The sequence below is a fragment of the Kitasatospora sp. NPDC059973 genome (assembly GCF_042737525.1).
Lineage (GTDB): Bacteria > Actinomycetota > Actinomycetes > Streptomycetales > Streptomycetaceae > Kitasatospora.
In genome coordinates, this window is the sequence record NZ_JBHWUI010000050.1 from 1 (window position 1) to 50618 (window position 50618).

Sequence of the window (50618 nt, forward strand, 5' to 3'; positions counted from 1 at the left end):
CCTCCGAGGAGGTCCGCCACCGCCGTTCGCACGTCTCGCGCCGCTCGGCGCCGGGCGTCAGGGCGCCGCCGCGCCCTGCGGGGCACCACCCGTCGGACTGGGCGACATGGTCGGCTTGGTCGGCTTGGTGCTGCTGGGCGCGGGCCCGGTCGACGCGGTCGACGACGTCGGCTGCGGGGTGGTGCAGAGCCCCGGGATGAGGCAGGTGGGCGAGGATCCGCCACCGCCGTTGCCGCCACCGCCGGTCGGCGGCTGGGTCTTGGTCGGCGCCTGGGTCGGCACCGTGCCCGGGCAGTCCACGCCGGGCACACAGGCCGGCTGGGTGTTGGTGGGCTGCGTCGGCTGCTGCGCGCCCGGGTCCGGCGCGGTGGGCGCCGTGGTCTCGGTCATCGTCGGCGAGGACGAGGGCGAGGCCGTGCTCGGGGCCCCGGAGGAGTCCACCTGGGTGCCGACCGGCTGCGGCGTCGGGAAGTCCATCTTCTTCTCGTTGGCCAGGGCGGCCTTCATGTACCGGGTGAAGATGTCGGTCGGGGTGTCACCACCGTGCACCGAGTCCTTGCCGCCGGTGCCGTTGAGCGACAGGCGCTCGTGCTTGGTCGGGTCCTCGCGCCACATCGCGACGCTGGTGGCCAGCTGCGGGGTGTAGCCGACCCACCAGGCCGACTTGTTCTCGTCGGTGGTACCGGTCTTGCCGGCCACCGGGCGGCCCAGCGCGTTGCTCTTGGAGCCGGTACCGTTCTTCGCCACGTTCACCAGCACGTCGGTGACGTTGTCCGCGACGGCCGGCTCCAGCGCCTGCTTGAGCTCGGGCTTGCTGAAGCCCGGCCGCGCCGTGCCCTTCACCTCGACCTTGGTCACCGAGTACGGGTCGGCCTGCTTGCCGCTGGCCGCCAGGGTCGCGTACGCGTCGGCCATCCGGATCGGGCTCACGGTGGAGGTGCCGAGCGCGAAGGTCGGGGTCTTGGGGTCGGCGAAGCTCTCCTTGCGCACGCCCATCGCCTCGGCGATGTTGGCCACGTTCTGGCCGCCGACGTCCTGGTTGAGCTGGACGAACGGGACGTTGAAGGAGTTCTGCATGGCCGCCCGCAGCGAGACGTAGCCGCGCTTGCCGGCGTCCTCGTTCTTCTGCCGGTACGGCTTGCCGTCGTCACCGATCACCAGCGAGCCGTCCGGCTTGCGGATCTCGGACAGGTCGTCCGAGAGGTAGCGGCTGTCGGCGTTGATCCGCTTCGGCTGGCCCTTGTCGTCCTTCGCGGTCTGCACCCCGACCTGCATCGCGGCGGCCAGCACGAAGGGCTTGAAGGTCGAGCCGACCTGGACGCCCTTGGCGTCCGCGTTGTTGTCGAAGTGCTGGTTCTCCACGCCGTCGCCGCCGTATATGGCGACGATCGCACCGTCGCCGGGGCGGACGCTGGCCGCGCCGAACTGGACGAAGTTGTCCTTCTCGGGCCGCTTCTGGACGTTGAGCGTCTCGCCCTTGACGTCGTCCACGGCCTTCTTGAGGGCGTCGACCTTGTCCTTCTCGAAGGTCGTGTAGATCTTGTAGCCGCCCTTGTCGATCGACTGCTGGGTGATCGTCGGGTCCTTGGACATCATGAACTTGTTCGCGGTGTCGACCAGGTAGCTGATCTCGCCGTTCATGTTGGTCGGCGGCTTGCGCGGGATCGGCTCGGGGAACGCGGTGCACTTGGCCCGCTCCTCCGCCGTGGCGTTCTTGGTGGTGACCATCCGGTTCAGGATCCAGGTCCAGCGCTCCACGGCGCGGTCCTTGTTCGCCGGAATAGTGGGGTCGTACAGTGCGGCGCCCTTGAGCAGACCGGCCAGCATGGCGCTCTGGCAGATGTCGAGGTCCTTGGCGTCGATGCCGTAGTACGCCTGGGAGGCCGCCTGGATGCCGGTGGCCCCGCGGCCGAACCAGCTGACGTTCAGGTAGTCCCGCAGGATGTCGTTCTTCTCGGTCTCCTGATTGACCTTCAGGGTGATGAAGAACTCGCGCACCTTGCGGCTGAGCGTCTGGTCCTGGCTCAGGTAGGCGTTCTTGACGTACTGCTGGGTGATCGTCGAGGCGCCCTGGGTCTCGCCGCCGGTCGCCATGTTGTACACGGCGCGCATCATGCCCACGGGGTCGATGCCGCTGTCGGTGCGGAAGGTGGCGTTCTCCGCGGCGATGACGGCGTTCTGCACGTTGGGGCTGATGTCGGCGAGCTCGACGATCTGCCGGTTGGTCTCGCCCTTGCGGGCCATCTCCGAGCCGTCGGCCCAGTAGTAGATGTTGTTCTGGTCGTTCACCAGGTCGTGGATCTGCGGGACGGTGGTGGACGCGTAGGCGTACCAGACCCCGCCCACGCAGGTCGCGAAGAAGACCAGGAAGCCGGTGAGCCACTGCTTCCACGACGGCAGCCAGCGGCGGACACCCTGCTTGCCGAAGCGCGGGTAGTCGATGAACCGCTTCTTGCCGGGCTTGCCGGGCTTGCCACCGCGGTCATCCGCACCGGCCGCCGCCGCGCCGCCGGTGCGCTTGCCGCCCTTCTGGGCCGCCTTGCGCATCTCGGCCCGGGTCATCCGGGGCTGCTGCGCGGTCTCCCGGACACCCGCCGGGCGCCGGCGGCCGGGACCGTCCGGGCCGGGCCCGTCCTGTCCCGCGCCGCCCGGGCGGCCGTTGTCACCCGGGGGCTGCCCGCCACCGTCGGCAGACCTCCGCCGTCGTTCGCTCATGTTCCAGCTACTCCTCGCCAGGCGGTCGAGCCTGAAGGCAGGGTTCACGTCCGATGCCCGCAACCGCCCTAACCCCGGAGGTGGTCCTCGTGCACACGCGACAGCGTACGCAGCCGAGAACCGCACCTAATCGGGCATCAGGTACCAATGCCCGCAAAACGACGGCAGATCATTACATGCCCGTTGCCAAGCACACCTGCGCGTCGCCTTGTGATCACATTCACGCGTGCCCCCCTTGCTCGACCGGGGACCCAGGTTTACTGTTCTCGATATATCGAGCCGATACATCGGCACGGCATACCGCCGGAGACGGCGGGCCAGGATCCGGCCTGGAGGAAGGAGGACGACGGCATTGGGCAGGCGCTCAGGAGTGCTGGAGTTCGCCGTTCTCGGCCTGCTCCACGACGCCCCGATGCACGGGTACGAGCTGCGCAAGCGGCTCAACGTCCTGCTCGGAACGTTGCGCGCGTTCTCCTACGGAACGCTCTATCCGTGTCTGAAGAGCCTGGTGGCCCAGGGCTTCCTCGTGGAGGACAACCCGGACGACGAGTACGTCCCGGCCACCGCGCTCAACGGCAAGCGGTCCAAGATCGTCTACCGGCTCTCCCCCGAGGGCAAGGAGCGCTTCGAGGAGCTGCTGGCCGACTCCGGCCCCGACGCGTGGGAGGACGAGCACTTCGGCGTCCACTTCGCGTTCTTCGGCCAGACCGACCGGGCCGTGCGGATGCGCGTCCTGGAGGGTCGCCGCAGCCGGCTGGAGGAGCGTCTCGAACGGATGCGCAACTCGCTCGCCCGGGCCCGCGAGCGGTTCGACGACTACACCGTCGAGCTGCAGCGGCACGGCCTGGAGTCGGTGGAGCGCGAGGTCCGGTGGCTCAACGAGCTGATCGAGACCGAGCGGGCCAACCGCAGCGGCCGGACCGGACCGCTCACCGGCGGGCCGAGTACCGCAGGATCCGACAAGACTTCGGACGGCCGTGGCCAGGAGGCCGGATCCCCGGATCCGCCCGGGCCACCGTACGACCGCCCGGGGCGCTCCGACCAGGAGCGCTGACACCGCGTCCGCCCTGTGCCGCGCGGTAGGAGTGGGCGCCTCGCGCCCGTCAGGCATTCATCGAAAACGCAGGACGAGCGCCGCCGAGCACCGGCGGCCCTCATGAGATCACAGGGAGCAACCGGAATGGGTTCGGTTCGCGTAGCCATCGTGGGCGTGGGCAACTGCGCCGCGTCGCTGGTGCAGGGTGTCGAGTACTACAAGGACGCCGACCCGGCCGGCAAGGTCCCCGGCCTGATGCACGTCCAGTTCGGTGAGTACCACGTCCGTGACGTGGAGTTCGTCGCCGCCTTCGACGTCGACGCCAAGAAGGTCGGCTTCGACCTGGCCGACGCCATCGGCAGCAGCGAGAACAACACCATCAAGATCTGCGACGTGCCGCCGACCGGTGTCACCGTCCAGCGCGGCCACACCCTCGACGGCCTCGGTAAGTACTACCGGGAGACCATCGAGGAGTCCGACGAGGCCCCGGTCGACGTCGTCCAGGTCCTCAAGGACCAGCAGGTCGACGTTCTCGTCTGCTACCTGCCCGTCGGTTCGGAGCACGCGGCGAAGTTCTACGCCCAGTGCGCCATCGACGCCAAGGTCGCCTTCGTGAACGCCCTCCCGGTGTTCATCGCGGGCACCAAGGAGTGGGCGGACAAGTTCACCGAGGCCGGCGTGCCGATCGTCGGTGACGACATCAAGTCCCAGGTCGGCGCCACCATCACGCACCGCGTGATGGCCAAGCTGTTCGAGGACCGCGGTGTCGTGCTCGAGCGCACCATGCAGCTGAACGTCGGCGGCAACATGGACTTCAAGAACATGCTCGAGCGTGAGCGCCTGGAGTCCAAGAAGATCTCGAAGACGCAGGCCGTCACCTCGCAGATCCGGGACCGTGAGCTGGGCGCCAACAACGTCCACATCGGCCCGTCCGACTACGTGGCGTGGCTCGACGACCGCAAGTGGGCCTACGTCCGCCTTGAGGGTCGCGCGTTCGGCGACGTCCCGCTGAACCTCGAGTACAAGCTCGAGGTCTGGGACTCCCCGAACTCCGCGGGTGTCATCATCGACGCCGTGCGCGCCGCGAAGATCGCCAAGGACCGCGGCATCGGCGGCCCGATCCTCTCCGCGTCCTCGTACTTCATGAAGTCCCCGCCGGTCCAGTACTTCGACGACGAGGCGCGCGAGAACGTCGAGAAGTTCATCAAGGGCGAGGTCGAGCGCTGAGCTCGATGACGATCCCGATCGTCGGGCGCCCGGGTTCCGGGCGCTGAGCACAGGACACGCGCTGAACGGGTCCACGGTCCGCCGTGGGCCCGTTCACCGTTTTCCGGCGAATGTTTCACGTGAAACACGGACCGGTTCCATGGCAGTCTGGGCGGGTGGCGATCACGGACAACGGCAGCACCGACCAGACCGCGCACCGCGCCACGCTCCTCGGCCTGCTCCGCGGGCGAGATTTCCGCCGACTGCTGACCGCCCGGGTGCTCTCCCAGCTCTCCGACGGCGTCTTCCAGGTCTCACTCGCCGCCTACGTGGTGTTCTCCCCGGAGAAGCAGTCCTCCCCCGCCGACATCGCCTCGGTGCTGGCCGTGATGCTGCTGCCGTTCTCCGTGATCGGCCCGTTCGCCGGTGTGCTGCTGGACCGCTGGCGCCGCCGTCAGGTGCTGTTCTACGGCAACCTGGCCCGGTTCGGGCTCGGCCTGGTCACCGGCGGCCTGCTCCTGGCCGAGGCCCCGACCGCGCTGTTCTTCGCCTCCGCGCTGCTGGTCACCGCGCTCAACCGGTTCATCCTGGCGGGCCTGTCCGCGGCGCTGCCCCGGGTCGTCCCGCAGGACCAGCTGGTGACCGCCAACGCGCTCTCCCCCACCCTGGGCACGGTCGCCGCGGCCTCCGGCGGAGGCCTGGGCTTCCTGCTGCACCAGGTGCTGACCCCCGGGCCCAGGGCCGACGCGGCGCTGGTCACCGTCGCCGCGCTGCTCTACCTGTCGGCCGCGCTGGCGGCCCGCCGGATGGACCGGGACCTGCTGGGGCCCGAGCACCGCACCGACCGCCCGCCGCTGGGCCGGGCGCTGGTGCTGGCCGCCCGCGACCTGGGCGCGGCCGTCACCCATCTGGTCCGGGACTGCCGGCCCGCGGTGCACGCGCTCGCCGCCGTCACCGCGGCCCGGTTCTGCTACGGCGTGCTGATCGTCGTCCTGGTGATGCTCGCGCGCTACACCTTCAACGACCCGAGTGACAGCGCCGCCGGGCTGGTCACCCTGGGCCAGGCGGTCGGCCTCTCCGCCGCCGGCTTCTTCCTCGCCGCGGTGATCAGCCCGTGGTGCACCCGCCGGCTCGGGCTGGGCGGCTGGATGACGCTCTGCCTGGCCGCTCCGGTGGTCTTCGTGCCCGCGCTCGGCCTGGGCTTCTCCCTGGTGCCGTGCCTGATCGCGGCGCTGCTGCTCGGCGTGGTCACCCAGGGCACCAAGATCTGCGCCGACACCGTCGTCCAGGAGTCGGTCGAGGACGACTACCGCGGCCGCGTCTTCGCCATCTACGACGTGCTGTTCAACGTCGCCTTCGTGGCCGCCGCCGCGGTGACCGCGCTGGTGCTGCCGCTCTCCGGCCGCTCGGTCGGGGTGGTCGTGGGAGTCTCCCTGGTCTACGCGCTCGCCGCCGTGTTCTACCTGCGGGCGGCCCGGCGGACCGGACCGCTCCCCGGCGACCGGGTGTCCTGAGACCGCGCACCCTCGGAACCTGCCCCGTCCGGGCGAGTCGCTAAGGTACGTCAGATCTGTCGGAGCGACAGCACTCTGTCTCGGGGGAGAACCTGATGAGCACACCGCCAGGTCCATACGGACCGCCGCCCCAGTACGGCTATCCGCAGGCCTCCGGGCCGGGCGTTCCGCCCCAGGGCGGACCGCCGTACGGTGCTCCGCCTCCGCAGTACGGGCCGCCCCAGCCGGCGCCCGCCGGCTACGGACAGCCGCCGGCCTACGGCTACCCGGCCGCGCCGCCTCCCGCCCCGCCCGCCCCGGCCGCCCCCGGGTACGGGCAACCCCCGTACGGTCCGCCGCCCGGCGGCCAGGCCCCATACGGCCAGCAGCCGCCGTACGGGCAGCAGCCCCCGTACGGGCAACCGCCCGCCGAGCCGGCGCGCAAGACCGGGACCAAGGCCAAGCTGAAGGCCGGCGTCGCCGTGGTCGGCGGCGCCGCACTGGTCGTCGGCTACTTCGTCAGCGGCCCGAGCGTCAGCAGCGCCAAGGCCGGCGACTGCGTCAAGGCCAGTGGCTCGCGCAGCGTCGACATCGTCAAGTGCACCGACAGCAAAGCCAATTACAAGGTGCTGGCCACGTTCGACAGCACCGACACCAGCCGCTGCAGGCAGACCGTCGGAACGACCAGCACCGTCTCGGGCAAGAGCGGGCGGCGCTGGAACAAGAAGCGCTACGTGCTCTGCCTCGGTCCGCTGACCACCGGTGTGCCGCCGGTCAAGAAGTCCTGACCCCTTCTCCTCACCGCTCACCTTCCACGGGGGACCCCCTTTGTCCGTTCCACCTCCCCAGATGCCGTACGGCGCCCCGCCGCCGGCCGACGCCAACCCCTACGCGGCCGGCAATCCGTACGGCGCCCAGCCGCCGCCCCCGGCCCCGCCCGGCTACGGCTACCCCGCCGCGCCGCCGCCGGCCGCACCCGGGTACGGCGTGCCCGCACAGCCCGCACCGCCCGGTTACGGCTACCCGCAGCAGCAGGCCGGGTACGCCCAGCAGGCGCCCCAGGGCGGACCGGTCTGCCGGTTCTGCGGCGGCTTCCCCGCCGTGGAGACCACCGTCCGCGGGCACCAGGGCATCATCATCGTCATGCGGTTCCTGAAGCAGCCGGGGCCGTTCTGCCGCACCTGCGGCACCGCGGTGGTCCGCGACATGTCCGCCCGCACCCTGGTCCAGGGCTGGTGGGGCTACCTGTCCTCGATCATCACGCCGATCACCCTGCTGCGGAACCTGGCCGCGCACAACAAGATCAAGGACCTGCCGCCGCCCGCCCCCGGCACCCACGGCCCGCAGCTCGACCCGGGCGTCCCGCTGACCAAGCGGCCGCACATGCTGATGCTACTGCTGCCGATCCTCTCGATCACGTCGTTCGTCATCCTGATCACCACCGGCGCGCTGCTCGGGGCGAACCACCGCAGCGCCACGCCGTACCACCCGATCGTGCTGCCGCCGCCGGCCACGGTGTCCATGCCCCCGATGCCGTCCTTCTCGCTGCCGCCGATCCCGGAGATCACCACGCCGGGTGCGGCGAAGCCGTCCTCCCCGGCCGGGGCCTCCTCGGTGCCCAGCGACATCGACCGGGCCAAGGCCGGCGACTGCCTGCGCAACGAGAACGGGACGGGCGCCACCCACGACCCCAACCCGCGGATCACGATGCTCGCCTGCTCCGACTCGCGGGCCCAGTACAAGGTGCTGCGCAAGATCCTCGCCTCCAGCGACGACAAGGCGTGCGACAACGTGCCGAACTCGGACAGCAGCTACACCCGCGAGGCGTCCACCGCGGCGCTGAGCTACGTCCTCTGCCTCCAGGGGATCAACGGCTGACGGCCCACCGCCACGACGCGGGAGGGGTGGTCCGGGGAGTCCCCGGGCCACCCCTCCGGCGTGCCGCGCCCTGCTCAGCCCTGCTGGGCCGCCCACCAGGCGCGGAGGGCGGCGACCGCCTCCTCGTGCTCCAGCGGGCCGTGCTCCAGACGCAGTTCGAGCATGTGCTTGTACGCCTTGCCGACCTGCGGACCCGGCTTGAGGTCGAGCAGCTCCATGATCTGGTTGCCGTCCAGCGCGGGGCGGACGGCGTCCAGCTCCTCCTGGGCCTTCAGCTCGGTGATCCGCTCCTCCAGCCCGTCGTACGTCCGGGAGAGCGCCGCCGCCTTCTTCCGGTTGCGGGTGGTGCAGTCGGAGCGGGTCAGCTTGTGCAGGCGCTCCAGCAGCGGCCCGGCGTCGGTGACGTAGCGGCGCACCGCCGAGTCGGTCCACTCGCCGCCGCCGTAGCCGTGGAAGCGCAGGTGCAGCTCGACCAGGCGCGAGACGTCCTCGGTGAGCTCCTTGGAGTACTTGAGCTCACGCATCCGCTTGCGGGTCATCTTGGCGCCGACCACCTCGTGGTGGTGGAAGGAGACCCGGCCGTCGGACTCGAAGCGCCGGGTCCGCGGCTTGCCGATGTCGTGCAGCAGCGCGGCGAGGCGCAGCGTGAGGTCGGGGCCGTCCTGCTCCAGGTCGATGGCCTGCTCCAGGACGGTCAGCGAGTGCTCGTAGACGTCCTTGTGCCGGTGGTGCTCGTCCCGCTCCAGCTTCAGCGCCGGCAGCTCGGGCAGCACGTGGTCGGCCAGACCGGTGTCGACGAGCAGCCGCAGGCCCTTCACCGGGTGGGCGGCGACCAGCAGCTTGTTGAGCTCGGCCTGGACCCGCTCGGCGGAGACGATGGTGATCCGCTCGGCCATCGCGGTCATCGCGGCGACCACCTCGGGGGCCGGCTCGAAGTCCAGCTGGGCGGCGAAGCGGGCGGCCCGCATCATCCGCAGCGGGTCGTCGGAGAAGGACTCCTCCGGGGTGGCGGGGGTGCGCAGCACCCGGGCCTCCAGGTCGTCCAGACCGCGGTGCGGGTCGACGAAGCCGCGGCCGGGCAGGTCGACGGCCATCGCGTTGACGGTGAAGTCACGGCGGACGAGGTCCTGCTCGATGGTGTCGCCGTAGGTGACCTCGGGCTTGCGCGAGGTGCGGTCGTACGCCTCGGAGCGGTACGTGGTGATCTCGATCAGGAAGGAGCCCTGCGGGGTGTCCTTGCGGGCGCCGACGGTGCCGAAGGCGATGCCGACGTCCCAGACGGCGTCCGCCCAGCCCTTCACCAGCTTCAGGACCTCGTGCGGACGGGCGTCGGTGGTGAAGTCCAGGTCGTTGCCGAGGCGGCCGAGCAGCGCGTCCCGGACCGAGCCGCCGACCAGCGCGAGCCGGTGCCCGGCGGCCTGGAAGCGGCGGGCGATCTCGTCGGCGACCGGGGACACCCGGAGCAGTTCCTGCAGCCCCCGGGTCTGCGCCTCGCTCAGCCCTGGGACGGCCTGGGTGGCGATGCTGGAATGATGGGCGCCGGACTCGTGGGCGGTGGGCTCATTGGCAGTGGACACGGCTCACAAGGGTACGTGGCCCGGCGGCCCCGCTGCCCGCGCGTTTTCCGGTGCTCACCCCAAGGCCCGCAACACTGCACCACCCGCTGCATCGTTACCATGCCGGGTGGAGCGAGTCTCGGGCACCGGCGAGGAGCCGCGGTGCCGCGCGCCGGCACGGCCGACCGGACCGTCGGGCGGACGCGTTCCTCACCACCGATCCACCGATCCACCGATCCACTGATCCACTGATCCACGGCCGGTCCTCTCCGGCCGGCGGGACATCCGCAGCAGTACAGCATCAAGCAGCGAGCAATCGAGAACGGCGAGGGCGAAGCGCGTGGGCGAGCCGGCACGGCACTCGGGCCTGGAGGCGGACGGACACCCTGGGCGGGCCTGCGAACGCACCGGAGGCGGCGCCGACGGGCGGGGCCCGGGGCGCCGCCCGGCGCGTGCCGTCCGGCGGCTGGCGGCCGTCCTCGGCGCCGCGCTGGCGCTGCTCCCGGCCGTGCCGGCCGGAGCGACCGGGGCGTCGCCCGCCGGGGGCGGCCGTCCGGCGGCCGGGACGGCGGTCTCCGCCGAGTACCCGGTGGTGATGACCATCGACGGCGTGAACAAGCCGGTGGCCGTCCAGAACGGCACCGTGACGATCACCGGGCAGGTCACCAACGCCGGTCAGTCGGTGCTGAAGTCGGCCCACGCCGCGGTGCGCAAGCCCTGGCAGGGCCGGCCGCTGACCACCCGCAGCGATCTGACCGTGACCGCCGGGCGGACCAACCCGGTCGGCGCGGACGGCGTCGACCTGGACAGCCCCCAGTACGCGCTGAACGAGCTGGGCCCGGGCCAGAGCCAGCCGTTCACGCTGAGCGTCGCGGTGGCCGACCTCCAGCTGTCCGGCGGTGAGGGCGTCTACGAGCTCGCCGTGGACGTCTGGGGCTCGACCGGCGACAACCAGCACGACCGCCCGCTGGGCATCGCCCGCACCTTCCTGCCCTACACCCCGTCCACGGCCGAGGCGCAGCCCTCCAAGCTCACCACCGTCTGGCCGCTGGTCCACGCCCCGGTGCTGGCCGCGCAGACGATGTCCGACAACGACCAGAGCATCCCGGTGCTGCGCGACGACAGCCTGGCGGCGGAGTTCGCGCCGGGCGGCCGGCTCTACGAGCTGGTGGAGACCGGCGCCACGCTGCCGAACCTGACCTGGGTGGTCGACCCGGACCTGCTGGACACCGCGTTCGCGATGACCAAGCAGTACCGGGTGCAGAAGCCCGGCACGGAGAAGAAGGCGGCGAAGGAGGACAACACCGTCGCGGGCAGCGGCTCGGCGGCCGCCACGGCCTGGCTGGAGAAGCTGCGGGCCGCCGTGGCGAAGGCGGGCAGCCAGGTGGTGTCGCTGCCGTACGCCGATCCGGACCTCGCCTCGATCGCGCACAACGCCGCCGAGCTCCCGGGGGTGGACGCCGCGCTCGGCAAGGCCGCCACGGCGGGCCGGCTGACCGTCGAGGGCCGGCTGGCGGTGGACACCCGCTCGGACGTGGCCTGGCCCTACCAGGGCTACCTGGACCAGCAGATCGCGGCGATGGCCCAGCGCACCGGCAGTTCCCTGGTGCTGGTCAACGGCGCGAGCCTGCCGGAGCCGGACGCGTTGAAGTACACCCCGACCGCCGTGCGCCCGATCGGCGGCGGACAGAACGCGGTGGTGGCCGACGAGACCGTCTCCGCGCTGTTCGACCGGGACCTGAACACGCCGCAGGAGCAGACCCTGGCGGTCCAGCGCTTCCTCGCCGAGACCTTCGTGATCTCCCGGCAGGAGCCGCAGAACCCGCGCGGTCTGCTGGTGATGCCGCCGCGCGACCTGACCGCCGGCACCGCCAAGGCGCTCGCCACCGCCGTGCTGGCGGCGCAGGCCGGCAGGTGGGTGGACCCGGTCAAGCTGGACACGCTCGCCCAGGCCGCGGCCGATCCGAAGGCCAACACCGCCGTCCCGGCGGCCACCGACTACCCGTCGCAGGCCCGGGCCTCGGAGCTGCCGTCCTCGGCGCTGACCGACACCATCAGGATCCAGAGCGATCTGGACACCCTGATGCGCGTGCTCACCCTGCCCCAGCGGGTGCGCGGCCCGTTCAGCGCCGCGATGGTCCGCTCGATGTCGACCGAGTGGCGGGCACAGGCGCCGGAGGGCTCCGTCTACCGGGACGGCGTGGCGGGCTACCTCAGCGAGCTGACCAAGGCGGTGTACGTCCCGAAGAAGAACGTCATCACCTTCGCCGGTGACACCGGGGTGCTCCAGGTCAGCGTGCGCAACGACCTCACCCAGCCGGTCACCAACCTCAAGCTGGTGCTGCTCCCGGGCCAGGCCAACCGGCTCAAGATCCGGCCCGCCGAGGAGCTGGTGCTGCCCGCTTCGCAGAGCGTCACCCTGCGGTTCCCGGCCGAGGCCCAGAACAACGGGCCGGTGTCCGTGACCGCCCAGCTCTGGACCACCGGGCCGAACCCGCAGAAGTACGGCGAGGCGCAGGTCTTCACCGTGGAGGTCACCTCGGTGACCAACGGGGTGCTGTACGTCTTCGGCGGCGGTCTGGTGCTGCTCCTGCTGGCGGCCCTGCGGTTCTTCCGCCAGCGCAAGCGCCGTGCGGAGGACGACGGCGACGAGCCGTACGGCGACGCGCCGCTGGACGACCAGCCGCTCGACGACGCCCCGGCGGCCGGCGACGGGGCGGCCGACCGGCCGGCCCGGCCCGAGGGGGCGGCGGACCGGACGGAGCCCGCGGCGGCGGACGGGGACGGCCCGCAGGGGCCGGAGCGTGGAGGAGCCGCGCAGACACCGCGCGGCAGCACCGCAGATGGCCGGGATCGGACCACCAGTGATGAGAAGGTTGGTCCTTGACACCGCCGATACCCGCCCGTTTTCTCCGGGGCGGCCTCCCCCACGACATCGAAGAGGTGACATGACCGGGCGCAGCGAGGAGCGGCCGCCGGGCCGCGGTGAGGGCCGGCCGGGTGCCGAGTCGCCGTCCGGCGACTGGTACGTGGCCGACACCTACGCCCAGGACCCGTACGCGGCCGACGCGTACCAGGGTCCCCAGGACGGCCAGGACCCGTACGGTCTGCGGGCCGCCCGGCCGGCCGAGCCGCAGCCGCCGGTCGCCGCGTACGACGTGCCGCCGCAGTTGCCGCCGCAGAACGGCGGCTACCCGACGCCGGTCCCCCCGGCGACGTTCGCCCCGCCCGTCCCGCCGGTGCAGCCCGGCTGGGACACCCCGGTGCAGCAGGGCGCGCCCCACCAGGGCGCGGCCGAGCAGCCGGTGGCGGCCTGGCAGCAGGGCGCGCCCCACTGGGAGCAGCCGGCCCCGGGCGGCGGCCAGTGGGGCGGCCAGGAGCAGCCGCACCAGCAGCAGTGGCAGCCCGGCCCGGCGCATTCGGCCTGGGACTCCGAGAGCACCGAGTACGTGGGGGTGGACGACCTGTTCGGCGGCCGGTCCGCCGAGGCCGCGGCCCGCCCGCCGGCCCAGCAGCCGCCGGCTCCGCAGCCGCCGGCTCCCCCGATGACGGCCCAGCCGCCGGTCGGACCGGCGCCGTTCCCGTCCTCCGCGCCGTTCCCCCCGGCCGACGCGTACCACGGGAACCCGGGCCACCCCGGTCCGCAGGGCTACCGCAACGGTCCGGAGGGGCAGCGCCCGTTCGTGCCGCCGATCGAGTTCGACCCGCCGCTCTCCGAGGAGGAGGCCACCATGCAGGTGGCGGCGGTCCAGCTGCCGCCCGCGGTGGAGCCGCTGGAGGAGCTGGCCGCCGAGGCGCCCGCCGCACCGGCCCCCGCCACCGGCGGCGGCAAGGTGTCGAGCCTGCTGAACTCCAGCGCCATCATGGCGGCCGGCACGCTCGTCTCCCGCGGCACCGGCTTCCTGCGCACCATGGTGATCGCCGCCGCGATCGGCCTGGGCGTGATGGGTGACTCCTACAACGCGGCGAACACCCTGCCCACCCTGCTCTACATCCTGATCGGCGGCGGCGCCCTGAACGCCGTCTTCGTGCCGCAGCTGGTCCGCAGCATGAAGAACGACGCGGACGGCGGCACGGCCTACGCGAACCGGCTGCTCACCCTGGTGATGGTGGGCCTGGCCGGGGTGACCTTCGTGGCCGTGCTGGGCGCTCCGCTGCTGGTGCAGCTGATCGCGCACCCGCTGATGGGCAACGCCGCCAGCGCCGACACCACGGTGGCCCTGGCCCGGTACTGCCTGCCGACCATCTTCTTCATGGGCGTCCACGTGGTGATGGGGCAGATCCTCAACGCCCGCGGCCGCTTCGGCGCGATGATGTGGACCCCGGTCCTGAACAACATCGTGGTGATCTTCACCTTCTCCGCCTACCTCTGGGTCTACGGCGGCGCCGGCACCACCCAGGTCAGCCCGGAGACGATCTCCCCCGAGGGCGTCCGGCTGCTCGGGATCGGCACCCTGGTCGGCCTCGCCGTCCAGGCGCTGTCGATGGTCCCGTACCTGCGGGCGGCCGGCTTCCACTACCGGCCGCGCTTCGACTGGCGCGGCCACGGCCTGGGCAAGGCCGCCCGGCTGGCCAAGTGGACCTTCTTCTTCGTGCTGGCCAACCAGGCCGGCTACCTGGTCATCACCCAGCTCGCCACCTCGGCCGGGGACTCCGCCGCGAAGGGCGGCCACGGCGGTGTGGGTCTCGTCGCCTTCTCCAACGCCCTGCTGATCTGGCAGCTGCCGCAGGCCGTCATCGTCGTCTCGATCATGAGCGCGGTGCTCCCCCGGCTCTCCCGGGCCGCCGCCGACGAGGACGCCGGCGCGGTGCGCGACGACCTCTCGCACGGGCTGCGCAGCACCGCGGTGGCGGTCGTCCCGGCCGCGTTCCTGTTCCTCTCGCTCGGCCCGGCGATCGGCCGCGCGATCTACGCGGTGGGCGGCAACGACGTCGCCCTGGACAACGCCACCAACGTCGGTCTGATGCTCTCCGCCTTCGCCCTGGGCCTGATCCCGTACTCGGCGCAGTACGTGATGCTGCGCGGCTTCTACGCGTACGAGGACACCCGGACGCCGTTCTCCAACACCGTCTGGGTGGCGGCCTGCCAGGCCGTGTTCTCCCTGGTCTGCTGGATCGTCCTGCCGTCCGAGTGGGTCGTGACGGGCATGGCGTTCGGGTACGGTCTCGCGTACGCCGTCGGAGTGGCGGTGGCGGTGCCCAAGCTGAAGAAGAAGATCGGCGGCCTGGACACCAAGCGGATCGGCAAGACCTACACCCGGCTGATCACCGCCTGTGTGCCGGCCACCCTGGTCGGGCTGGGCGTCAGCCTGGCGGTCCAGCAGGTCATCGACGGCTGGACCGGCAGTGTGCTGACCATCGTCCTGGCCGGCGGCGTCCAGCTGGCCGTCTTCGTGCTGATCGCGAAGAAGCTGCGGATCGAGGAGCTGAACGCCATGCTGGGCATGGTGCGCGGCCGACTGGGTCGCTGACCCTTCGTACCAACCGGTCCGTCCGGGCGGCGCCCTGACCCGGCGTCAACCGGACGGACCGGAATCTCCGCCCCCACGGGCGGGTGCTGGGCCGCCGTCGGTGTCCGGGATCGCCCGGGACCGAGCCGGCGGCCCAGTGTCGGATCTGCACCACATCTCTCCACCGGCACGCAACCGCGGGTACCTTTCAGCGGTCGTACTCGGTGGAGAAGAGTGGGCACAATTGTCCTGGAGCACAGGGCCTCGGCCCGAGCGCTCCAGCGACTCTCTCAGGCCGGGGCGACACAAGGGGAGGCAGGACCACGGTGGCTGATGGCACCAAGGCGGTCGTCGACACGTCAGCAGCTGACGGGGCGGCGGACGAAGCCGCACTGGCCGCGGCGATCGACGAGCTCGCCGAGACGGCCCCGTCCACCACGTCCGGCGAGGACGCCGAGGACGCCGACGAGGACCGGGCGAAGCCCGCGCGCCCCGCCGGCGAGGAGACCTCGGAGATCACCGCGCCGCTCTCCGCCGACGAGATCCGGGCCGAGCTCGCCGCCCGCGAGGCCGCGCCCAAGCCGGCCGCGGCGCCCGCCGGCCGGCCCTCCGGGCGCCCCCCGCAGGACCCGCAGCCGACCCACGACCCCCGTGACACCGCCACCCTCCCGCGGACCCTGCCCGCCCCGCTGAGGCACAGCGGCGACAAGGTCGGCCACCGGTACCGGCTGGAGGAGTGCATCTCCCACACCGAGACCTTCAGCAGCTGGCGGGCGGTCGACGAGAAGCTGCGCCGGGCCGTCGGCGTCCACCTGATGGCCTCCGGTCACCAGCGCGCCCGGGCGGTGCTGGCGGCCGCCAAGTCGGCCGCGCTGCTCGGCGACCCGCGCTTCGTCCAGGTCCTGGACGCCGTCCAGGAGGGCGAGCTGGTCTACGTCGTGCGGGAGTGGCTGCCGCACGCCTCCGACCTCGCCAAGCTGCTCGTCACCGGCCCGATGGAGCCGCACGAGGCCTACCAGATGGTCCGCCAGGTCACCGACGCGGTGGCCGCCGCCCACCGGCGCGGCCAGGCGCATCTGCGGCTCACCCCGCGCTGCGTGCTGCGCACCGACAGCGGCCAGTACCGGATCAACGGCATCGCCGTCGACGCCGCCCTGCGCGGTCTGCCCGCCGAGGGCGCCGACGAGGACGCCGAGCGCACCGACACCCGTGCCATCGGCGCCCTGCTGTTCGCCGCGCTCACCCACCGCTGGCCGTTCCCGGAGGACCGCTACGACCTCCAGGGCCTGCCGAAGGACCTCCGCGACGTCCCGCCGGACCAGGTCCGGGCCGGCGTCCACAAGGGCCTGTCCGAGCTGGCCGCGCGCGCCCTGTTCGACCAGCCGCCGCACCACGCGGAGCCGATCACCACCCCGGAGGAGCTGGCCAGGGCGATCGCGCTGATGCCGCGGATCCGCCCGCCCGAGCCGGAGCTGCCCGCCTTCACCCCGCCGCCCCGGCACACCACCCACGCGCTGCCCACCGCGCCCAACCCGACCCGGGTGGTGGCCGCCCCCGGCGCCGGACCGGCGCCCGCCCCGGCCCGTCAGGCCCCGGTCCGGCGCACCCGCCGCCGGCTGCGCCGGGCGCTCAAGGTGACGGCCTGGACGGTGGCCCTCGGCGCGATCGGCGTCGCCTCCTGGCAGCTGGTGGACCACCTGCGCAACCCCGGGACGTCGGTGGCCGCCGCCGACCCCTCGCCCTCCGGGACGTCGCCGACCGCGCACACCGCCCCGCACCCGCCGGTGCCGATCCAGATCAAGGACGCCCAGGCGTTCAGCCCCTCGGGCGAGAACAAGTACTCCCCGGCCAAGGCCTTCGACGGCGACGCCGGCACGTCCTGGGTCAGCTCCTGGTACAACGACCAGCTGGGCCCCAAGCCCGCCCTCCGGGACGGCATCGGCCTGCTGCTCGACCTCGGTTCCCCGCAGGCCGTCAGCTCGGTCAGCGCGCAGTTCGTCGGCAGCACCACGGCGGAGTTGCGGATCCCCGGCCCGCAGGCGGCCGGCGACCCGGCCAGGGCGCAGCCGGGCGACTTCACGGCGGTCGGCAAGCAGAGCGGCACCACGCTCGACTACGCCCTGGAGAAACCGGTCACCACCCGCTACCTCTTGCTCTGGATGACCAGCCTGCCGAAGGATACGGACGGCAAGTACAAGGCCTACGTCTCCGAAGTCAAGGTCTCCGGCTGACCGGAGCCCGACCGGGCGGGCACGGCAGGACGCCGCGCCCGGCCCGACGGGGGCGGGGCGGCAGGACACGGAACGGGCGAGGGGTGGCAGTGGCGGACGGGGCCGACCGGACGGACGACGACGCGGCGCTGCTCGCCCGGCACGTCGCCGGCGACCGGGCCGCCTTCGGCCTGCTGGTCGACCGCCACCGCGACCGGCTCTGGGCGGTCGCCCTGCGCACCCTGGGCGACCGCGAGGAGGCCGCCGACGCCCTCCAGGACGCGCTGGTCTCCGCCTTCCGCGCCGCCCACACCTTCCAGGGCCGCTCGGCCGTCACCACCTGGCTGCACCGGATCGTCGTCAACGCCTGCCTGGACCGCGCCCGGCGCACCGCCGCGCGGCGCACCAAGCCGCTCGACGACGACCCGCAACGCCTCGACGCCATGGTCGGCTCCGCCGAACCGGCCGACTCCCCGGTGGTCCGCGCCGAGCTGCACCGGGAGGTGGCGGCGGCGCTCGGCGAGCTGGCGCCCGAGCAGCGGGCCGCGCTGGTCCTGGTCGACATGCAGGGCTACCCGGTCGCCGAGGCGGCCGAGCTGCTGGGCGTGCCGGTCGGCACGGTGAAGAGCCGCTGCGCCCGCGGCCGGGCCCGGCTGCTGCCCCTGGTGCGGCACCTGCGCGAGGGCCGCGGCGCCGATGCTCCACCCGCAGCCGATGTTTCACGTGAAACAGGGCCCTCGGGAGCAGCCTCCCCGGACGGCGCCGGGCCGTCGGGAACCGCCCCGGGCGGCCGCGCCGCGCCCCCGGGGAACCCGTCCGGGGCCAGGACCGTCAGAGGAACGGGCCCCGACACCGGTCGGCCCGTTCTGGAAGGAGACGCGAGCACGCGATGACGGCCCCCCTCTCCTCCCCCGACCCCGTCGGAGCGCACCCCTCCGTCGACGAGCTCGCCGACCTCGCCGAGGAACTGGTCGAGCCCGCGGCCGCCGAGGCGCTGCGGACCCACCTGGCCGGCTGCGCCGACTGCCGCGAGACCGCCGAGGCGCTCGCCGAGCTCGCCACCCTGCTGGCGGGGGCACCGGCCCCGGTGATGCCCGCCGACATCGCGGCGCGGCTGGACGCGGCCCTCGCGGCCGCGGCGGCCGACGCCGACCCGGCCGACCCCGGTACGCCCCGCACCACGGCTCCCGACGGCCCCCACACGGGCACCGGGGCCCCCTCCCGGTCCGTGGACCAGGCCGCCGCCCCGCGCCCTGCCACAGCCCCCCTCGGGCCGCCCCGGCGGCCGGCCACGGCGAACTCCGCCACCGGTCCGGGCCGCCACCGCCCACGCCGCCGACGGGCCGCGGTCCTGCTCGGCGCCGCGGCCGCGCTGCTCGCGGTCGGCCTCGGCAGCTCGCTGCTGCTGCGGCCGGCCGAGCGGCAGACGGCGGACACCGCCTCCGCCCGGGCCGCCGCGACGGCTCCCTCGGCCGGCCCCAAGGCGCAGCTCTCGACCGGCGGCACCGCGTACCAGGACGACCGGCTCGCGGCCCAGGTGCAGCAGCTGCTCGCCCGTACCGGCGCGACCCCCGACGGCCGGGCCGAGACGTCCGGGTCCGCCGCGCCACCGGCCGACGGCGGACCGGGGCTGGGCCCGGGCGCGACCCGCAAGCCCTCCGCCTCGTCCGCGCCGGCACCCACCGACGGCGGACCGGGCCTCGGCCAGGGCGGTAGCGCCCCGGCCTGCCCGGCCCCCGCCGACGGACCGCTGCTGGCCTCCGAGCGCGGCAGCTACGCCGGTGACCCGGCCGAGCTACTGGTGTACGGGGTGCCGGGCAGGGCCGACCGGGTCGACGTCTACCTCCGCGCGCCGGACTGCGGCCCGGTGCTGCTGCACCGCACCATCCCGGCCCCCTGACCGGCGCGCCGCGGCAGGACCGCCGAAAAGGCGCACCCATGGGCCGCGGGCGTGCTGGGAGACCGGCCCCGGCCGCCCGCCGCGCCCGCACCGTTCCCGTGCGATCCACGCCGGGTGCGGCCCGGCACTCCCACACTGCGGGCGCCTGGTGCCGATCGGCCTGGGAATGCGAGAGACTGGTCAGTCGTTGTCCCGGGCGGCGGAGCAGGACCGCCCTCCCCGCCCTAGCGCGGGTCGCGATGCGAACCAGGAGATGCAGTGAGCGACGTCCGTAACGTGATCATCATCGGTTCCGGCCCGGCCGGCTACACGGCTGCGCTCTACACCGCCCGTGCCGCCCTCAAGCCCCTCGTCTTCGAGGGCGCCGTCACCGCCGGTGGCGCGCTGATGAACACCACCGAGGTCGAGAACTTCCCCGGCTTCCGGGACGGCATCATGGGCCCCGAGCTGATGGACAACATGCGCGCCCAGGCCGAGCGCTTCGGCGCCGAGCTGATCCCGGACGACATCGTGGCCGTCGACCTCACGGGCGACATCAAGACCGTGACGGACTCCGAGGGCAACGTCCACCGGGCCCGCGCCGTGATCGTCACCACCGGTTCGCAGCACCGCAAGCTCGACCTGCCGAACGAGGACAAGCTCTCCGGTCGCGGCGTCTCGTGGTGCGCCACCTGCGACGGCTTCTTCTTCCGCGACCAGGACATCGCCGTGGTCGGCGGCGGTGACACCGCCCTGGAGGAGGCCACCTTCCTCTCCCGCTTCGCCCGCAGCGTCACGATCATCCACCGCCGGGACACCCTGCGCGCCTCCAAGGCGATGCAGGAGCGCGCCTTCGCCGACGAGAAGATCCGCTTCGAGTGGGACAGCGCGGTCGAGGCGATCCACGGCGACCCGAAGCTGAGCGGCGTCACCCTGCGGGACACCACCACCGGCGAGACCCGCGAGCTGGCCGTCACCGGTCTGTTCATCGCCATCGGCCACGACCCGCGCACCGACCTCTTCAAGGGTCAGCTGGAGCTGGACGCCGAGGGCTACCTGAAGGTCGAGGCCCCCTCGACCCGGACCAACATCCCGGGCGTCTTCGGTGCCGGCGACGTCGTCGACCACACCTACCGCCAGGCCATCACCGCCTCCGGCACCGGCTGCTCCGCCGCGCTGGACGCCGAGCGCTACCTGGCCTCGCTCGCCGACCTGGAGGCCGCGGCCGCCACCGTGGCGGTCTGAGCCCCCCACCGACCCACCCCGGGTGGGGGCGTTCCACGTGGAACACCCCCACCCCGCCGGGCAGAAACAGAACGGGCCCGCCCGTTGTTCTCCTGGCAGCACCCCCTCCGCACCACCCCGAGGAGTTCCCGTGGCCGGCGCCACCACTACCGTCACCGATGCGACGTTCAAGGCCGACGTCCTGGACAGCGACAAGCCCGTCCTGGTCGACTTCTGGGCCACCTGGTGCGGCCCGTGCCGCCAGGTCGCCCCGATCCTGGACGAGATCGCGGCTGAGCACTCCGACAAGCTGACCATCGCCAAGCTCGACGTCGATGCGAACCAGCAGACGGCCGCCCAGTACAACGTCATCTCGATCCCGACGCTGATCGTCTACAAGGGCGGCGAGCCGGTGAAATCCATCACCGGTGCCCGTCCGAAGGCCGCGCTGCTGCGCGAGCTGGCCGACTTCCTCTAGGCCGTCGGCCCAGGGCCCCCGGGCCCGGTTCCGGCCGACACAGCGCGATGGCGGCGCCCCCCACCCCAGGGGCGCCGCCATCGTCGTTCCGGCTGCCCGGTTCCCCCGGACGGCGCGGCTCAGAACGGTCGCAGCGCGGGCTCCTTCCGGCCTCCGCCCAGCAGCCGCTCCAGCGCGCCCTCGACGTCACCGCGCCAGGACAGCGTGGTGCGTGCCTCCAGCCGCAGCCGCGGGTAGCGGTGGTGCGGCCGGATCGTCTTGAAGCCGACCGCCAGCAGATGATCGGCCGGCAGGACACAGCTCGGCGACTGCCGGCCGACCGCGCCGAAGGCCTCGATCGCCCGGACCCCGCGCCCCATCAGGTCCTTGGCCACCGTCTGCACCAGCACCCGGCCGAGCCCCTGCCGCTGGTAGCCCGGGAGCACGCGGCTGATCATCAGCTGAACGGCGTCCGGCGAGACCGGACTGGTCGGGAAGGACTGCGACCGCGGCACGTACGCCGGCGGGGCGTAGAGCACGAAACCGGCGGGGTCGTCGTCCACGTAGACGACCCGGCCGCAGGAACCCCACTCCAGCAGCACCGCGGAGATCCAGCCCTCCTTCTCGGCCTCCGACTTCCCGGATTCGACGGCCGCCCGGCCGGTGACCGGATCCAGCTCCCAGAACACGCAGGAGCGACAGGTCGTCGGCAGGTCCTTGAGGTTGTCCAGCGTCAGCGGAACGATCCGGCGTCCCATGCCCCGCACCTCCTCGTCCACTCCACAGTCGAACATTCCCCCTGAACGCCGATGGGTGCATGTTTCACGTGAAACAGCCGCTCACGTGGAACATGCACCCGTCGAGATCCGTGGTCGGCCCCGGCTCAGCCCTGCGACAGCCGCAGCCCGTCCTCACCCGGCGCCAGGCTGTCCAGGATCCGGTTGAGGTCCTCCACCGAGCCGAACTCCAGGACGACCTTGCCCTTGCCCAGCTTGCCGCCGCGCTGCGAGACCTCCACCTTGACCCGGGTGTCGAAGCGGTCCGAGAGCCGGCTCGCCAGGTCGTTGAAGGCCGGCGAGAGCAGCTTGCCCGCCTGCGGTCCGACCGAGCGCTTGGGCTTCGGCTCCTGGCCGCTCATCAGCATGACGAGCTCCTCGGTGGTCCGCACCGAGAGCCCCTCCGCGATGATCCGTTTGGCCAGCTCCTCCTGGCCCTCGGCGTCCGGCACCCCGAGCACCGCCCGGGCGTGCCCGGCGGTCAGCGTCCCGGCCGCCACCCGCCGCTGCACACCCGGCGAGAGCTTCAGCAGCCGCAGGGTGTTGGAGACGTGCGAGCGCGAGCGGCCGATCCGGTCCGCCAGCTCGTCGTGCGTGCAGGAGAAGTCCCGCAGCAGCTGGTCGTAGGCGGCCGCCTCCTCCAGCGCGTTGAGCTCCGCCCGGTGGAGGTTCTCCAGCAGGGCGTCCAGCAGCAGCTTGTCGTCCTCGGTCGCCCGGACGATCGCCGGGATCTGCTCCAGGCCCGCCTCCCGGGAGGCCCGCCAGCGCCGCTCGCCCATGATGAGCTCGAAGCGCTCGGGCGCGACCTGGCGCACCACCACCGGCTGGAGCAGGCCCACCTCCTTGATGGAGGCGACCAGCTCGGCCAGCTTGTCCTCGTCGAAGACCTCGCGCGGCTGACGCGGGTTCGGCGTGATCGAGTCCAGCGGCAGCTCGGCGAACCGGGCGCCGGGCACCTGTGCCAGCTCCGGTGCGGCGGCCGCCTGCTCCCGCTGGGCCTGCTCCCGCAGGCTCTCGGCGGCCGCCTTGGCCGCCAGCGTTCCGCGCCCGGTCGGCAGCAGCGGCACCGCGCCCGGCGAGACCGCCCCGGGGGACACCACCGTGGCCGCCGAGGCCTGCGTCGCCGCGCCGTCGGCCGCCGGTGCGGCGGGTCCGATCAGCGCTCCGAGCCCTCGTCCCAGACCCCTGCGACCACTCACCGATTGCCCTCCGTCGTGCCGTGCTGTGCCATCGGGGCGTGCTGCCCCGGCTCGCTGCCCTGCTGCTGACCCGCCCGCTGCTGACCGACCAGCGTGCCACCGGTACCGATACCCGACGCCCGCATCGCCAGCTCGCGGGCGGCCTCCAGGTAGGAGAGCGCGCCGGTCGAACCCGGGTCGTAGGTGATCACCGTCTGACCGTAGCTGGGCGCCTCGGAGATCCGGACCGAGCGCGGGATCGCGGTCTGCAGCACCTCCTGCTGGAAGTGCGTCCGGACCTCCTCGGCCACCTGGGCGGCCAGCCTGGTCCGGGCGTCGTACATGGTGAGCAGGATGGTGGAGACGTGCAGCGTGGGGTTGAGGTGCGCGCGAACCAGCTCGACGTTGCGCAGCAGCTGGCCGAGGCCCTCCAGCGCGTAGTACTCGCACTGGATCGGGATCAGCACCTCCTGGCTGGCCACCAGCGCGTTGACCGTCAGCAGGCCGAGCGAGGGCGGGCAGTCGATCAGGATGTAGTCCAGCGGCTGCTCGTAGGCGGCGATGGCGCGCTGCAGCCGGCTCTCCCGGGCGACCAGCGAGACCAGTTCGATCTCCGCGCCGGCCAGGTCGATGGTGGCGGGGACGCAGAAGAGCCCCTCGACGTCCACCACCGGCTGCACCACGTCGGCCAGCGGCTTGCCCTCCACCAGCACGTCGTAGATCGACGGCACCTCGGCGTGGTGGTCGATGCCGAGCGCCGTGGAGGCGTTGCCCTGCGGATCGAGGTCCACCACCAGCACGCGCAGTCCGTGCATCGCGAGCGAGGCCGCCATGTTGACGGTGCTGGTGGTCTTGCCCACCCCGCCCTTCTGGTTGGCCACCACGATCACCCGGGTCGCGACAGGTCGGGGAAGACCCTCGCCCGCTCGGCCGATCGCCTGTACCGCAGCCTGGGCAGCCCGTGCGATGGGCGTGTCATCGATCTGGTCGATGGTCTCCGAGTCCTGCATGGGGGTCAGTGTTTCACGTGAAACCGGAGCGGCAACAGTCGCCGCCCGGCTGCGACTGAGGATTCCGGAAAGCAGGGAGCGACGTTTCACGTGAAACACCATGCCCGCAATGTCGGAATTCTGACGGTGCGACACTCCGGTGGCCGGGAGTCACCCGGTCGGCCGCCCGCCGGTCGCTCCGGCGTCACCGGGCCCGCCGCCGGCTCCTTCGGCGCGGGCCCGGGTGCCGGGGACGACGACCGCGCGCGGCCGGAACGCCGAACGGGCGGGTGGTCCGAAGACCACCCGCCCGTTCCCGATCCCGCCCGCTCAGCGGCTGCGGCGCCGTCCGCCCCGGCTCCGCTCACCGGTGCGCGGGGCACCGGCGTTGCGCCCGGCCCGGGCCGCCCGGGCCCGCCGGGTCGCCGCCTTGACCCCGCCGGGGCTCTCCCCCGCCTTCACCTGGATCACCCGGGTCGAGGTCTCCAGCGTGCCCTCGCCCACCGAGATGACCGTCCACTCGACCGCGCCCAGCTTGGCCAGCCCGGCCCGCGAGTCGGCCAGCTCCTGCTCGGCGCTGTCCCCCTTGAGCGCCAGCATCTGGCCGTGCGGGCGCAGCAGCGGCATGCCCCAGCCGGCGAGCCGGTCCAGCGGTGCCACCGCCCGGGCGGTCACCACGTCCACCGCGAGCTTGCCGACCATCTCCTCGGCCCGCCCGCGCAGCACGGTGACGTTCTCCAGGCCGAGCTCACGGACCACCTCCTCCAGGAAGGTGGTGCGGCGCAGCAGCGGCTCCAGCAGCGTCACCGAGACGTCCGGGCGCGCCAGCGCGACGGGGATGCCGGGCAGCCCGGCCCCGGAGCCGACGTCGCACAGGGTCGACCCGGGCGGCAGCAGCTCGGCGAGCACCGCGCAGTTCAGCACGTGGCGGTCCCAGAGCCGGGGCACCTCGCGAGGGCCGATCAGCCCGCGCTGGACTCCCGCGGTGGCCAGCAGCTCGGTGTAGCGGACCGCCGCCTCGTAGCGGTCACCGAAGACCTCCCGAGCCACGGCCGGGGCGGCGGCCAGCCCCTCGGCCGCCGCGCCTTCGGCGCCCGGGCCCTCAGCGGCCGAACTACCGGCACCCGCCGCCGGATCCCCGGCTGCCGCGCTCTCCGTGTCCATCTCGACCTCTCCGCTCCCCGGATCCACCGACCCGCTCTCCGCACTGTTTCACGTGAAACATCTTTCGCCGGGCCACGCCCCGCGAAGGGACGACGACCCCGCCCGCACGAGGCGGACGGGGTCGAGTCCTCTGAAGGTCACCGGTCGCCGAAGCGGCCGGTCATCGACTTCCCCGGTGTCAGGCCGGCAACACGACCACGCACCGCTGGGGCTCTTCGCCCTCCGACTCACTGCGCAGACCGGCCGCGGCGACGGCGTCGTGCACGACCTTGCGCTCGAAGGGCGTCATGGCCCGCAGCTTGACCTGCTCCCCCGAGCTCTTGACCTGCTCCGCGGCCTGGGCCCCGAGCTCGGCCAGCTCGGTGCGCTTGCGGGCGCGGAAGCCGGCAATGTCCAGCATGAGGCGGCTGCGCTCGCCGGTCTCCCGGTGGACAGCCAACCGGGTCAGCTCCTGCAGGGCCTCCAGCACCTCGCCGTCCTGGCCGACCAGGCGCTGCAGGGCGCGGTCATTGCCGTCGCCGACGATGGACACCAGGGCGCGGTCGCCCTCGACGTCCATGTCGATGTCCCCATCGAGGTCGGCGATGTCGAGCAGACCCTCCAGGTAGTCCGCCGCGATGTCGCCCTCCTGCTCCAGGCGGGAGACGAGGCTCTCGTCGGCGCTGGAAGCGGCCTCGACCTCGACGGCGGAGGTGGTGCCTTCCGTCACTGATGGACTCCTTCGGGGATGGGCCCGGATGGTGGGCCGGGAACGAGGTTCAGAGGGCCGCTGGGACGGTCCGGGGCCGGTCGGTCAGGACTTCTTCTTCGGCCGCTGGCCGCCCTGCCCACCGCGCTTCGGCTGCTGCCGGCCGCCCTGCCGGGCCGGGCCGGACTTGGCCCCGGAGGGCCTGGTCGCGGTCGGCTTGGCACCGGCGGACTCGGCCGGGACCGCGGCCTCGGACTCCTCGGCCGGAGCCGGGGCGTCCTTGGTGAGGCTGGCCGTCGGGGCGGCACCGGTGTGCTGGCGCTGCGACTTGGTCTGCTTGCGCGGCTGCTGGCGGCGCACCTGCACCGCGTCCTCGACGACGGCCTCGGCGGACGCGGCCGTCTTCTTCGGGGGCAGCATGCCCCAGAGGGCGCCCTTGATCTCCGAGCCGTCCGGGTTGAGGCGGCCGTTCTTCTTCAGCCGGACCTGGCGCTCGTCCCAGGCCTTGCTGCCGGGCGTCGGGTTGTTCCGGATGACGATCAGCTGCTGGCCCATCGACCAGACGTTGGTGGTCAGCCAGTAGACCAGCACACCGACGGGGAAGTTGATGCCCATCACGGCGAACATGATCGGGAAGACGTACATCAGCATCTTCTGCTGCTGCATGAACGGCGTCTTGATCGTGAGGTCGACGTTCTTGGTCATCAGCTGGCGCTGCGTGATGAACTGCGACAGCGACATCAGGATGATCATCACCGCGGTGACGATCTTGACGCTGACCTCGCTGCTGCCGAGGAAGGTCGCCGACAGTGGGGCGCCGAAGATGTGCGCCTGGCCGGCGCTGGTCAGCAGGTCGCCGTGGATGACGCCGATCGGCTCGCTCTTGGCGACCTTGGCGAGCACGCCGTAGAGGGCGGTGAAGAACGGCGCCTGCACGATGATGGGAAGGCAGCTGGAGAACGGGTTGGTACCCGCCTCCTTGTACAGCTTCATCATCTCTTCGGACTGGCGCTGCTTGTCGTTCTTGTAGCGCTCCTGGATGGCCTTCATCTTCGGCTGGATCGCCTGCATGGCCCGGGTCGCCTTGATCTGCTTCACGAAGAGCGGGATCAGGCAGATCCGGATGACGACCACCATCGAGGCGATGGCAAGACCCCAGGCCCAGCCACCGTTCGGGTCGAAGACGTGGCTGTACAGCGAGTGGAACTGGACGATGATCCAGGACACCGCTGTGTACAGGGGGTTCAGGAAGGAGAAGGTCACCGGTCAGGCTCCTTGGACATTGGGATCGGCCCCACGGGACCAATGGTCGCCGGGCCCTCTGGGTCCGGACCGGCGGGGGGCGTGGCGACCGGCTGATCGGCGGCGGACCCGCGGTTCAGCAGGTCACGCAGCCGGCGGTGCCACACCGGGTGCTTGCGCGGCGGAACATGATCGACCCCGCCGGGCGTCCACGGATTGCAGCGCAGGATGCGCCACACGGTCAGGCCGCCGCCCTTGACCGCCCCGTGCACCTTCACGGCCTCGAAGCCGTAGTGCGAGCAGGAGGGGTAATAGCGGCAGACCGGACCGAGCAGCGGGCTGATGGTCCACTGGTAGACCCTGATCAGACCCATCAGCAGGTACTTCATCGACCTGCTCCCGTCGGCGCCGTCACGGCGGGCTCCGCCTTCAGCAGCCGCTTGAGCGCCGCGTCCAGGTCGCGTTCCAGATCCTGGTACGAGGCGGACGCGGCCGGGGGCAGCGCACGCACCACTATCAGGCTACCGGCGGGCAGCCCGGAGAGACGATCACGGACGAGGTGGCGCAGTCGGCGCTTGACCAGGTTACGGACGACCGCCGGACCGACGGCCTTGCTCACGACGAAACCCGCACGCGCCGAAGGAGTCCCCTCGGCGACGTGCGGGCGGGAGTCGCTGGCCCGGTCGGCCTGCCCCGTGAGATCGCCGTCTCTGCTGAGATGGACGACCAGTAGGGGCCGGCCGGCCCGGCGACCGCGTTTCACCGCGGTCGCGAAGTCCTGGCGCCGCCGCAGCCGATTCTCGGAGGGCAGCACAACAGACTCTGGCGCGGATCAGGCGGAGATGGCGCTGCGGCCCTTGCCACGGCGGGCGGCCAGGATGGCACGGCCGGCGCGGGTACGCATACGCAGCCGGAAGCCGTGGGTCTTCGCGCGGCGACGGTTGTTCGGCTGGAAGGTGCGCTTGCTCACTCGGGGGCTCCTGAGGTGAATCGTAGGATGACGGGAAGTCGCTTGGCCGTCACCGTGCGTCCGCGTGATCTCCCCTGATACGGAAATCCGACCCGTCCTCCCAGTTCGGCTGGGGTTCAGGGCAATCCACGGCGCCCGTGCTGCGCGCCTTATGGAGCGGGTGGACCCGCGGACATGCGGCAGCGGCCATCGACAACTCGACCTGGTTACGGTACGCGGGACGGGGCGCGAGGGTCAAACCAGCCCTTCACGACGGACGCCCCGGGCCGCGCTCGCGGCCCCCGTCGCCCACAGCCTGTGGACAACGACTTGATCCGGCTCTGTTCGCTGACTACCGTTGCAGGACTTGTCTGGTTTTGTTCTTCGTCAACGGACACAGATCCACAGTCTCTTGATCCACCACCCCTGCTGGAGCCGCGGGGAACCGAGAAAGCGTGCACCAGTGGCTGATGTCAACAGCGACCTCGTCCCGGTCTGGGCGAGAGTCGTCGAGCGGCTGGTCAGCGACCCGGACGTCGGGGAGATGGACAAGCAGTGGGTGCAGCGCACCCAGCCGATGTGGATGATGCACGACACCGCCCTGCTGGCGACCCCCAACGAGCGGGCCAAGCAGGTGCTGGAGGGGCGACTGCTGCCCCAGCTGACCGAGGCGCTCAGCCGCGAACTCAGCCGCCCGGTCCGGATCGCGGTGATGGTCGACGCCAACGCCGTCCCCACCACCCCCGCGCCCGCGCAGGACGAGCCGCCGGCCGGCGAGCCGTACCAGCGCGACGACGGCGGCGACTACGGGCACCAGGGCTACGAGCGCCGCTACGACTCCGAGTCCGGCTACGAGCACGACCGGTACGACGACGGCGGCGGCTACCAGGAGCACCAGGCCCCGGCGTACGGCTCGGGCCGGCCGCCGGGCGGCGGCTACGGCGGCCCGCCGCAGAACCAGCCCTGGGAGAGCCACCAGAGCCACCAGGGTCACCAGGGTCACCAGGGCTATCCCGAGCACGGTTCCGGCTACCCCGAGCAGGAGCCGCCCGCCCAGCGCCCGGCTCCCCGCCCGGCGCACGGCCCCTCGTCGACCACCCAGGGCGACCTCTTCGGCGGCGCCTACGGCCCCGGCCCCGGCGAGCACCCGCGGACCGGTGGTGCCCGGCGCGGTCCCGGCGGGCGCCCGGCCCCCGGCCGGCCCGCGGAGAAGCCCGGCCCCGAGCGCGCCACCGACCGCCCGGCCGTCCCCGGCGTGCCGGCCCCGCCCGGCGCTCCCCCGGCCGGCGGCTCCCGCAAGGACGAGCCCGCGGCCCGGCTGAACCCCAAGTACCTCTTCGACACCTTCGTCATCGGCGCGAGCAACCGCTTCGCGCACGCGGCGGCGGTGGCCGTCGCCGAGGCCCCGGCCAAGGCGTACAACCCGCTCTTCATCTACGGCGAGTCCGGGCTGGGCAAGACCCACCTGCTGCACGCCATCGGGCACTACTCGCGCAGCCTCTTCCCGGGCACCCGGGTGCGCTACGTGTCGTCGGAGGAGTTCACCAACGAGTTCATCAACTCGATCCGGGACGGCAAGGCGGACGCGTTCCGCAAGCGGTACCGGGACATGGACATCCTGCTGGTGGACGACGTGCAGTTCCTGGCGAGCAAGGAGTCCACGCAGGAGGAGTTCTTCCACACCTTCAACACCCTGCACAACGCGAACAAGCAGATCGTCCTCTCGTCCGACCGGCCGCCCAAGCAGCTGATCACGCTGGAGGACCGGCTGCGCAACCGCTTCGAGTGGGGGCTGATCACCGACGTCACCCCGCCGGAGCTGGAGACCCGGATCGCGATCCTGCGCAAGAAGGCGATCCAGGAGCAACTCAACGCCCCGGCGGACGTGTTGGAGTTCATCGCGTCCAGGATCACCCGCAACATCCGGGAGTTGGAGGGCGCCCTGATCCGGGTCACCGCCTTCGCCAACCTCAACCGGGCGCCGGTGGACCTGGAGTTGGCCGGCATCGTCCTCAAGGACCTCATCCCCGGCGGGGACGAGGACGCCGGACCGGAGATCACCGCGCAGGTCATCATGCAGCAGACCGCCGCCTACTTCGGGCTGGGCGTGGACGACCTCTGCGGATCCTCCCGCAGCCGGGTGCTGGTGACGGCGCGCCAGATCGCCATGTACCTCTGCCGGGAGCTGACCGACCTCTCGCTGCCGAAGATCGGCGCGCAGTTCGGCGGCCGCGACCACACCACGGTGATGCACGCCGACCGCAAGATCCGGTCGCTGATGGCCGAGCGGCGCTCGATCTACAACCAGGTCACCGAACTGACCAACCGCATCAAGAGCTAGCCGGACCGGCCGGACGGGCCGTCCACACCCCTGCGAGGGCGTCAGGAGCGATCCTGACGCCCTTTCGGCATATCCGGAGGTGTGCGTCGCCGATCGGCTGGGCAGGAATGCCCCGACGGACGCTCCGCCAGTCCGCAGCCCGCGCCGAACATCTGACCGGTGATTCGAACACCCCGGGCGCGCAGGGCCGTTGTCCACAGGCGGAGCCGGTTCTCCACCGTCCACAGGCCACCGGCCCGCGAGTTATCCAGAATTCCTCCACAGGCCGCGCGCCGCTACGCTCTTCCGCGCAGGTCAGGTGCCTGTGGACTTGTGCACAACGGTTATCCACAGGCTGTGGACAATTGGCGGGCCGTCAGTGGGCCATTCGGGTTGTCCACCGGTTGTCCCCAGGGTGGCGGCGGTTATCCCCAGGTTGTCCACAGCCGCGTCCACAGTTCGACAACCGTGGGCCCGCGTTCATGCCCTGGTGTGAAAGGCGTCACGAAAAGTTGACCGGCCCCCGTGGATAACCGGGCCCGGATCTGGGGACAGCGCTGGGGATAACCTGTGGATACCCAACGTGCCCTGTGGGTAACGCTCCGCTGTCCACAGCGGGCCCTGTTCGTCCACAGCCGCCGTCCACACCTCCTGTGGACAAAAAACCGGGCCTGACCTGCACGAACAGGGTTATCCACGGTTTCCACAGGCCCTACTACTACCACTACACCTATAGACCAGTTGAAGGGCTTGAAAGCAGGTGGGGCCGAAATCTGTGGACAACCGCTCCCCGACATCTGTTCGGCCTGCTTCCGCCCGTCTGCCCCGTCTGTCGGTGGAGTACGTCAGACTGTCCTCTGCGACTGGATGCGGAGTGGCAGAGCTCGGCGGCCGGCCGCACCGACGACCAAGATCAGACCAACCAGACTTTGCGAGCGGGAGCGCTCGATCCAGGAGGCGGTTACCGGTGAAGTTCCGGGTGGAGCGTGACGTCCTCGCGGAGGCGGTGGCCTGGGCTGCCCGCAGCCTCCCGGCACGGCCGCCGGTGCCGGTGCTGGCCGGCCTGCTGCTGACGGCGCAGGAGGGCAGCCTGGCGCTGTCCGGCTTCGACTACGAGGTCTCGGCCCGGGTCGAGCTGGAGGCGGACGTCGAGGAGGCCGGCACCGTGCTGGTCTCCGGCCGGCTGCTGAACGACATCTCGCGCAACCTTCCCAACCGGCCTGTGGAGATCTCCACCGACGGCCAGCGGGTCAGCGTGGTCTGCGGCAGCTCCCGGTTCACCCTCCCCACCCTGCCGGTGGACGAGTACCCGGCCCTGCCCCAGATGCCGACCGCGACCGGCACCGTCTCCGGTGACGTGTTCGCCTCGGCGGTCAGCCAGGCCGCGGTGGCCGCCGGCCGCGACGACACCCTCCCGGTGCTCACCGGTGTGCGGGTCGAGATCGAGGGCGACCGGATCACCCTGGCCGCCACCGACCGCTACCGCTTCGCCGTCCGCGAGCTGCTGTGGAAGCCCGAGCAGCCGGACATCTCGGCGGTCGCGCTGGTCCCCGCCAAGACGCTGCAGGACATCGCCAAGTCCCTGGGCAGCGGCGACACCGTCTCGATCGCGCTGTCCTCGGGCGGCGCGGGCGAGGGTCTGATCGGCTTCGAGGGCGCCGGCCGCCGGACCACCACCCGGCTGCTGGAGGGCGAGTTCCCCAAGTTCCGCAGCCTCTTCCCGACGGAGTTCAGCGCCGTCGCCGCGATCCAGACCCAGCCCTTCCTGGAGGCGCTCAAGCGCGTCTCGCTGGTCGCCGAGCGCAACACCCCGGTCCGGCTCAACTTCGAGCAGGGCGTGCTGACGCTGGAGGCCGGTTCGGGCGACGACGCCCAGGCCACCGAGCGGATCGACGCGGACCTGGAGGGCGACGACATCTCGATCGCCTTCAACCCGGGCTACCTGGAGGAGGGCCTCAAGGCCATCGACTCCGCCTACGCCCAGCTGAGCTTCACCACGCCGACCAAGCCGGCGCTGCTCAGCGGCAAGGCCTCGGTGGACACCGAGGCCGACGAGGCCTACCAGTACCTGATCATGCCGGTCCGCCTCTCCGGCTGACCGACCGCCCGGGGCGGCTCCGGCCGCCCCGCCGGTGTCACGAGCGCGCGTCGCCCGGGTTGTCCACAGCCCGGGCGTCCAGCCTGTGGAAGGCCTCCCCCGGTCGGCCCGACCACGGGGAGGCCCTCGCGCTTCAGCGCGTAGGCTCAGGGCAGCGCGGCAACGGCGCCGCAGGCAGGCACGTCACCCCAGGTAAGGACTTGGTCATGGAGCTCGGCCTCATCGGTCTCGGCAAGATGGGCGGCAACATGCGCGAGCGGATCCGCCGCGCCGGCCACACCGTCATCGGTTACGACCGCAACCCCGACATCTCCGATGTCGAGAGCCTCCAGGAGCTCGTGACCAAGCTCCAGGGCCCGCGCGTGGTCTGGGTCATGGTTCCGGCCGGGGCCGCCACCCAGGCGACCGTGGACGAGCTCGCCGAGCTGCTCTCCCCCGGCGACGTGGTCGTGGACGGCGGGAACTCCCGCTGGACGGACGACATCAAGCACGCCGAGTCGCTGGCCGCCAAGGGCATCGGCTTCGTCGACTGCGGCGTCTCCGGCGGCGTCTGGGGCCTGGAGAACGGCTACGCGCTGATGTACGGCGGCGACGCCGAGCACGTCGCCAAGGCGAAGCCGGTCTTCGACGCCCTCAAGCCCGAGGGCGACTTCGGCTCGGTGCACGCGGGCGCGGTCGGCGCCGGCCACTTCGCCAAGATGGTCCACAACGGCATCGAGTACGCGATGATGCAGGCCTTCGCCGAGGGCTGGGAGCTGCTGGAGGCGGCCCCCGAGGTCACCGACGTGCGCGAGGTCTTCCGCAGCTGGCAGGAGGGCACGGTCATCCGCTCCTGGCTGCTGGACCTCGCCGTTCGCGCGCTGGACGACGACGAGCACCTGGCCAAGCTCAAGGGCTGGGCCGCCGACTCCGGCGAGGGCCGCTGGACGGTCGAGGCCGCGATCGACCACGCCGTGCCGCTGCCCGCGATCACCGCCTCGCTCTTCGCCCGGTTCGCGTCCCGCCAGGACGACTCGCCGCAGATGAAGATGATCGCCGCGCTGCGCAACCAGTTCGGCGGCCACGCGGTCGAGTCGAAGTAGTCCGCCCCACCGGGACGTCCACAGAAGGCGAGCGCAGTCCACAGCCATGCACGTCGCGCATCTGTCGCTCGCCGACTTCCGTTCCTACGCCCGGGCCGAGGTTCCCCTCGACCCGGGCGTGACGGCGTTCGTCGGGCCCAACGGCCAGGGCAAGACCAACCTGGTCGAGGCGATCGGCTACATCGCCACCCTGGGCAGCCACCGGGTGGCCACCGACGCCCCGCTGATCCGGCTCGGCGCCGAGCGGGCGGTGATCCGCACCTCGGTGGTGGCCGGGAGCCGCAGCACCCTGGTCGAACTGGAGATCACCCCGGGCAAGGCCAACCGCGCCCGGATCAACCGCTCCGACAACGTCCGGCCCAGGGACGTCCTGGGCCTGCTGCGCACCGTGCTGTTCGCTCCCGAGGACCTCAGCCTGGTCAAGGGCGACCCGGGCGAGCGCCGGCGCTTCCTGGACGAGCTGCTGACCGCCCGGGCGCCCCGGCTGGCCGGCGTCCGGCAGGACTACGAGCGGGTGCTGAAGCAGCGCAACGCCCTGCTGAAGACCGCCGCGATGGCCCGCCGCTCCGGCGGCGGCAAGGGCGCGGACCTCTCCACCCTGGAGGTCTGGGACGGCCACCTGGCACGTGCCGGAGCCGAGCTGACCGCCTTCCGGATCCAGCTGGTCGCCTCTCTGCAACCGCTGGTGACAGCCGCGTACGGGCAGCTCGCGCCCGCCGGCGGCGAGACCGTGCTGGAGTACCGCAGCTCCTTCGAGGGCGAGCTGCCGACCAGCCGCGAGCAGGCCGAGGAGCAGTTGCTCCAGGCCCTGCGGGCGGCCCGCAAGCAGGAGGTCGAGCGCGGTCTGACGCTGGTCGGGCCGCACCGCGACGAGCTGGGCCTGCGGCTCGGGCCGCTGCCGGCCAAGGGCTACGCCAGCCACGGCGAGTCCTGGTCGTTCGCGCTGGCGCTGCGGCTGGCCTCCTACGAGCTGCTGCGCGCCGACGGCGGCGAACCGGTGCTGATCCTCGACGACGTCTTCGCCGAGCTGGACGCCACCCGCCGCGACCGGCTGGCCGAGCTGGTCGCCGGCGGCGAGCAGGTCCTGGTCACCGCGGCGGTCGCGGAGGACGTGCCGAAGGCCCTGGCCGGGGCCCGGTACTCGGTGGCCGACGGCGCGGTCCGCCGGGTCGACGCCTGACGGACGGCGGCCGCGCGCCCCGTTCCTCCACCGCACCTCCACACCTGCCGCCCCTTCGACCCGCCGTCCGGCGTGCCCCCGTCCCCGTCCGCTCCCGTACGCTGGACGGCTCACCGGCGCGTAGCCGCGACCGTTGTCCACAGGCTGGGGAAAGGAGATCGCCATGAGCGATCCGACCGGGAAGACCCCTCAGCCGGGTGCCCTCCCGCTGACCGCCCTCCCGCTGACCGCCCTCCCGCCGGCCGCCGCCCAGCCGGAGGCCGGGCAGCCGGGCGGCCCGGCACCGACCGGCGCCGACCTGGCCCGCTCGGCGCTGCGGGCGGCCCGGGCGCAGGCCCGCCAGCGGGGCGAGCAGGTCCGGGAGAAGCGTGAGGCGAAGCGGTACGGGCTGCGCAGCGGGGCGCGCTCGGACGGCCGTGACCCGGTGCCGCTGGGGGCGGCGCTGAACCGGCTGCTGACCGAGCGCGGGTGGGAGTCCTCGGCGGCGGTCGGCGGGGTGATGGGCCGTTGGGCGCAGATCGTCGGCCCCGACATCTCGGCGCACTGCGAGCCCACCTCCTACGACGACGCGGCCGCGGTGCTCACCGTGCAGTGTGACTCCACCGCCTGGGCCACTCAACTGCGGTGGCTGGCAAGGCAGTTGGTGGCCCGTCTGAATCACGAGCTGGGCCGGGGCACGGTCAAGACGATCAAGGTGCTGGGGCCGGCCGCGCCGGTCCGCGGCTACGGCCGGCTGCGCGCGCCGGGGAGCAAGGGACCGGGCGACACCTGGGGGTGACCGCGGGCGCCCGCGGTCGAGCGGACCGGAATCTTCCGGAACCCCTGACGGCCCTTCCAGGCGCTCTGTGCCCCCGGGGCGAGTATCGGGACATGTGCAGAGGGGATTCAGGGCGGCGTATCTGCCCTCAGGGGCTGCCAAAAGCCCATCTCTGTCAGTCCTACCGGTAGACTGAGAGCCAAACACTGTTGCTAGTGGCAACCGAGTCGAAACGCCGTGGTCGCACGCTCGCCCGCACGGGGCGGGGATGCGGCCCGTGCTGTGCCAGAGAGGGCGCTTCGTGGCCGATTCCGGCAACCCCAGCCAGACCCCAGACCAGACCGAGCAGGCGGCCGAGAGCACCTACACCGGAAGCAACATCCAGGTGCTGGAGGGCCTCGACGCCGTCCGCAAGCGCCCCGGCATGTACATCGGCTCGACCGGTGAGCGTGGCCTGCATCACCTGGTGCAGGAGGTCGTGGACAACTCCGTCGACGAGGCGATGGCCGGGTACGCCGACACCATCGACGTCACGCTCCTCGCCGACGGCGCGGTCCGCGTCGTCGACAACGGTCGAGGCATCCCGGTGGACATCGTCCCCGGCCAGGAGAAGCCGGCCGTCGAGGTCGTGCTCACCGTCCTGCACGCGGGCGGCAAGTTCGGCGGCGGCGGCTACGCCGTCTCCGGCGGCCTGCACGGCGTCGGCGTCTCGGTGGTGAACGCCCTGTCCACCCGTCTCGCGGTGGAGATCCACCGGGACGGGCACCTCTGGACCCAGGAATACAAGATGGGCGCGCCGACCGCCGCCCTGGTGAAGGGCGAGCCGACCGAGCGGACCGGCACCACCGTCACGTTCTGGGCCGACCCGGACATCTTCGAGACCACGGTCTACTCCTTCGAGACGCTCTCCCGGCGCTTCCAGGAGATGGCGTTCCTCAACAAGGGCCTGACCATCTCGCTGACCGACGAGCGGCCGGAGCACGCGGACGAGGAGGGCAACCCGCTCTCCGTCACGTACCGGTACGACGGCGGCATCGCCGACTTCGTCGCCCACCTGAACTCCCGCAAGGGCGACGTGATCCACCCCTCGGTGATCGACTTCGAGGCGGAGGACAAGGAGAAGACGATCTCCGTGGAGGTCGCGATGCAGTGGAACTCCTCGTACACCGAGGGGGTCTACTCGTTCGCCAACACCATCCACACCCACGGCGGCGGTACCCACGAGGAGGGCTTCCGCGCGGCGCTGACCGGCCTGGTCAACCGCTACGCGCGGGACAAGAAGCTGCTCCGCGAGAAGGACGACAACCTCTCCGGCGAGGACATCCGCGAGGGTCTGACCGCGATCATCTCGGTCAAGCTCGGCGAGCCGCAGTTCGAGGGCCAGACCAAGGACAAGCTGGGCAACACCGAGGCGAAGACCTTCGTCCAGCGGGTGGTCCACGAGCAGCTGAACGACTGGCTGGACCGCAACCCGAACGAGGCCTCGGACATCATCCGCAAGTCCATCCAGGCCGCCACCGCGCGCGTGGCCGCCCGGAAGGCGCGGGACCTGACCCGCCGCAAGGGCCTGCTGGAGTCCGCCTCGCTGCCCGGCAAGCTGAGCGACTGCCAGTCCAAGGACCCGGCCGAGTGCGAGATCTTCATCGTCGAGGGCGACTCCGCCGGCGGCTCCGCCAAGCAGGGCCGTGACCCGCGCATCCAGGCGATCCTCCCGATCCGCGGCAAGATCCTGAACGTCGAGAAGGCCCGGATCGACAAGGTGCTGCAGAACACCGAGGTCCAGGCGCTGATCTCGGCCTTCGGCTGCGGCATCCAGGAGGACTACGACGAGTCCAAGCTGCGCTATCACAAGATCGTCCTGATGGCGGACGCCGACGTCGACGGGCAGCACATCCGCACCCTGCTGCTCACCCTGCTGTTCCGCTTCATGCGGCCGCTGGTCGAGTCCGGCTACGTCTACCTCGCGATGCCCCCGCTGTACAAGATCAAGTGGGGCAAGGACGACTTCGACTACGTGTACTCCGACCGCGAGCGCGACGCCACCATCGCGGCGGGCGTCGCGGCCGGTCGCCGGCTGCCCAAGGACGACGCGATCCAGCGCTTCAAGGGTCTCGGCGAGATGAACGCCGAGGAACTGCGGGTGACCACCATGGACCAGGCCCACCGCCTGCTCCAGCAGATCACCCTGGAGGACGCGGCCCGCGCCGACGACCTCTTCTCCGTCCTGATGGGCGAGGACGTCGAGGCCCGCCGCTCCTTCATCCAGCGCAACGCCAAGGACGTCCGCTTCCTGGACGTGTGACGGGGCCCGCCCCTGCCAGCACAGTCCAGTCACGCGTGAAAGGAAACTGACCACCAGTGGTCGACGACAACCGTCCCGACGGCGAGCAGCCGGACGCCAGTACCGCCACCGACACCTTCGTGTCCCGGGTCGAGCCGATCGAGCTCGAGACCGAGATGCAGCGCTCGTACCTCGACTACGCGATGAGCGTGATCGTCAGCCGTGCGCTGCCCGAGGTCCGCGACGGCCTCAAGCCGGTGCACCGGCGCGTGCTCTACGCCATGTACGACGGCGGGTACCGCCCCGAGAAGGGCTACTACAAGTGCGCCCGCGTCGTCGGCGACGTCATGGGCAACTACCACCCGCACGGTGACACCTCGATCTACGACACCGTGGTCCGCCTGGCCCAGCCGTGGTCGCTGCGGATGCCGCTGGTGGACGGCAACGGCAACTTCGGCTCGCCGGGCAACGACCCGGCCGCGGCCATGCGCTACACCGAGTGCAAGCTGATGCCGCTGGCCATGGAGATGATGCGCGACATCGACGAGGAGACCGTCGACTTCGCCGCCAACTACGACGGCCGCTCGCAGGAGCCCACCGTTCTGCCCGCGCGCATCCCCAACCTGCTGGTCAACGGTGCCACCGGCATCGCGGTCGGCATGGCCACCAACATCCCGCCGCACAACCTGCGCGAGGTCGCCTCCGGCGCGCTCTGGGCGCTGGAGCACCCGGAGGCCTCCAACGAGGAGCTGCTGGAGGCCCTGATCGAGCGGATCAAGGGCCCGGACTTCCCGACCGGCGCGCTGATCGTCGGCCGCCGCGGGATCGAGGAGGCGTACCGCACCGGGCGCGGCTCGATCACCATGCGCGCGGTGGTCGAGGTCGAGGAGATCCAGGGCCGCCAGTGCCTGGTGATCACCGAGCTGCCCTACCAGGTCAACCCGGACAACCTCGCGCTGAAGATCGCCGACCTGGTCAAGGACGGCAAGGTCGCCGGCATCGCCGACGTCCGCGACGAGTCCTCCTCGCGCACCGGCCAGCGCCTGGTCATCGTGCTCAAGCGGGACGCCGTCGCCAAGGTCGTGCTGAACAACCTCTACAAGCACACCGACCTGCAGACCAACTTCGGCGCCAACATGCTGGCGCTGGTCGACGGCGTGCCGCGCACGCTCTCGCTCGACGCCTTCATCCGGCACTGGGTCAACCACCAGGTCGACGTCATCGTCCGGCGCACCACCTTCCGGCTGCGCAAGGCCGAGGAGCGGGCGCACATCCTGCGCGCCCTGCTGCGCGCCCTGGACATGATCGACGAGGTCATCGCGCTGATCCGGGCCTCGGCCAGCGCCGACGCCGCCCGCAGCGGCCTGATGGAGCTGCTCGCCATCGACGAGCTCCAGGCCAACGCGATCCTGGAGATGCAGCTGCGCCGCCTGGCCGCCCTGGAGCGCCAGCGGATCATGGACGAGCACGACGAGCTGCAGCGCAAGATCGACGAGTACAACGCGATCCTGGCCTCGCCGGGCCGTCAGCGCGAGATCATCTCCGAGGAGCTGACCGCGATCGTCGAGAAGTACGGCGACGAGCGGCGCTCCACCCTCATCCCCTCCGACGGCGACCTCTCCATCGAGGACCTCATCGCCGAGGAGGACATCGTCGTCACGATCACCCGTGGCGGCTACGTCAAGCGGACCCGCTCCGACCTCTACCGCTCGCAGAAGCGCGGCGGCAAGGGCGTGCGCGGCGCGCAGCTCAAGCAGGACGACATCGTCGACCACTTCTTCGTGACGACGACCCACAACTGGATCCTGTTCTTCACCAACAAGGGCCGGGTCTACCGGGCCAAGGGCTACGAGCTGCCGGACGCCGGCCGGGACGCCCGCGGCCAGCACGTGGCCAACCTGCTGGCCTTCCAGCCGGAGGAGCACATCACCCAGGTGATGGCGGTGCGCACCTACGAGGACAAGCCGTACCTCGTGCTCGCCACCCGGGCCGGTCTGGTGAAGAAGTCCGCGCTCAAGGACTACGACTCGCCCCGCTCCGGCGGCCTGATCGCGATCAACCTGCGCCAGGACGAGGAGGGCCGGGACGACGAGCTGATCGGCGCCGAGCTGGTCTCCGCCGAGGACGACCTGCTGCTGGTCTCCCGCAAGGCCCAGTCGATCCGCTTCACCGCGACCGACGACGCGCTGCGGCCCACCGGCCGCGCCACCTCCGGCGTCAAGGGCATGTCCTTCCGCGAGGACGACGAACTGCTGTCGATGAACGTGGTCCGGCCGGGGACGTACGTCTTCACCGCCACCGACGGTGGCTACGCCAAGCGCACCGGGGTGGACGAGTACCGTGTCCAGGGGCGCGGCGGTTTCGGCACCAAGGCGGCGAAGATCGTCGAGGGCCGCGGATCGCTGGTCGGCGCCCTGGTGGTGGACGACAGCGACGAGATCATGGCGATCACCCTCTCGGGCGGGGTGATCCGCACGAGGGTTTCCGAGGTTCGTGAAACCGGACGTGACACCATGGGCGTCCAACTGATCAACCTCGGAAAGCGCGACGCGGTGGTGGGCATGGCCCGCAACGCGGAGGCCGAGGGCGAGGAGCTGTTGGAGGACGAGGCGTCCGACGCCGAGTCCACCGAGGTGGCCGAGGGTACGGAGACGGTGGCGGGCGGCGAGGAAGCCCAGGCCTGACCCCTACCGCGCAGGCCGGTGCCGTTGCGTCCGAACACGGGCGCGGCGGCGCCGGCCGCCGACCAGTTCCGGGCAATCCCGCCGGGTGCTGGATGACGAGTGACGACGCAGGGCGGCGCCGCCGCCCTGGTGGGAAGTGCGGGAGGACCAGTGAGTGGAGCCACGGGTGCTGCGGGAGGAGCCACCGGCGGCCGTCCGGGCGCAGCACAGGGCGGCGGGGGCTACGGGGTGCCGCAGCCGCCGGCCGAGCACCCCGCCGCGTCCACCTCGCTGATGCCACCGGTCGGTGCGGCGGGTCAGGGCGGGGCGACGTACGGCGGGCAGCCGACCCCTCCGCCGCCGGGAGCGCCGGCGCCGGGCGGTAGCGGGTTCTCGCAGCCGACCACGTACGCCAAGGGGCAGCCGACGCCGCCCCGGGGCACCCGGGTGGGCGGCAACACCCCGCCCGGCGGGACGCCCGTCCCGGGCGGCGCCCCGCGCCGGCCCGGCGCGGCGCCGGCCGTCGGGGGCGCCGGCCTCGGCCGGACCCGCAAGGCCCGGCTGCGGATCACCAAGGCCGACCCGTGGTCGGTGATGAAGGTGAGCTTCCTGCTGTCGCTGGCGGTCGGGATCATCATCATCGTGGCGGCGGCCGTCCTGTGGATGACTCTGGACTCGCTCGGGGTCTTCGACTCGCTCGGCAAGACCCTCAAGGAGGTCACCGCCGGCGAGGCGCCCAACAGCGGCATCAACCTGATGGACTACGTCGGGTTCGGCAAGGTGATGACCTTCACCTCGCTGATCGCGGTGGTCGACGTCGTACTGCTGACCGCGCTCTCCACGCTCTCGGCGTTCATCTACAACGCGGCCGCCGGCTTCACTGGTGGCATCGAGCTGACCCTGGCCGAGGAGGACTGACCCCGGCCGCGCCGGATCTGGTCTGACTCCCGGTCACATCGTCGTCCGCGGACGGAATGTGCGGGCCCCGACGGCTGTTGCAGCCTTCGGGGCCCGTCGGCGTTTCGGGTGACAGCCGGTCCCCGCGGCGTGCCGCCCGGTCGGGCGTCCGCCGCGGTGGGATTAGCTGGACGCGCTCGTGCCGAGTCACCGAGTGCCGCAGGCCCGCCCCCCGGTCCGACCGGCCGGGGCGGGTACGGCTGTGCAGGTACCGGCTGGACGGAGGCGCGCGATGGCTCAGCTCGCAAGGCAACTGGTCGAGGCCCTGGAAGGGCTGCTGGGGGTCCCGGTACCGCTGCGGGTGCAGGTGTGGGACGGCAGTGCCGCCGGGCCGCCGGGGGCGCCCACGGTGGTGCTGCGCAACCGGCGGGCGCTGCGCCGGCTGCTCTGGCAGCCGGGTGAGCTGGGCCTGGCCCGGGCCTACGTGTCGGGGGACCTGGAGCTCGCTCCGGGCGCCGACCTCTACGAGGTGCTGACGGTCGTCGCGCACCTCGCCGAGCGCCCCGAGATCCGGCAGCTGGCGCTGGGCCCCGGCGACGTGGTCGGCCCCCGGGGCCGCCGGGCGCTGGGGGCGCTGCTCCGGGCGGGTGCGCTCGGCCCGCAGCCCGCCCCGCCGCCGGAGGAGGCCGGGGCCGTCCGGGGCCGGGTGCACAGCCGCAGCCGGGACCGCGCGGCGATCAGCCACCACTACGACGTCGGCAACGACTTCTACGGGCTCGTCCTGGGCTCCTCGATGGTGTACTCCTGCGCCTACTGGGAGCCCGCCGCCAAGAGCCTGGAGGCCGCCCAGGAGGCCAAGCTCGACCTGATCTGCCGCAAGCTCGGCCTGCGGCCGGGGATGCGCCTGCTGGACGTCGGCTGCGGCTGGGGCTCGCTGGTGCTGCACGCCGCGCGGCACTACGGCGTCACCGCGGTCGGCGTCTCCATCTCCGAGGAGCAGGTCGCGCTCGCCCGCCGGCGGGTCGAGGAGGCCGGCCTGGCCGACCGGATCGAGATCCGGCTGCAGGACTACCGGGAGATCCCGGACGGCCCGTTCGACGCCATCTCCAGCGTCGGCATGGCCGAGCACGTCGGCTCCGAGCAGTACCGGGTCTACGCCGACGGCCTGTACGGCCTGCTGGTGCCCGGAGGCCGGCTGCTCAACCACCAGATCGCCCGCCGCCCGGACCACCCGGGCGAGCCGCACCGCCCCAGCCCGTTCATCGACCGCTACGTCTTCCCGGACGGCGAGCTCTCCCCGGTCGGTTCCACCGTGGCCCGGCTGGAGGAGGCCGGCTTCGAGGTCCGCGACGTGGAGTCGCTGCGCGAGCACTACGGGCTGACGCTGCGCGAGTGGGTGGCCAACCTGGAGGCGCACTGGACGGAGGCGGTCCGCCTGGTCGGCCGCGGCCGGGCCCGGGTCTGGCGGCTGTACATGGCGGCCTCGGCGCTCGCCTTCGAGGAGAACCGGATCGGGATCAACCAGATCCTCGCCGTGCGCACCGGTCCCGAGGGGGCGGCCCACTTCCCGGCCACCCGTGAGGAGTGGCTGCTCCGCCGCCCCACCGCTTCCCACCAGCGGACTGCCGCCGGGGCCGGTGCCGATCAGGATTTGGGAGATCGGCCGTCGGTCCGCTAATCTTTCAGTGCGGCAAGGGCCTATAGCTCAGACGGTTAGAGCGCTTCCCTGATAAGGAAGAGGCCACAGGTTCAAGTCCTGTTAGGCCCACCACCGCGAAGGGCCCGGAGCGATCTCGCTCCGGGCCCTTCGGCGTTCTCGTGCCCGGACCGGGGAACCACGGGCCCGTCCCGGGGGTTGTCCGGGGGAGGCCGGGTGGAGGGATGGTGGCGGTATGGCGCTGTTCTGGGCGATGAGCATTCCCGGACTGGTCTGCGCGCTGGTCGTGCTGGCCTTCGTCGATCAACTGGCGCTGCGGGTCCGCCGGGCCCGCTGGATCCCCTGGCGGGGGACGGGCCGTGAGGGGCAGATCTCGTCGACCGGCTTCGAGCAGCTGCACGCCCAGTTCGCGGCGGGCAAGCAGCACGAGCTGGACGAGCGGCGCAGCACGCTGATGCTGCGCGACGAGGAGGGGGAGGGGGCTCCGCCGCGGACCAGGGTGGACCTCGCCTCCGGTACCGCCGTGGTGGTCACGCCGCCCCGCCGGTGACCGGTCCGGGGCGGTCCGGAGGGCGTCCTGGGGCCGCTCACCGGCAGGCCGACCGTACGACAGGAGGTGTGGCGTCAATCCTCCGGCCGGACGGGTCGGTTGGCGGCAGCGGCGGCTGGTCACGATTGGGACACCGGTGTGTATCATCGGCCGCAAGGGCAGTCTGGCACCCGGCAGCCCGTTCGTGCTCGTAAGAACCCATGGACTCGTCGGCCCGGCCAATCCGGTCGGCGCACGGCTGTTGAGTCCGCTACGCAAGAAGGACGAGGTCCCGCGGTGAAGAAGCTTCTCCTGGTCGCCCTGGTCGCCCTCGGCGGCTTCTTTGTCTACCGTCAGGTCCAGGCGGACCGCGCCGAGCAGGACCTGTGGACCGAGGCCACCGACCCGGTCCCGGCCGGTCGCTGAGGCCCCGGACGATCTGACGATCGACGATCTTGGGAGACGCCGCAGCGCGTCTCCCCGGTCGGGGGGGGGGGGGGGGGGCGCGGGGGCCCCCCCGCCCTCTTTCACTCGCCCCGGGGGGGCGCCCCCCCCCCCCCCCCCCCGGGGGGGGGGGGGCGGGGCCCCCCCCCCCCCCCCCCCGGCTCTTCTGGCACCGGCCGGGCACCAGTGCGGGGACGGGGCGTGGGATTCGCGCCGGGACCCGGTACGCTAGTGCCCGGCGGTACACGCGGTGCCGTCGAGGGGCTTTAGCTCAGTTGGTAGAGCGCTGCCTTTGCAAGGCAGATGTCAGGAGTTCGAGTCTCCTAAGCTCCACAGGTGACAGAACGGGCGCCGGAAAAACTACGGTCTTACCGCGCCCCATAGTACCCCAGGGGGCTGTTTTCGCTCTTTTGTTTGCGGGCTCCTTTTGAATGTAATTTGACTGGTTTTCCTCCCACCAACCCACAACACACTAACAGCCTATCGGCCGCTCACCTGAATCCGGGTCAGCGGCCGATCGGCGTTCTGCGGGGGCGCGGGCCGGTCAGTGCGGCTTGCGCGGGTCGTGGGGCTTGGGCCGGTCCTCGTCGTGGTCGGGCCCGTCGGGGGTGGACGGGCCGGGTTCGGCGGCGCCGGACTCGGTCGGGACGTCCGGCGCGGCCGCGGTCTCGGCCGTGGAGCCGTTCACCGGGCTGGTGGTGGCCGCGTCCACGGTGCCGTCCGCGGTGCCGGCGCCCGTGGCGTGCGAGCCGCCGGGGCGCGGGGCGGCCGCGGCCTCGGCCGGGCCGGGCGCCGGGGTGGGGGCCCCGGTCGTGGGCTCCACGAGCCACTCCGGGTCGCCCTGGTGCCGCCACCACTGCCAGACCAGGATGCCGCTGCCGATGGCGACGGCGCCCGCCACGGCGAGGCCGGTGGCCCAGCCGTTGCGGTGCTCCTTCCTGGCGTTGCGGGCGGCGAGGTCGCTGATCTCGGCCGAGGTGACGTGGCCCTGCAGCGCGGTCAGCGCGGCGGCGCCGCGGGTCTGCGCCTCCAGCGCGACGGGCGTGACGGTGGCGCGGGCCTCCTCGACCGCGTGGGCGACCTTGGGGACCACGGTGGAGCGGGCCTGGTCGGCGGCACGGATCGCGGAGAGCCGGGCCGCCAGGGCAGTCTCCTGGGCCCGGTGGAGGGCCTTGAGGGTGTTCTTCTGGGCTTCCGGGGGAAGGCTGGCGAAGGCATGCTCGAACTGCGGGGCGATGTGCTTGGCGTACTGGACACGGGCGCTGTGCGCTGCCTGGGAGGCCTTCGGCCCGACGGCGTCCACAGCGGGCCCCAGCCGCTGCTTCGCGCCGTCCGCGAGGTGCACCGCGGTTTCCTTGGCGGTGGCGGCGTAGGGCGCGAGAGTTTCCCGGGTCTTGCCGGCCGTCTCACGTGCTGAGTCCAAACGGGTCACGAGTCTCTCCTCCTGGTGGCGTCCTATATGCACTTATCCACCTAAATGCTGATCATGCACGTTGATTTGTCTGAGAGCACTCCGGAGTGGGCCGTACGCGGGGTGCGGCGGGTCGCCCGGCCCGGCGTCCGGGGACCGGATCCGGCCGGTGGAGATCGCTCGGCGCCGACCCGCCGCAGTACGCTGACGATCCCGGTGCCACCCGTACGGCGGGTGCCGGCGGGACCGCGCCGCCGACGTACGAGAAGGGGTTACCGCTGATGCTCCCGGACGAGTCCAGGCCGCCGACGGACGAGGACCCGCGGCCGGGCGGCGGGTCCGGGGCGTCCCGCTGCTACCGGCACCCGGAGCAGGAGACCGGTATCGGCTGCTCCCGGTGCGGCCGGCCGATCTGCCCGCGGTGCATGGTGAACGCCTCGGTGGGCTTCCACTGTCCGGAGTGCGTCAGCGGGGACAACCGGCGGGTGCGGCAGGCGACCACGCGGTTCGGCGGCAAGCCGGCCGCCGACGGCGCGCTGGTCACAAAGGTCCTGCTCGGACTCAACCTCGCGGTCTTCCTGCTGGCCGCCTACGTGCTGGAGCCGTGGCTGGCCGAGGACCTCTCGCTGTTCAGCGTCGGCCCGCAGATCACCGGCTTCCCGTACGGCGTGGCGGCCGGGCCGGACCAGTGGTACCGGCTGCTGACCGCGACCTTCCTGCACGTCGCGCCGTGGCACATCGCCACCAACATGGTGATGCTCTGGGTGATCGGTCCCTCGCTGGAGGCGGCGCTCGGCCGGATCCGCTTCCTGGCCGTCTACCTGCTGTCCGGCCTGGCCGGCAGTGCGTTCGCCTTCCTGCTGGCCGGCGGCTTCATGAACTCGCTGGGGGCGTCCGGCGCCATCTTCGGCCTGCTCGGCGCGACCGTGGTGATGTACAAGCAGACCAGGACGCCGCTGGGACCGGTGATCGCGCTGCTGGTCTTCAACCTGATCGTCACCTTCTCGGTGTCCGGCATCGACTGGCGGGCGCACATCGGCGGGCTGGTCGCCGGCACGCTGACCGCGATCGGGCTGATGTACGCCCCGCGGGAGCGCCGGACGGTCGTCCAGGCACTGACGGTGGCGGGGGTGGCCGGGCTGGTGCTGCTGATGGTCCTCGTCGGGACGGCCCGCTACGGCGGGTGACCGTCCCGGACGTTTGTCCACAGCGCGTGGGGGGTTGTGCACAGCCGGTGCGCCAGCCGGGCTGTGGACTGTTGTTCTACGCGTGTCCCGCTGTGCGTATTCGGCATTCGGGGGAGCGCGCGCCCGGGTGTGGACAGCGCGCCGGACGCGAGTTATCCACAGGCCGGGGAGACTTTTCCCCAGTGTGGATAACCATGTGGATAAGCGTGATAAGCGGGGTAACCGCCGTCCGGTGTCCGGACACACCGCAGCGCCGCCCCGCACGACGCTGCCGGGGCGGCGGAGCGGACGCTCAGGGCCTGGGCCCCGGCGTCACTTCCACTGGGTGGAGACGCCGAATCCCGCCGCGATGAAGCCGAAGCCCACCAGGATGTTCCAGTTGGCCCAGCTCTCGACCGGCCAGGTGCCACTGGTCACGTAATAGGTGACGATCCAGACCAGACCGACCAGGAACAGTGCCAGCATCAGAGGGGCTACCCAGCTTCGGCCCGAGCTGATCTTCACCGTTGCCACCGTCGGCGGGGTGTAATCGGACTTCTTGCGGAGTCGAGACTTCGGCACGAGGAGCTCTCCTGTCGATGCGCTGTGAGACCGCGCAGGGGTTCAGCGGGTGGGGCGGCTGGTGGGTGGCGGCTGTGGAGAACGTTAGGGGAACCGGTCCCGCACATGCCACCGGCGTCCGTTAGCGTAGTGGCTCGGCGGGTCTGAAGGAGATAAGGGTACGGTGCCTAATTTGTCGATTCCTCCTCGGCCTGCCCGCTCTCGGGCCGCCGGCATCCGAATTGTCGGCCGTGCCCTGACCTGCGCCGTCTTCGCGCTCGCCGGCCTGCTCTTCTACATCAGCGCGCAGACCGCCCGCGGGACCGATCTGCGGACCGACAACTCGCTGCTGAGCCTCGGCGACGTGATACGCCAGCGCAGCTCGCAGAACCAGCAGTCCCAGGAGCAGCTCGCCGACCTCCAGGCGCGTTCCCAGGCGCTCACCGGCCAGCAGGGGCGCAGCCCCGCGGACGCCGCCCGGCTGACCGCCCTCCAGCAGGCCGCCGCCCTGGAACCGCTGCAGGGGCCCGGACTGACCGTCACCCTCAACGACGCGCCGCCGAACGCCACCGCGCGCATCCCCGGGGTGCCCGAGCCCGGCGTCAACGACCTCGTCATCCACCAGCAGGACATCCAGGCGGTGGTCAACGCGCTCTGGCGGGGCGGCGCCGAGGGCGTCCAGGTGATGGACCAGCGGCTGATCGCCACCAGCGCGGTCCGCTGCGTGGGCAACACCCTGCTGCTCCAGGGCCGGGTCTACTCCCCGCCGTACGTGGTCAAGGCGGTGGGCCGCACGGACGCGCTGCGGTCCGCGGTGGACGCCGACCCGACGATCCGCAACTACCTGCAGTACGTGCAGGCGTACGGGCTGGGCTGGAAGGTGCAGGAGAGCGGCGAGCTCAGCGTGCCCGGCTACTCCGGCACGGTCGACCTGGGTTCGGCCGGGGGACAGTGACGGCCGGCCGGTGACCACCGGCCGGGGCGCCGCTCCGGGCCGCCGCCGCGACCCGCCGGGCGGGCCGCCGGAGCACAACGGGCGGGCGCTGCCGGGGAAGGGCGCCTCACGCGCCCGGATCACGGGTCTACTCTTGACCCCAGTCTGTTGCGTCGAGGGAGCACCATGTACGGCTGGATCTGGCGACACCTTCCGGGGCACCCCCTGGTCCGGGCCCTCATCTCGCTGCTCCTCGTCCTGGGGGTGGTCTACCTCCTGTTCACCTACGTCTTCCCGTGGGCGGAACCGCTGCTCCCCTTCGGCGACGTCACAGTGGACGGCGACGGCGGCGCCGCCGGCTGAGCCCGGCGGCCCTGCTCCTCCTCCCAGTCCCCGCAGCCCACGGAGATAGCGCGCGAATGACCCCCCAGCTGACCTCGCCCCGCATCCTGGTCGTCGACAACTACGACAGCTTCGTCTTCAACCTGGTCCAGTACCTCTACCAGCTCGGCGCCACCTGCGAGGTGGTGCGCAACGACGAGGTGACGGTCGAGCACGCGGTGCGCCGCGCGGGCGCGGAGGGCTTCGACGGGGTGCTGCTCTCGCCCGGCCCCGGTGCGCCCGAGGAGGCCGGGGTCTGCATCGAGATGGTCCACCACTGCGCGCGGACCGGGCTGCCGGTCTTCGGCGTCTGCCTGGGCCTGCAGTCGATCGCGGTCGCGTACGGCGCGGTGGTCGGCCGGGCGCCCGAGCTGCTGCACGGCAAGACCTCGCTGGTGGAGCACGAGGACGGCGGCGTCTTCGAGGGCCTGCCCTCGCCGCTCACCGCGACCCGGTACCACTCGCTGGCGGTCGAGCCGGCCACCGTGCCGGACGAGCTGGTGGTGACCGCCCGGACCGGGAGCGGCGTGATCATGGGGCTGCGCCACCGCGAGCTGCTGGTCGAGGGCGTCCAGTTCCACCCGGAGTCGGTCCTCACCGAGGGCGGGCACCGGATGCTCGCCAACTGGCTGGCCGAGTGCGGCGATCCGCAGGCCGTCGGCCGTTCGGCCGGGCTCGCCCCGGTGATCGGCCGGGGCTGAGCGGCATGACCGCGGTGCGTCCGGAGGGGCGATACCAGGCGGGCGCGGATCCGCACGGGGCCGGGGCACCCGGCCCGGGCGGCCGGCACCGGCAGCCTGCCCCGCAGTACGGCGGCCGGGGCCAGCACCCGCCGGAGAGCCAGTACCAGCAGTACGACCCCTACGGTGCGCAGCCGCTCGGACCGGGCGACCCGGAGCACGGTGGTGCCGAGGACGGCTGGAGCGTCTATGAGCAGGCCGGACAGGCCGCTCCGGGCGACCCGGCCCACCCGGGGCAGCCCGAGTACCCCTGGCTGGCCGACCAGACCCTCCAGCTGCGGCTCCCGGCCCTCGCCGAGGAGGGCACGCCCCCGCCGCTCGGCGGCCGGGCCGAACGCCGTCGTGCCGCGCAGGGCCGGATCTCGGTGCGCTCGGGCGGCGGGCGCCGCCGGGCGGCCGACGGCGCGGCCACGGGCCGGGTGCGGCCCAAGGAGTCGCCGGCCGTCGTGGTCGCCCGCCTCGTCGGCGAGCTGTGCATCACGCTCGGCCTGGTGATGCTGCTCTTCGTCTCCTACCAGCTCTGGTGGACCAACGTGCAGGCCGACGCAGCCGCCGACGGCGCCCGCAACCAGCTGGAGCAGCAGTTCGACGCGGCCCAGCCGGCACCCGGTGCGGCCGGGCAGCCCGCGCCGGACCCGGCGAAGCCGGAGACCTTCGAGCCCGGCAAGGGCTTCGCGATCATCCACCTGCCGAAGCTGGGTCTCAAGTTCCCGATCGCCGAGGGCACGTCCAAGTCGGCGGTGCTCGACAAGGGCCTGGTCGGGCACTACGCCGGGACGGGCATGCCGGCCGACAAGGCGGGCAACTTCGCGCTGGCCGCGCACCGCAACACCCACGGCGAGCCGTTCCGGCACATCAACCAGCTCGGCAAGGGCGACAAGATCGTGGTGGAGACCGCCACCGCGTACTACACGTACGAGATCACCGGCGGCATCCCGGAGACCCCGCCGTCCAACGTGAGCGTGATCAAGCCGGTGCCCAGCGGCTCCGGGTACACCCAGGCGGGCCGCTACATCACCCTGACCACCTGCACACCGGAGTTCAGTTCCAAGGCCCGTCTGATCCTCTTTGGCAAGATGATCGAGGAGCGGCCGCGGACCCAGGGCAAGCCGCCCGGCCTCACGGTCGGCTAGGGCCTGCCGGACAGACCCCGGCGGGCCGCGGCGGACGGCCGCCGCACCGGATGGACAGCACGCGAGGGGGAGTACGAGTGACCCAGGACGAGACGGCGCAGGCAGGCCCGCCGCCCGCGCCCGCCCGCCGGCGACGGGGCCGGGCGCTGGCCGCGCTCGGCGTCCTCGGCGAACTGCTGATCACCCTGGGGCTGGTGCTCGGTCTCTTCGTCGCCTACTCGCTCTGGTGGACCAACGTGGAGGCCGACGCCGCCGCGGCGCGGGCGGGCGACCGGCTGCGCGGCGCCTGGGCGG

General features: G+C 72.2%; 41 protein-coding genes, 2 tRNA genes and 1 pseudogene. 31 read left to right on the forward strand and 13 right to left on the reverse strand.

Annotated elements, in window-relative coordinates; translation table 11 throughout:
* Window positions 1–57 precede the first annotated feature (57 nt).
* Entirely contained in the window at window positions 58–2715 is a 2658-nt protein-coding gene (locus ACFWA9_RS16080; RefSeq protein ID WP_380387592.1) for a transglycosylase domain-containing protein, read from the reverse strand.
* 352 nt (window positions 2716–3067) lie between these two features.
* Between ACFWA9_RS16080 and ACFWA9_RS16085 the strand changes: the two genes are divergently transcribed.
* The 5 genes from ACFWA9_RS16085 to ACFWA9_RS16105 all read left to right on the forward strand — a co-directional run bounded on the left by ACFWA9_RS16085 (window position 3068) and on the right by ACFWA9_RS16105 (window position 8328).
* The gene (locus tag ACFWA9_RS16085; RefSeq protein WP_329488780.1) at window positions 3068–3769 is read left to right on the forward strand and encodes a helix-turn-helix transcriptional regulator; all 702 of its coding nucleotides are present in this window, start codon (window positions 3068–3070) and stop codon (window positions 3767–3769) included.
* A 126-nt stretch (window positions 3770–3895) separates the two neighbouring features.
* Entirely contained in the window at window positions 3896–4978 is a 1083-nt protein-coding gene (locus tag ACFWA9_RS16090) for an inositol-3-phosphate synthase (protein ID WP_329488781.1), read from the forward strand.
* A gap of 155 nt (window positions 4979–5133) precedes the next feature.
* Window positions 5134–6471: an MFS transporter gene (locus ACFWA9_RS16095; protein ID WP_380387595.1), complete on the forward strand. Its 1338-nt coding sequence runs from the start codon at window positions 5134–5136 to the stop codon at window positions 6469–6471.
* A 95-nt stretch (window positions 6472–6566) separates the two neighbouring features.
* Window positions 6567–7238: a hypothetical protein gene (locus ACFWA9_RS16100; protein ID WP_380387598.1), complete on the forward strand. Its 672-nt coding sequence runs from the start codon at window positions 6567–6569 to the stop codon at window positions 7236–7238.
* Between the two features lie 61 nt (window positions 7239–7299).
* Window positions 7300–8328 carry a hypothetical protein gene (locus ACFWA9_RS16105; protein ID WP_352288549.1) on the forward strand — a complete coding sequence of 343 codons (1029 nt, stop codon included), beginning with the start codon at window positions 7300–7302 and terminating at the stop codon, window positions 8326–8328.
* Window positions 8329–8402: 74 nt separating this feature from the next.
* Here the strand turns inward: ACFWA9_RS16105 and ACFWA9_RS16110 are convergent, their stop codons facing one another.
* Window positions 8403–9851, reverse strand: coding sequence for a CCA tRNA nucleotidyltransferase (locus ACFWA9_RS16110; protein WP_380387651.1), 1449 nt, complete (start codon window positions 9849–9851; stop codon window positions 8403–8405).
* A gap of 373 nt (window positions 9852–10224) precedes the next feature.
* Here ACFWA9_RS16110 and ACFWA9_RS16115 point away from each other — a divergent pair, with 373 nt between their 5' ends.
* The 7 genes from ACFWA9_RS16115 to trxA all read left to right on the forward strand — a co-directional run bounded on the left by ACFWA9_RS16115 (window position 10225) and on the right by trxA (window position 21125).
* On the forward strand, window positions 10225–12771 hold the full coding sequence (locus ACFWA9_RS16115) for a DUF6049 family protein (RefSeq protein WP_380387601.1): 2547 nt from the start codon (window positions 10225–10227) through the stop codon (window positions 12769–12771).
* 61 nt (window positions 12772–12832) lie between these two features.
* Complete coding sequence (murJ, locus tag ACFWA9_RS16120) at window positions 12833–15355, forward strand: murein biosynthesis integral membrane protein MurJ (RefSeq protein WP_380387604.1); 2523 nt, start codon at window positions 12833–12835, stop codon at window positions 15353–15355.
* 305 nt (window positions 15356–15660) lie between these two features.
* A complete protein-coding gene (locus ACFWA9_RS16125; RefSeq protein ID WP_380387607.1) occupies window positions 15661–17565 on the forward strand; it encodes a protein kinase family protein in 1905 nt (634 codons plus the stop codon).
* 89 nt (window positions 17566–17654) lie between these two features.
* Window positions 17655–18437, forward strand: coding sequence for an RNA polymerase sigma factor SigM (gene sigM / locus ACFWA9_RS16130; protein WP_352288633.1), 783 nt, complete (start codon window positions 17655–17657; stop codon window positions 18435–18437).
* The gene (locus tag ACFWA9_RS16135) at window positions 18434–19444 is read left to right on the forward strand and encodes a hypothetical protein (RefSeq protein WP_380387610.1); all 1011 of its coding nucleotides are present in this window, start codon (window positions 18434–18436) and stop codon (window positions 19442–19444) included. Before sigM ends, ACFWA9_RS16135 begins: the two co-directional genes overlap by 4 nt.
* 258 nt (window positions 19445–19702) lie before the next feature.
* Window positions 19703–20668: a thioredoxin-disulfide reductase gene (gene trxB, locus ACFWA9_RS16140; protein ID WP_352288563.1), complete on the forward strand. Its 966-nt coding sequence runs from the start codon at window positions 19703–19705 to the stop codon at window positions 20666–20668.
* Window positions 20669–20798: 130 nt separating this feature from the next.
* Entirely contained in the window at window positions 20799–21125 is a 327-nt protein-coding gene (gene trxA, locus ACFWA9_RS16145) for a thioredoxin (RefSeq protein WP_329488790.1), read from the forward strand.
* Between the two features lie 119 nt (window positions 21126–21244).
* On the opposite strand, the gene ACFWA9_RS16150 is transcribed toward trxA, so the two are convergent.
* The 9 genes from ACFWA9_RS16150 to rpmH form a co-directional block, all read right to left on the reverse strand.
* The gene (locus ACFWA9_RS16150) at window positions 21245–21862 is read right to left on the reverse strand and encodes a GNAT family N-acetyltransferase (RefSeq protein ID WP_352288565.1); all 618 of its coding nucleotides are present in this window, start codon (window positions 21860–21862) and stop codon (window positions 21245–21247) included.
* Between the two features lie 125 nt (window positions 21863–21987).
* On the reverse strand, window positions 21988–23079 hold the full coding sequence (locus ACFWA9_RS16155; protein ID WP_380387614.1) for a ParB/RepB/Spo0J family partition protein: 1092 nt from the start codon (window positions 23077–23079) through the stop codon (window positions 21988–21990).
* Window positions 23076–24068 (reverse strand): ParA family protein, encoded by a 993-nt coding sequence (locus tag ACFWA9_RS16160; protein WP_380387617.1) that lies wholly within the window; start codon window positions 24066–24068, stop codon window positions 23076–23078. The genes ACFWA9_RS16155 and ACFWA9_RS16160 overlap by 4 nt, the downstream gene beginning before the upstream one ends.
* A gap of 309 nt (window positions 24069–24377) precedes the next feature.
* The gene (rsmG, locus tag ACFWA9_RS16165) at window positions 24378–25211 is read right to left on the reverse strand and encodes a 16S rRNA (guanine(527)-N(7))-methyltransferase RsmG (protein ID WP_329488795.1); all 834 of its coding nucleotides are present in this window, start codon (window positions 25209–25211) and stop codon (window positions 24378–24380) included.
* 178 nt (window positions 25212–25389) lie between these two features.
* Complete coding sequence (locus ACFWA9_RS16170) at window positions 25390–25920, reverse strand: R3H domain-containing nucleic acid-binding protein (RefSeq protein ID WP_329488796.1); 531 nt, start codon at window positions 25918–25920, stop codon at window positions 25390–25392.
* 84 nt (window positions 25921–26004) lie between these two features.
* Window positions 26005–27162, reverse strand: a complete 1158-nt coding sequence (gene yidC / locus ACFWA9_RS16175) for a membrane protein insertase YidC (protein ID WP_352288571.1) — start codon at window positions 27160–27162, stop codon at window positions 26005–26007.
* Window positions 27159–27530, reverse strand: a complete 372-nt coding sequence (yidD, locus tag ACFWA9_RS16180; RefSeq protein WP_352288573.1) for a membrane protein insertion efficiency factor YidD — start codon at window positions 27528–27530, stop codon at window positions 27159–27161. Before yidD ends, yidC begins: the two co-directional genes overlap by 4 nt.
* On the reverse strand, window positions 27527–27955 hold the full coding sequence (rnpA, locus tag ACFWA9_RS16185) for a ribonuclease P protein component (RefSeq protein ID WP_352288575.1): 429 nt from the start codon (window positions 27953–27955) through the stop codon (window positions 27527–27529). The genes yidD and rnpA overlap by 4 nt, the downstream gene beginning before the upstream one ends.
* An 18-nt stretch (window positions 27956–27973) precedes the next feature.
* Entirely contained in the window at window positions 27974–28111 is a 138-nt protein-coding gene (gene rpmH / locus ACFWA9_RS16190) for a 50S ribosomal protein L34 (protein WP_148643823.1), read from the reverse strand.
* A 442-nt stretch (window positions 28112–28553) separates the two neighbouring features.
* On the opposite strand from rpmH, the gene dnaA reads away from it, so the two are divergent.
* The 13 genes from dnaA (at window position 28554) to ACFWA9_RS16255 (ending at window position 44331) form a co-directional block, all read left to right on the forward strand.
* On the forward strand, window positions 28554–30431 hold the full coding sequence (gene dnaA, locus ACFWA9_RS16195) for a chromosomal replication initiator protein DnaA (RefSeq protein ID WP_380387622.1): 1878 nt from the start codon (window positions 28554–28556) through the stop codon (window positions 30429–30431).
* A 946-nt stretch (window positions 30432–31377) separates the two neighbouring features.
* Complete coding sequence (gene dnaN, locus ACFWA9_RS16200) at window positions 31378–32508, forward strand: DNA polymerase III subunit beta (protein WP_329488801.1); 1131 nt, start codon at window positions 31378–31380, stop codon at window positions 32506–32508.
* Window positions 32509–32714: 206 nt separating this feature from the next.
* Window positions 32715–33590, forward strand: coding sequence for a phosphogluconate dehydrogenase (NAD(+)-dependent, decarboxylating) (gene gnd / locus ACFWA9_RS16205; RefSeq protein ID WP_329488802.1), 876 nt, complete (start codon window positions 32715–32717; stop codon window positions 33588–33590).
* Window positions 33591–33636: 46 nt separating this feature from the next.
* The gene (recF, locus tag ACFWA9_RS16210) at window positions 33637–34770 is read left to right on the forward strand and encodes a DNA replication/repair protein RecF (RefSeq protein ID WP_329488803.1); all 1134 of its coding nucleotides are present in this window, start codon (window positions 33637–33639) and stop codon (window positions 34768–34770) included.
* Between the two features lie 163 nt (window positions 34771–34933).
* On the forward strand, window positions 34934–35548 hold the full coding sequence (locus ACFWA9_RS16215) for a DUF721 domain-containing protein (protein ID WP_380387627.1): 615 nt from the start codon (window positions 34934–34936) through the stop codon (window positions 35546–35548).
* A 256-nt stretch (window positions 35549–35804) separates the two neighbouring features.
* Window positions 35805–37829 (forward strand): DNA topoisomerase (ATP-hydrolyzing) subunit B, encoded by a 2025-nt coding sequence (gene gyrB, locus ACFWA9_RS16220; RefSeq protein WP_329488805.1) that lies wholly within the window; start codon window positions 35805–35807, stop codon window positions 37827–37829.
* 56 nt (window positions 37830–37885) lie between these two features.
* Window positions 37886–40492, forward strand: a complete 2607-nt coding sequence (gene gyrA / locus ACFWA9_RS16225) for a DNA gyrase subunit A (protein ID WP_380387630.1) — start codon at window positions 37886–37888, stop codon at window positions 40490–40492.
* 150 nt (window positions 40493–40642) lie between these two features.
* Window positions 40643–41389 (forward strand): DUF3566 domain-containing protein, encoded by a 747-nt coding sequence (locus ACFWA9_RS16230; protein ID WP_329488806.1) that lies wholly within the window; start codon window positions 40643–40645, stop codon window positions 41387–41389.
* Window positions 41390–41660: 271 nt separating this feature from the next.
* Window positions 41661–43046, forward strand: coding sequence for a class I SAM-dependent methyltransferase (locus tag ACFWA9_RS16235; protein WP_380387633.1), 1386 nt, complete (start codon window positions 41661–41663; stop codon window positions 43044–43046).
* Window positions 43047–43062: 16 nt separating this feature from the next.
* Window positions 43063–43139: transfer RNA gene (locus ACFWA9_RS16240), tRNA-Ile, on the forward strand.
* Between the two features lie 121 nt (window positions 43140–43260).
* The gene (locus ACFWA9_RS16245) at window positions 43261–43575 is read left to right on the forward strand and encodes a DUF6191 domain-containing protein (RefSeq protein ID WP_380387636.1); all 315 of its coding nucleotides are present in this window, start codon (window positions 43261–43263) and stop codon (window positions 43573–43575) included.
* Window positions 43576–43851: 276 nt separating this feature from the next.
* Window positions 43852–43980 (forward strand): DLW-39 family protein, encoded by a 129-nt coding sequence (locus ACFWA9_RS16250; protein WP_014137031.1) that lies wholly within the window; start codon window positions 43852–43854, stop codon window positions 43978–43980.
* A gap of 278 nt (window positions 43981–44258) precedes the next feature.
* Window positions 44259–44331, forward strand: a tRNA-Ala gene (locus tag ACFWA9_RS16255).
* 211 nt (window positions 44332–44542) lie between these two features.
* Here the strand turns inward: ACFWA9_RS16255 and ACFWA9_RS16260 are convergent.
* Entirely contained in the window at window positions 44543–45430 is an 888-nt protein-coding gene (locus ACFWA9_RS16260) for a DUF5324 family protein (protein WP_380387638.1), read from the reverse strand.
* A gap of 260 nt (window positions 45431–45690) precedes the next feature.
* On the opposite strand from ACFWA9_RS16260, the gene ACFWA9_RS16265 reads away from it, so the two are divergent.
* Window positions 45691–46596, forward strand: a complete 906-nt coding sequence (locus tag ACFWA9_RS16265; protein WP_380387641.1) for a rhomboid family intramembrane serine protease — start codon at window positions 45691–45693, stop codon at window positions 46594–46596.
* A gap of 312 nt (window positions 46597–46908) precedes the next feature.
* Here the strand turns inward: ACFWA9_RS16265 and crgA are convergent, their stop codons facing one another.
* Window positions 46909–47157 (reverse strand): cell division protein CrgA, encoded by a 249-nt coding sequence (gene crgA / locus ACFWA9_RS16270; RefSeq protein WP_329488811.1) that lies wholly within the window; start codon window positions 47155–47157, stop codon window positions 46909–46911.
* 172 nt (window positions 47158–47329) lie between these two features.
* On the opposite strand from crgA, the gene ACFWA9_RS16275 reads away from it, so the two are divergent.
* The 5 genes and pseudogenes from ACFWA9_RS16275 to ACFWA9_RS16295 form a co-directional block, all read left to right on the forward strand.
* Entirely contained in the window at window positions 47330–48091 is a 762-nt protein-coding gene (locus ACFWA9_RS16275; protein ID WP_329488813.1) for a DUF881 domain-containing protein, read from the forward strand.
* A gap of 165 nt (window positions 48092–48256) precedes the next feature.
* Window positions 48257–48433, forward strand: coding sequence for a hypothetical protein (locus ACFWA9_RS16280; RefSeq protein ID WP_329488814.1), 177 nt, complete (start codon window positions 48257–48259; stop codon window positions 48431–48433).
* Window positions 48434–48489: 56 nt separating this feature from the next.
* Complete coding sequence (locus tag ACFWA9_RS16285; RefSeq protein ID WP_380387645.1) at window positions 48490–49152, forward strand: aminodeoxychorismate/anthranilate synthase component II; 663 nt, start codon at window positions 48490–48492, stop codon at window positions 49150–49152.
* A 5-nt stretch (window positions 49153–49157) separates the two neighbouring features.
* On the forward strand, window positions 49158–50324 hold the full coding sequence (locus ACFWA9_RS16290; RefSeq protein ID WP_380387648.1) for a class E sortase: 1167 nt from the start codon (window positions 49158–49160) through the stop codon (window positions 50322–50324).
* A 50-nt stretch (window positions 50325–50374) separates the two neighbouring features.
* A pseudogene (locus ACFWA9_RS16295) lies at window positions 50375–50618 on the forward strand (class E sortase); the annotation flags it as partial.

Bases quoted from the DNA above. Each gene is read 5' to 3' on its own strand.
- ACFWA9_RS16080 (WP_380387592.1), bottom strand. From the start codon at position 2,715: ATGAGCGAACGACGGCGGAGGTCTGCCGACGGTGGCGGGCAGCCCCCG.
- ACFWA9_RS16090 (WP_329488781.1), top strand. From the start codon at position 3,896: ATGGGTTCGGTTCGCGTAGCCATCGTGGGCGTGGGCAACTGCGCCGCG.
- ACFWA9_RS16100 (WP_380387598.1), top strand. From the start codon at position 6,567: ATGAGCACACCGCCAGGTCCATACGGACCGCCGCCCCAGTACGGCTAT.
- ACFWA9_RS16105 (WP_352288549.1), top strand. From the start codon at position 7,300: ATGCCGTACGGCGCCCCGCCGCCGGCCGACGCCAACCCCTACGCGGCC.
- murJ (WP_380387604.1), top strand. From the start codon at position 12,833: ATGACCGGGCGCAGCGAGGAGCGGCCGCCGGGCCGCGGTGAGGGCCGG.
- ACFWA9_RS16135 (WP_380387610.1), top strand. From the start codon at position 18,434: ATGACGGCCCCCCTCTCCTCCCCCGACCCCGTCGGAGCGCACCCCTCC.
- ACFWA9_RS16150 (WP_352288565.1), bottom strand. From the start codon at position 21,862: ATGGGACGCCGGATCGTTCCGCTGACGCTGGACAACCTCAAGGACCTG.
- ACFWA9_RS16160 (WP_380387617.1), bottom strand. From the start codon at position 24,068: ATGCAGGACTCGGAGACCATCGACCAGATCGATGACACGCCCATCGCA.
- rsmG (WP_329488795.1), bottom strand. From the start codon at position 25,211: ATGGACACGGAGAGCGCGGCAGCCGGGGATCCGGCGGCGGGTGCCGGT.
- yidD (WP_352288573.1), bottom strand. From the start codon at position 27,530: ATGAAGTACCTGCTGATGGGTCTGATCAGGGTCTACCAGTGGACCATC.
- gnd (WP_329488802.1), top strand. From the start codon at position 32,715: ATGGAGCTCGGCCTCATCGGTCTCGGCAAGATGGGCGGCAACATGCGC.
- recF (WP_329488803.1), top strand. From the start codon at position 33,637: ATGCACGTCGCGCATCTGTCGCTCGCCGACTTCCGTTCCTACGCCCGG.
- ACFWA9_RS16215 (WP_380387627.1), top strand. From the start codon at position 34,934: ATGAGCGATCCGACCGGGAAGACCCCTCAGCCGGGTGCCCTCCCGCTG.
- ACFWA9_RS16235 (WP_380387633.1), top strand. From the start codon at position 41,661: ATGGCTCAGCTCGCAAGGCAACTGGTCGAGGCCCTGGAAGGGCTGCTG.
- ACFWA9_RS16245 (WP_380387636.1), top strand. From the start codon at position 43,261: ATGGCGCTGTTCTGGGCGATGAGCATTCCCGGACTGGTCTGCGCGCTG.
- ACFWA9_RS16265 (WP_380387641.1), top strand. From the start codon at position 45,691: ATGCTCCCGGACGAGTCCAGGCCGCCGACGGACGAGGACCCGCGGCCG.
- ACFWA9_RS16280 (WP_329488814.1), top strand. From the start codon at position 48,257: ATGTACGGCTGGATCTGGCGACACCTTCCGGGGCACCCCCTGGTCCGG.
- ACFWA9_RS16285 (WP_380387645.1), top strand. From the start codon at position 48,490: ATGACCCCCCAGCTGACCTCGCCCCGCATCCTGGTCGTCGACAACTAC.
- ACFWA9_RS16290 (WP_380387648.1), top strand. From the start codon at position 49,158: ATGACCGCGGTGCGTCCGGAGGGGCGATACCAGGCGGGCGCGGATCCG.